Annotated in this window: 67 protein-coding genes and 7 tRNA genes (1 of these 74 cut by a window edge); all 74 read right to left on the bottom strand. The window is 42.7% G+C overall.

Annotated features, from left to right (window positions below; translation table 11 throughout):
- Window positions 1-229: 229 nt before the first annotated feature.
- Window positions 230-1,489 carry a glutamate-cysteine ligase family protein gene (locus tag C1G49_RS09540; protein WP_105125507.1) on the bottom strand — a complete coding sequence of 420 codons (1,260 nt, stop codon included), beginning with the start codon at window positions 1,487-1,489 and terminating at the stop codon, window positions 230-232.
- Window positions 1,490-1,701: 212 nt separating this feature from the next.
- Window positions 1,702-2,088, bottom strand: coding sequence for a 50S ribosomal protein L17 (gene rplQ / locus C1G49_RS09545; protein ID WP_105113652.1), 387 nt, complete (start codon window positions 2,086-2,088; stop codon window positions 1,702-1,704).
- A 14-nt stretch (window positions 2,089-2,102) separates the two neighbouring features.
- On the bottom strand, window positions 2,103-3,041 hold the full coding sequence (locus C1G49_RS09550) for a DNA-directed RNA polymerase subunit alpha (RefSeq protein ID WP_105118192.1): 939 nt from the start codon (window positions 3,039-3,041) through the stop codon (window positions 2,103-2,105).
- A 44-nt stretch (window positions 3,042-3,085) separates the two neighbouring features.
- Window positions 3,086-3,469 (bottom strand): 30S ribosomal protein S11, encoded by a 384-nt coding sequence (gene rpsK, locus C1G49_RS09555; RefSeq protein WP_004195509.1) that lies wholly within the window; start codon window positions 3,467-3,469, stop codon window positions 3,086-3,088.
- 17 nt (window positions 3,470-3,486) lie between these two features.
- The gene (gene rpsM, locus C1G49_RS09560; protein WP_099832346.1) at window positions 3,487-3,852 is read right to left on the bottom strand and encodes a 30S ribosomal protein S13; all 366 of its coding nucleotides are present in this window, start codon (window positions 3,850-3,852) and stop codon (window positions 3,487-3,489) included.
- Window positions 3,853-3,871: 19 nt separating this feature from the next.
- The gene (rpmJ, locus tag C1G49_RS09565; protein ID WP_001808836.1) at window positions 3,872-3,988 is read right to left on the bottom strand and encodes a 50S ribosomal protein L36; all 117 of its coding nucleotides are present in this window, start codon (window positions 3,986-3,988) and stop codon (window positions 3,872-3,874) included.
- Window positions 3,989-4,012: 24 nt separating this feature from the next.
- On the bottom strand, window positions 4,013-4,231 hold the full coding sequence (infA, locus tag C1G49_RS09570; protein WP_002936627.1) for a translation initiation factor IF-1: 219 nt from the start codon (window positions 4,229-4,231) through the stop codon (window positions 4,013-4,015).
- 122 nt (window positions 4,232-4,353) lie between these two features.
- Window positions 4,354-4,995: an adenylate kinase gene (locus C1G49_RS09575; RefSeq protein WP_105125508.1), complete on the bottom strand. Its 642-nt coding sequence runs from the start codon at window positions 4,993-4,995 to the stop codon at window positions 4,354-4,356.
- A gap of 93 nt (window positions 4,996-5,088) precedes the next feature.
- The gene (secY, locus tag C1G49_RS09580) at window positions 5,089-6,399 is read right to left on the bottom strand and encodes a preprotein translocase subunit SecY (RefSeq protein WP_105125509.1); all 1,311 of its coding nucleotides are present in this window, start codon (window positions 6,397-6,399) and stop codon (window positions 5,089-5,091) included.
- A 13-nt stretch (window positions 6,400-6,412) separates the two neighbouring features.
- The gene (gene rplO / locus C1G49_RS09585) at window positions 6,413-6,853 is read right to left on the bottom strand and encodes a 50S ribosomal protein L15 (RefSeq protein ID WP_105125510.1); all 441 of its coding nucleotides are present in this window, start codon (window positions 6,851-6,853) and stop codon (window positions 6,413-6,415) included.
- 130 nt (window positions 6,854-6,983) lie between these two features.
- Window positions 6,984-7,166 (bottom strand): 50S ribosomal protein L30, encoded by a 183-nt coding sequence (gene rpmD / locus C1G49_RS09590; protein ID WP_002936638.1) that lies wholly within the window; start codon window positions 7,164-7,166, stop codon window positions 6,984-6,986.
- Window positions 7,167-7,180: 14 nt separating this feature from the next.
- Complete coding sequence (gene rpsE / locus C1G49_RS09595; RefSeq protein ID WP_002936639.1) at window positions 7,181-7,675, bottom strand: 30S ribosomal protein S5; 495 nt, start codon at window positions 7,673-7,675, stop codon at window positions 7,181-7,183.
- An 18-nt stretch (window positions 7,676-7,693) separates the two neighbouring features.
- A complete protein-coding gene (gene rplR / locus C1G49_RS09600) occupies window positions 7,694-8,050 on the bottom strand; it encodes a 50S ribosomal protein L18 (RefSeq protein WP_002936641.1) in 357 nt (118 codons plus the stop codon).
- 88 nt (window positions 8,051-8,138) lie between these two features.
- A complete protein-coding gene (gene rplF, locus C1G49_RS09605) occupies window positions 8,139-8,675 on the bottom strand; it encodes a 50S ribosomal protein L6 (protein ID WP_105125511.1) in 537 nt (178 codons plus the stop codon).
- Between the two features lie 284 nt (window positions 8,676-8,959).
- Complete coding sequence (gene rpsH, locus C1G49_RS09610; RefSeq protein ID WP_002936647.1) at window positions 8,960-9,358, bottom strand: 30S ribosomal protein S8; 399 nt, start codon at window positions 9,356-9,358, stop codon at window positions 8,960-8,962.
- A 189-nt stretch (window positions 9,359-9,547) separates the two neighbouring features.
- The gene (locus C1G49_RS09615) at window positions 9,548-9,733 is read right to left on the bottom strand and encodes a type Z 30S ribosomal protein S14 (protein ID WP_002936651.1); all 186 of its coding nucleotides are present in this window, start codon (window positions 9,731-9,733) and stop codon (window positions 9,548-9,550) included.
- Window positions 9,734-9,747: 14 nt separating this feature from the next.
- The gene (gene rplE / locus C1G49_RS09620; RefSeq protein ID WP_002936653.1) at window positions 9,748-10,290 is read right to left on the bottom strand and encodes a 50S ribosomal protein L5; all 543 of its coding nucleotides are present in this window, start codon (window positions 10,288-10,290) and stop codon (window positions 9,748-9,750) included.
- 23 nt (window positions 10,291-10,313) lie between these two features.
- Entirely contained in the window at window positions 10,314-10,619 is a 306-nt protein-coding gene (gene rplX, locus C1G49_RS09625) for a 50S ribosomal protein L24 (RefSeq protein ID WP_002936656.1), read from the bottom strand.
- 138 nt (window positions 10,620-10,757) lie between these two features.
- Window positions 10,758-11,126, bottom strand: coding sequence for a 50S ribosomal protein L14 (gene rplN / locus C1G49_RS09630; RefSeq protein ID WP_002936658.1), 369 nt, complete (start codon window positions 11,124-11,126; stop codon window positions 10,758-10,760).
- A gap of 24 nt (window positions 11,127-11,150) precedes the next feature.
- Window positions 11,151-11,411, bottom strand: coding sequence for a 30S ribosomal protein S17 (gene rpsQ, locus C1G49_RS09635; protein ID WP_000440801.1), 261 nt, complete (start codon window positions 11,409-11,411; stop codon window positions 11,151-11,153).
- A gap of 23 nt (window positions 11,412-11,434) precedes the next feature.
- A complete protein-coding gene (gene rpmC / locus C1G49_RS09640; RefSeq protein WP_002936659.1) occupies window positions 11,435-11,641 on the bottom strand; it encodes a 50S ribosomal protein L29 in 207 nt (68 codons plus the stop codon).
- Between the two features lie 9 nt (window positions 11,642-11,650).
- Window positions 11,651-12,064: a 50S ribosomal protein L16 gene (gene rplP, locus C1G49_RS09645; RefSeq protein ID WP_002936660.1), complete on the bottom strand. Its 414-nt coding sequence runs from the start codon at window positions 12,062-12,064 to the stop codon at window positions 11,651-11,653.
- Window positions 12,065-12,067: 3 nt separating this feature from the next.
- On the bottom strand, window positions 12,068-12,721 hold the full coding sequence (gene rpsC, locus C1G49_RS09650; RefSeq protein WP_044689746.1) for a 30S ribosomal protein S3: 654 nt from the start codon (window positions 12,719-12,721) through the stop codon (window positions 12,068-12,070).
- 12 nt (window positions 12,722-12,733) lie between these two features.
- Window positions 12,734-13,078 carry a 50S ribosomal protein L22 gene (gene rplV, locus C1G49_RS09655; RefSeq protein ID WP_002936662.1) on the bottom strand — a complete coding sequence of 115 codons (345 nt, stop codon included), beginning with the start codon at window positions 13,076-13,078 and terminating at the stop codon, window positions 12,734-12,736.
- A gap of 17 nt (window positions 13,079-13,095) precedes the next feature.
- On the bottom strand, window positions 13,096-13,377 hold the full coding sequence (rpsS, locus tag C1G49_RS09660; protein ID WP_000533766.1) for a 30S ribosomal protein S19: 282 nt from the start codon (window positions 13,375-13,377) through the stop codon (window positions 13,096-13,098).
- 101 nt (window positions 13,378-13,478) lie between these two features.
- Window positions 13,479-14,312, bottom strand: coding sequence for a 50S ribosomal protein L2 (gene rplB / locus C1G49_RS09665; protein WP_002936663.1), 834 nt, complete (start codon window positions 14,310-14,312; stop codon window positions 13,479-13,481).
- 17 nt (window positions 14,313-14,329) lie between these two features.
- Window positions 14,330-14,629, bottom strand: a complete 300-nt coding sequence (locus tag C1G49_RS09670) for a 50S ribosomal protein L23 (RefSeq protein ID WP_004195491.1) — start codon at window positions 14,627-14,629, stop codon at window positions 14,330-14,332.
- Complete coding sequence (gene rplD, locus C1G49_RS09675) at window positions 14,629-15,252, bottom strand: 50S ribosomal protein L4 (RefSeq protein WP_004195490.1); 624 nt, start codon at window positions 15,250-15,252, stop codon at window positions 14,629-14,631. Before rplD ends, C1G49_RS09670 begins: the two co-directional genes overlap by 1 nt.
- Window positions 15,253-15,276: 24 nt before the next feature.
- A complete protein-coding gene (gene rplC, locus C1G49_RS09680) occupies window positions 15,277-15,903 on the bottom strand; it encodes a 50S ribosomal protein L3 (RefSeq protein WP_004195488.1) in 627 nt (208 codons plus the stop codon).
- Between the two features lie 212 nt (window positions 15,904-16,115).
- Window positions 16,116-16,424, bottom strand: coding sequence for a 30S ribosomal protein S10 (gene rpsJ, locus C1G49_RS09685; protein WP_002939332.1), 309 nt, complete (start codon window positions 16,422-16,424; stop codon window positions 16,116-16,118).
- A 265-nt stretch (window positions 16,425-16,689) separates the two neighbouring features.
- Window positions 16,690-17,163: a sigma-70 family RNA polymerase sigma factor gene (locus C1G49_RS09690; protein ID WP_238595876.1), complete on the bottom strand. Its 474-nt coding sequence runs from the start codon at window positions 17,161-17,163 to the stop codon at window positions 16,690-16,692.
- 426 nt (window positions 17,164-17,589) lie between these two features.
- Entirely contained in the window at window positions 17,590-17,907 is a 318-nt protein-coding gene (locus C1G49_RS09695) for a DUF1292 domain-containing protein (protein WP_004195480.1), read from the bottom strand.
- A gap of 11 nt (window positions 17,908-17,918) precedes the next feature.
- Window positions 17,919-18,338: a Holliday junction resolvase RuvX gene (gene ruvX, locus C1G49_RS09700; protein ID WP_105125512.1), complete on the bottom strand. Its 420-nt coding sequence runs from the start codon at window positions 18,336-18,338 to the stop codon at window positions 17,919-17,921.
- On the bottom strand, window positions 18,338-18,604 hold the full coding sequence (locus C1G49_RS09705; RefSeq protein WP_029177693.1) for an IreB family regulatory phosphoprotein: 267 nt from the start codon (window positions 18,602-18,604) through the stop codon (window positions 18,338-18,340). Before C1G49_RS09705 ends, ruvX begins: the two co-directional genes overlap by 1 nt.
- A 104-nt stretch (window positions 18,605-18,708) precedes the next feature.
- Entirely contained in the window at window positions 18,709-19,107 is a 399-nt protein-coding gene (gene spx, locus C1G49_RS09710; protein WP_029177692.1) for a transcriptional regulator Spx, read from the bottom strand.
- A gap of 159 nt (window positions 19,108-19,266) precedes the next feature.
- The gene (recA, locus tag C1G49_RS09715; RefSeq protein WP_105125513.1) at window positions 19,267-20,418 is read right to left on the bottom strand and encodes a recombinase RecA; all 1,152 of its coding nucleotides are present in this window, start codon (window positions 20,416-20,418) and stop codon (window positions 19,267-19,269) included.
- Window positions 20,419-20,469: 51 nt separating this feature from the next.
- Complete coding sequence (locus C1G49_RS09720) at window positions 20,470-21,651, bottom strand: competence/damage-inducible protein A (RefSeq protein WP_105125514.1); 1,182 nt, start codon at window positions 21,649-21,651, stop codon at window positions 20,470-20,472.
- A gap of 462 nt (window positions 21,652-22,113) precedes the next feature.
- Entirely contained in the window at window positions 22,114-22,704 is a 591-nt protein-coding gene (gene ruvA / locus C1G49_RS09725; RefSeq protein WP_105125515.1) for a Holliday junction branch migration protein RuvA, read from the bottom strand.
- A 78-nt stretch (window positions 22,705-22,782) separates the two neighbouring features.
- Window positions 22,783-23,430 carry a CPBP family intramembrane glutamic endopeptidase gene (locus C1G49_RS09730; protein ID WP_105125516.1) on the bottom strand — a complete coding sequence of 216 codons (648 nt, stop codon included), beginning with the start codon at window positions 23,428-23,430 and terminating at the stop codon, window positions 22,783-22,785.
- Window positions 23,431-23,444: 14 nt separating this feature from the next.
- Window positions 23,445-23,810: a helix-turn-helix domain-containing protein gene (locus tag C1G49_RS09735; protein WP_105125517.1), complete on the bottom strand. Its 366-nt coding sequence runs from the start codon at window positions 23,808-23,810 to the stop codon at window positions 23,445-23,447.
- 73 nt (window positions 23,811-23,883) lie between these two features.
- On the bottom strand, window positions 23,884-25,821 hold the full coding sequence (mutL, locus tag C1G49_RS09740; RefSeq protein ID WP_105125518.1) for a DNA mismatch repair endonuclease MutL: 1,938 nt from the start codon (window positions 25,819-25,821) through the stop codon (window positions 23,884-23,886).
- Window positions 25,822-25,937: 116 nt separating this feature from the next.
- On the bottom strand, window positions 25,938-27,452 hold the full coding sequence (locus C1G49_RS09745; protein ID WP_105125519.1) for a quinol oxidase: 1,515 nt from the start codon (window positions 27,450-27,452) through the stop codon (window positions 25,938-25,940).
- A 190-nt stretch (window positions 27,453-27,642) separates the two neighbouring features.
- Entirely contained in the window at window positions 27,643-28,863 is a 1,221-nt protein-coding gene (locus tag C1G49_RS09755) for a bifunctional folylpolyglutamate synthase/dihydrofolate synthase (RefSeq protein ID WP_105125521.1), read from the bottom strand.
- Between the two features lie 207 nt (window positions 28,864-29,070).
- Window positions 29,071-29,970, bottom strand: a complete 900-nt coding sequence (locus C1G49_RS09760) for a helix-turn-helix domain-containing protein (RefSeq protein WP_105125522.1) — start codon at window positions 29,968-29,970, stop codon at window positions 29,071-29,073.
- A gap of 249 nt (window positions 29,971-30,219) precedes the next feature.
- Window positions 30,220-30,834: an HAD-IA family hydrolase gene (locus C1G49_RS09765; protein WP_105125523.1), complete on the bottom strand. Its 615-nt coding sequence runs from the start codon at window positions 30,832-30,834 to the stop codon at window positions 30,220-30,222.
- 1 nt (window position 30,835) lies between these two features.
- Window positions 30,836-31,588: a GNAT family N-acetyltransferase gene (locus C1G49_RS09770; protein WP_105125524.1), complete on the bottom strand. Its 753-nt coding sequence runs from the start codon at window positions 31,586-31,588 to the stop codon at window positions 30,836-30,838.
- The gene (gene ruvB, locus C1G49_RS09775; RefSeq protein ID WP_105125525.1) at window positions 31,588-32,586 is read right to left on the bottom strand and encodes a Holliday junction branch migration DNA helicase RuvB; all 999 of its coding nucleotides are present in this window, start codon (window positions 32,584-32,586) and stop codon (window positions 31,588-31,590) included. The genes C1G49_RS09770 and ruvB overlap by 1 nt, the downstream gene beginning before the upstream one ends.
- Before the next feature lie 276 nt (window positions 32,587-32,862).
- On the bottom strand, window positions 32,863-34,155 hold the full coding sequence (gene purB, locus C1G49_RS09780) for an adenylosuccinate lyase (RefSeq protein WP_029179961.1): 1,293 nt from the start codon (window positions 34,153-34,155) through the stop codon (window positions 32,863-32,865).
- Window positions 34,156-34,189: 34 nt separating this feature from the next.
- A complete protein-coding gene (locus C1G49_RS09785; protein WP_105125526.1) occupies window positions 34,190-34,813 on the bottom strand; it encodes an RloB family protein in 624 nt (207 codons plus the stop codon).
- Window positions 34,814-34,819: 6 nt separating this feature from the next.
- On the bottom strand, window positions 34,820-36,121 hold the full coding sequence (locus C1G49_RS09790; RefSeq protein WP_105125527.1) for an AAA family ATPase: 1,302 nt from the start codon (window positions 36,119-36,121) through the stop codon (window positions 34,820-34,822).
- Window positions 36,122-36,323: 202 nt separating this feature from the next.
- Complete coding sequence (purK, locus tag C1G49_RS09795; RefSeq protein WP_105125528.1) at window positions 36,324-37,394, bottom strand: 5-(carboxyamino)imidazole ribonucleotide synthase; 1,071 nt, start codon at window positions 37,392-37,394, stop codon at window positions 36,324-36,326.
- A complete protein-coding gene (gene purE / locus C1G49_RS09800; protein ID WP_105125529.1) occupies window positions 37,381-37,869 on the bottom strand; it encodes a 5-(carboxyamino)imidazole ribonucleotide mutase in 489 nt (162 codons plus the stop codon). Before purE ends, purK begins: the two co-directional genes overlap by 14 nt.
- Before the next feature lie 25 nt (window positions 37,870-37,894).
- A complete protein-coding gene (purD, locus tag C1G49_RS09805) occupies window positions 37,895-39,157 on the bottom strand; it encodes a phosphoribosylamine--glycine ligase (protein WP_105125530.1) in 1,263 nt (420 codons plus the stop codon).
- A 123-nt stretch (window positions 39,158-39,280) separates the two neighbouring features.
- Window positions 39,281-40,828: a bifunctional phosphoribosylaminoimidazolecarboxamide formyltransferase/IMP cyclohydrolase gene (gene purH / locus C1G49_RS09810; protein ID WP_105125531.1), complete on the bottom strand. Its 1,548-nt coding sequence runs from the start codon at window positions 40,826-40,828 to the stop codon at window positions 39,281-39,283.
- 9 nt (window positions 40,829-40,837) lie between these two features.
- On the bottom strand, window positions 40,838-41,389 hold the full coding sequence (gene purN, locus C1G49_RS09815) for a phosphoribosylglycinamide formyltransferase (RefSeq protein WP_105125532.1): 552 nt from the start codon (window positions 41,387-41,389) through the stop codon (window positions 40,838-40,840).
- Entirely contained in the window at window positions 41,386-42,408 is a 1,023-nt protein-coding gene (gene purM, locus C1G49_RS09820; RefSeq protein WP_105125533.1) for a phosphoribosylformylglycinamidine cyclo-ligase, read from the bottom strand. The genes purN and purM overlap by 4 nt, the downstream gene beginning before the upstream one ends.
- Window positions 42,409-42,463: 55 nt before the next feature.
- The gene (gene purF, locus C1G49_RS09825; protein WP_105125534.1) at window positions 42,464-43,918 is read right to left on the bottom strand and encodes an amidophosphoribosyltransferase; all 1,455 of its coding nucleotides are present in this window, start codon (window positions 43,916-43,918) and stop codon (window positions 42,464-42,466) included.
- A gap of 2 nt (window positions 43,919-43,920) precedes the next feature.
- Window positions 43,921-47,640, bottom strand: coding sequence for a phosphoribosylformylglycinamidine synthase (locus C1G49_RS09830; RefSeq protein ID WP_105125535.1), 3,720 nt, complete (start codon window positions 47,638-47,640; stop codon window positions 43,921-43,923).
- 12 nt (window positions 47,641-47,652) lie between these two features.
- Window positions 47,653-48,360 carry a phosphoribosylaminoimidazolesuccinocarboxamide synthase gene (gene purC, locus C1G49_RS09835; protein WP_105125536.1) on the bottom strand — a complete coding sequence of 236 codons (708 nt, stop codon included), beginning with the start codon at window positions 48,358-48,360 and terminating at the stop codon, window positions 47,653-47,655.
- Between the two features lie 117 nt (window positions 48,361-48,477).
- Window positions 48,478-48,726 carry a phosphopantetheine-binding protein gene (locus C1G49_RS09840; protein WP_105125537.1) on the bottom strand — a complete coding sequence of 83 codons (249 nt, stop codon included), beginning with the start codon at window positions 48,724-48,726 and terminating at the stop codon, window positions 48,478-48,480.
- Window positions 48,719-49,726 carry a phosphate acyltransferase PlsX gene (gene plsX / locus C1G49_RS09845; protein ID WP_105125538.1) on the bottom strand — a complete coding sequence of 336 codons (1,008 nt, stop codon included), beginning with the start codon at window positions 49,724-49,726 and terminating at the stop codon, window positions 48,719-48,721. The genes C1G49_RS09840 and plsX overlap by 8 nt, the downstream gene beginning before the upstream one ends.
- On the bottom strand, window positions 49,723-50,505 hold the full coding sequence (gene recO / locus C1G49_RS09850) for a DNA repair protein RecO (protein ID WP_105125539.1): 783 nt from the start codon (window positions 50,503-50,505) through the stop codon (window positions 49,723-49,725). Before recO ends, plsX begins: the two co-directional genes overlap by 4 nt.
- Entirely contained in the window at window positions 50,492-51,670 is a 1,179-nt protein-coding gene (locus tag C1G49_RS09855) for a pyridoxal phosphate-dependent aminotransferase (RefSeq protein WP_105125540.1), read from the bottom strand. The genes recO and C1G49_RS09855 overlap by 14 nt, the downstream gene beginning before the upstream one ends.
- A 69-nt stretch (window positions 51,671-51,739) precedes the next feature.
- Complete coding sequence (locus C1G49_RS09860; protein WP_105125541.1) at window positions 51,740-52,708, bottom strand: ribose-phosphate diphosphokinase; 969 nt, start codon at window positions 52,706-52,708, stop codon at window positions 51,740-51,742.
- Between the two features lie 100 nt (window positions 52,709-52,808).
- Window positions 52,809-54,110: a peptidoglycan hydrolase PcsB gene (pcsB, locus tag C1G49_RS09865; RefSeq protein WP_105125542.1), complete on the bottom strand. Its 1,302-nt coding sequence runs from the start codon at window positions 54,108-54,110 to the stop codon at window positions 52,809-52,811.
- Window positions 54,111-54,195: 85 nt separating this feature from the next.
- Window positions 54,196-54,711, bottom strand: a complete 516-nt coding sequence (gene mreD, locus C1G49_RS09870; protein WP_105125543.1) for a rod shape-determining protein MreD — start codon at window positions 54,709-54,711, stop codon at window positions 54,196-54,198.
- Complete coding sequence (mreC, locus tag C1G49_RS09875; RefSeq protein WP_105125544.1) at window positions 54,701-55,537, bottom strand: rod shape-determining protein MreC; 837 nt, start codon at window positions 55,535-55,537, stop codon at window positions 54,701-54,703. Before mreC ends, mreD begins: the two co-directional genes overlap by 11 nt.
- Window positions 55,538-55,594: 57 nt before the next feature.
- Window positions 55,595-55,682 (bottom strand) — tRNA-Ser (locus C1G49_RS09880).
- Window positions 55,683-55,697: 15 nt separating this feature from the next.
- A tRNA-Ile gene (locus C1G49_RS09885) sits at window positions 55,698-55,771 on the bottom strand.
- A 28-nt stretch (window positions 55,772-55,799) separates the two neighbouring features.
- Window positions 55,800-55,872: transfer RNA gene (locus C1G49_RS09890), tRNA-Phe, on the bottom strand.
- 71 nt (window positions 55,873-55,943) lie between these two features.
- Window positions 55,944-56,033: transfer RNA gene (locus C1G49_RS09895), tRNA-Ser, on the bottom strand.
- 5 nt (window positions 56,034-56,038) lie between these two features.
- A tRNA-Ile gene (locus C1G49_RS09900) sits at window positions 56,039-56,112 on the bottom strand.
- A gap of 16 nt (window positions 56,113-56,128) precedes the next feature.
- A tRNA-Met gene (locus C1G49_RS09905) sits at window positions 56,129-56,202 on the bottom strand.
- 9 nt (window positions 56,203-56,211) lie between these two features.
- A tRNA-Pro gene (locus tag C1G49_RS09910) sits at window positions 56,212-56,278 on the bottom strand (it continues 7 nt past the right edge of the window).

The raw sequence follows: 56,278 nt of genomic DNA on the forward strand, positions 1-56,278 counted from the left end.
TGAAACTTTTTTTCATTTCTTTTTTGTGTTGTGCCACTTCAGATTTGACAACTCAATTATTCTATCATCTTCATTTGACCTTGTCAACTACTTTTTGAAACTTTTTTTCAAACGGTTAACAGGTTCTCTAAAAGACAACTCAATTATTCTATCATCTTCAATTTCTGTTGTCAACTCTTTTTGTAGATTTTTTTATGAAATAATGAAAACTGATAACCTAAAAAGATTATCAGTTGTTATCCTGTAAAGATAATAAGTATTTTTCTTCCCCCATAGCTCTGACTTTCAGACCTTCTGTCGCACATGTCACTAATTCTCTGGATAATTGCCCTACGATTTCTCGTTCTATTTTCGTAAGGTGTTTTACTGAGAATTGTTTACGAAGATGCTTGTAATCTCTTCCAAAATGGTCAAAGAAGTCTGTTTCTTCTAGTATTTTTTCAAATTTTTCTAAATTTACAAGCAACCCTAATTGAAAGGCAATCGGTGCAAATGTCTTATCAAATGGTTGTGTACAGATACTTCTGAATTCAATTGTGCCTCTTTTGGTCAACTCCTGATAATGATAAGAACGATGTGTTTTCAAATCACTAGTAGTTGGAACAATTTCGTGCGACTGACCAGAGGTAGTCATAGCAGTTATTTTTTTCATTCTTAGAAAATCTTTTACAGTGATAGGAGGGAAGTAATAACATTTTGCATCACGTTCAATATAGAAGATGGCCGTTTTTTTCTGAAACTCAAGGTAATCTGTTTCTGTATTGAAATCCTCTGGATATACCCCGACATTATCCTCTATCAAACCATGCATAGAGGATTCCCAAAAATAATCTCGACTTATTGTCCAATCTTCACACTCGGCAAATTCAGAATTCGCAAAAAGGAGGGCCTTGACAGCTTCAATCTTATTAAATGCATTTATAACCCGTAGATAGTTTTCACGTGATACATCAAATTGAACCTGGTTGCCGCAAATAAAACCCGCATAATCCACATAGGGATGCATATGAGGGTAGTTTTCAGCCAATCTTAAATAAGCCATAAGCATCTTATAACGATCAGTAGCTACTGGCCTGTGGTCATTTAACTGCCAACTAGGATTTATTCCCACTCCCTGCAATTCATGATCATATAAAGCCAAGAACCCCTGTATTTCTTGCAAATATAATTCAAAGCGCTTGGCTACATCGTGAATACATTTTGCCTTTGCAAACGCCAATTCAAGCGTGTTATAGGTTACTTCAAATAGGATAAGATCACCATCATCATTAACAATCTCTATAGGATTGCCAGTTTCATCCAACTTCCTTACATAAAAATCCATATTCTTTGCAAGATGTACGAGTAAATCTTTGGCTACTTTTATAGAGGTGGGTCCTCCATTTTTATTCACTATTGGATATTCAAGTTCAATTCCAATAAATAATTCTGGTTTATCCTGTATTTTCGAAAGATAATAATCTTTAAAGAAGTTAGTAATTTCAGCCATGTATCCTCCATTCGTTCTTTAAAGTATATCAAATTTTATGCAAAAATAAAACGCCTGCTTACGAAATTATTCTACATTAGAGTAATTTCGTAAACAAGCGTCCAATCAATATGATGAGTGTTACCGCTGGGATGAACCCAGCGGCAGACCAGAGCTAGACTAAGGATTTGAAATAAATCCCATCATCATAACACTCAACAAAATTGATGATCTTATACAAGTTCGATAATTGCCATTGGGGCAGCATCACCACGACGTGGTTCAGTTTTGAGGATACGAGTATATCCACCATTGCGTTCTGCATAGCGAGGCGCGATTTCTGAGAACAATTTTTGAAGTACAGTAGTAGCTGTGTACTTGTCAGTAGCTTCATCATAGTTTTCAGATGCGATTTCGTTACGAACGAATGCAGCAGCTTGACGACGTGCGTGCAAGTCACCACGTTTACCAAGTGTGATCATTTTTTCAACTGTTTTACGGATTTCTTTAGCACGAGCTTCAGTTGTAACGATTGATTCGTTGATCAAAAGGTCAGTTGTCAAATCGCGCAACATTGCTTTACGTTGTGAGCTAGTGCGTCCTAGTTTACGGTATGCCATGATTTCCTCCTATATTATTTATCTTTCTTCAATCCTAGACCTAAGTCAGCCAATTTAACCTTGACTTCTTCAAGACTCTTACGACCAAGATTGCGCACTTTCATCATTTCTGGCTCGGTTTTTTCTGTCAAATCAAATACAGTATTGATGCCTGCACGTTTCAAACAGTTATACGAGCGAACAGATAGGTCCAATTCCTCAATCGTACGATCAAGCATACGGTCATCAGACGTTACTTCAGTTTCCTTCATTACTTCTGCAGATTTAGCAACTTCAGTCAAATCTGTAAATAGACCGAGGTGTTCCATCAAAATGCGAGCTGAAAGACCTAAAGCATCTTCTGGAATAATGGTACCATTTGTATTGATTTCAAGTGTTAATTTGTCAAATCCATCATTGCTACCAACGCGAGCTGGTTCAACCTGATAGTTGACTTTTGTCACTGGCGTATAGATTGAATCTACCGCAAGTGTTCCCACTGGTGCATCATCTTTTTTATTACCTTCAGCTGGCACATAACCACGACCTGAATTGACGGTCAAGGTAGCTCTAAAGCTTGCGCCTTCAGCAATAGTGAAAAGATAATGATCTGGGTTAATAATTTCAATGTCACTGTCAGTAAGAATATCCCCTGCTGTTACTTCAGCTGGACCTACTACATCAAGTTCAATCGTCTTTTCGTCTTCGACATAAGATTTTACAGCAATGCCTTTGATGCTAAGAATAATTTGCATAACATCTTCACGGACACCTGGAACTGTGTCGAATTCGTGGAGTACGCCATCAATTTTAATTGATGTTACTGCAGCACCTGGAAGTGAAGCAAGAAGTACACGACGAAGAGAGTTACCAAGAGTTGTTCCATAACCACGTTCTAGCGGTTCGATGACAAATCTGCCGTAATCTTTTTTTTCATCAATTTTTGTTATTGTTGGTTTTTCAAACTCAATCATTTCTTACTCCCTCTTAAACGAAAAGCTGTGTATGGTATGTATGATTATACACGGCGACGTTTTGGAGGACGAGCACCATTGTGTGGTACAGGAGTCACATCACGAATTGCTGTTACTTCAAGACCAGCGGCAGCAAGAGCGCGGATAGCAGACTCACGACCTGAACCTGGGCCTTTAACGGTAACTTCAACTGTTTTAAGACCGTGTTCTTGTGCAGATTTAGCAGCAGCTTCTGAAGCCATTTGAGCCGCGAATGGTGTAGATTTACGAGAACCTTTGAAACCAAGAGCACCAGCTGATGACCAAGCAATAGCGTTACCATGCACATCAGTAATCATAACAATAGTGTTATTAAATGTTGCGTGAATATGTGCAATACCAGATTCGATATTCTTTTTCACACGACGTTTACGTGTTGGTTTAGCCAATTTTTCTACCTCCTATTTTATTTTTTCTTACCTGCGATCGCAACAGCTTTACCTTTACGAGTGCGGGCATTGTTTTTAGTGTTTTGTCCACGGACAGGAAGTCCACGACGGTGACGGATACCACGGTATGAACCGATTTCCATCAAACGTTTGATGTTCAAGTTAACTTCACGACGAAGGTCACCTTCAACTTTGATTGCATCAACTTCGCGACGAATAGCGTCTTCTTGATCCGGTGTCAAATCTTTTACGCGAACATCTTCTGAAATACCTGCTGCTGCAAGAATTTTCTTAGAAGTTGCGAGACCGATACCATAAACATAAGTCAATGAAATAACTACACGTTTGTCATTTGGAATGTCAACTCCAGCAATACGAGCCATGTTTTCTCCTTTCTATTTCTTAACCTTGACGTTGCTTGTGTTTAGGGTTTGCTGGGCAAATCACCATAACACGACCATTACGACGAATGACTTTGCAGTATTCGCAAATTGGTTTGACCGATGGTCTTACTTTCATGTCTAATCCCTCCAAGTATTTCGACTATTTAAAGCGGTATGTGATACGTCCACGTGTCAAGTCGTATGGACTAAGCTCAACAGTTACGCGGTCACCGACCAAAATACGAATGTAGTTCTTACGGATTTTACCAGAAACAGTTGCAAGGACTTGGTGTCCATTTTCCAACTCAACAGTAAACATAGCATTTGGCATTGTATCAACTACTTTGCCTTCAATTTCAATCACATCTTCTTTTGCCATGCAAAAGTAACCCCTCTCTAAATATCGATTTGATGCCCTCTGAACACAGAGGTAACAATTATAAGTCAGACTAGGCTATTTTATCACTTTTGGTGGAAAAATGCAAGCCAAATCTATTAAGTTTATTGCAATTTTGATAGCACAGTATCAATTGCTTGGAAAACAAGTTCGATGTCTTGGTCACCTTCAATATCATGCACCAATCCTTTGGCACGATAGTGTTCGATAATCGGTTGACCTTGTGCAATGTTTACTTCTAAACGGCGTTTAACAGATTCTGGCTTATCATCTTCACGTTGGTAGAAATCTTCCTCTTTGTAATCCCCAACTGGTGGATTGAATACCTTGTGGAAGGTTTCACCTGTTTCCTTATGAATGATGCGGCCACTTAGACGCTCAATCAATTTTGATGGATCAATATCAATGTTGATTACTCCTTGCAATTCAATACCCAAATCCGCCAAGTTTGCATCTAGTGCATGGGCTTGTTCGATAGTACGTGGGTAACCGTCCAACAAGAAACCTTTTTCTTTAATATCATCTTGAACCAAGCGCTCTTTGACAATGCCATTAGTAACTTCATCTGGTACTAAATCGCCCTTGTCAATATAAGACTTAGCCAAAACCCCCATCTCAGTCTGATTCGCCATCGCTGCACGGAACATATCGCCAGTAGAAATATGAGCAACATTAAATTTCTCTACAATCTTAGCTGCCTGTGTCCCCTTACCAGCACCTGGTAAACCCATAATTAAAAGATTCATGACAAACTCCTTATTTTGTTTTCACATAAATTTGCCAACATTGACAAACTTATCTAAAAACAAAATAGAAGGTTGACGAGGTCAACCTATATTCTATTCTGTAATTTCCAAGAAACCTACATATTTTCTCTTTAGAAGGTAGCCTTCCAACTGCTTAATACCTTCGATACTTGTTGAAATCAAGATGATCAAACTTGTACCCAAGAAAGCAATATTCGAAGAAAGCCCAAAGAGATTTTGTGCAAGAATTGGTAGCAAGGCAATAAAGCTTAGGAATAGCGCGCCAATCGCAGCTAATCGCTTCAGCAATTTAGACAAGAATTGCTCTGTCCCATTTCCAGGCCGTACGCCGTGGATATAGGCAGCACTCTTTTGTAAACTTTCTGCAGTTTTTTCAGGATTAACCTGAACGAATGTATAGAAGAAAGTAAACAAGATAATCAAACTTGCGTAAACAATCATTCCTTTGACAGTTGAATAATCAAAGTATTCTTGAACTGCCATTAACCAACCTGCACTTCTGTTCTGACTTGCAAAATATTGAATCAAAGAAGTTGGAACTGCAGTAATGGAACCTGCAAAGATAACGGGAATAACTCCTGCTGGATTCAATTTTAGGGGCAAGTAAGAGCTAGAAGGTGCACCTTGAGCACGTTTTGTGTACTGAATTGGTAGTTTATACTCAGCTTGTTGTACAAATGTTGTAAAGTAAATTACAAAAAGTATCAAGACAATCAATGCTGCAACAAAAACCGCAGATTGTCCCAGACGACTCGATTCAATATTAACAAAACGGTCGATGTAAATCTCATAAAAAGTTCCTGGCAAGGATGAAATGATACCTGCAAAGATAATCATTGATGTCCCATTACCGTAGCCTTTTTCAGAAATTTGTTCTCCTAACCAAGTAACAATAACTGAACCAGTTGTTAAAATGGAACCAATTAACAAATAAGTTTGCCAGTTAAGTGGCATATTTGTTAATTTTGCACCTGATAGAGCATTGAAACCTGCTGTGATACCGATAGACTGAACAAACGCCAACACCAAAGAGATGTAGCGGGTCGCTTGATTTAACTTCCGTCGACCAACTTCACCCTGTTTTCCCCATTCTACAAATTTTGGTAAGATATCCATTTGTAAGAGTTGAACAATGATAGAAGCCGTTATATATGGGCTAACCCCTAGCGCAAATACCGAAAAATTTCGCATTGCATTACCAGAAACCAGACTCAACATGTTCAAAAATGGGACATTTGACAAGGCTTCAAGACTTTTTGCATTTACTCCTGGCACTGTAATATGAGTACCGATTCGGAAAACCAAAAGGATAAAAATGGTAAATAGAATTTTACTACGCACCAATTTTATTTTCAAGGCATCCTTTAAAAGCTTAAAAAACATAGGCTGTCACCTCTTAGATGACTTCTACTGAGCCACCTTTAGAAGTGATTGCTTCTTCAGCTGATTTAGAGAATTTAGCAGCCTTAACTGTCAATTTCTTCGTCAATTCGCCGTTACCAAGGATTTTGATACCTGATTTTTCAGCTTTAACAATACCAGCTTCGATAAGTACAACTGGTGTTACTTCAGCACCATCTTCAAAAGCGTTCAATTGATCAAGGTTAACGATTGCGTATTCTTTAGCGTTGATGTTTGTAAATCCACGTTTTGGAAGACGACGGAACAATGGAGTTTGTCCACCCTCAAAACCTAGACGAACACCGCCACCGCTACGAGCTTTTTGACCTTTTTGACCACGGCCAGAAGTTTTACCGTTACCTGATGATGTACCACGACCTACACGGTTGCGGACTTTACGAGAACCTGTAGCAGGTTGCAATTCATGAAGTTTCATTACTTATTTTCTCCTCTTTTATATGCTAGCGCCTGTGGAATACAAGAGTCTTTATCCACAAACTCGCTTATTTTATTAAATTGACTAGAAGTCGCAAAGAATTTTCTATGCGACTTAGCCATTTGTTATTTTACTTAACTTCTTCTACAGTTACCAAATGAGAGATAGCGTTAACCATACCAAGGATAGCTGGGTTATCTTCCTTAACAACTGAAGAGTTCAATTTACCAAGTCCAAGTGCAACAACTGTTTTACGTTGTTCTGGTTTGCGACCGATTGGAGACTTAGTCAAAGTGATTTTAATTTGAGCCATGAGTATCTCCTTTCTTATGCTAAATCAGAAACTGAGATGCCACGAAGTGCAGCCACTTCTTCAGCACGTTTCAATTGTTTCAAACCTTCAACTGTTGCGCGAACGATGTTGATTGGTGTGTTTGAACCAAGTGACTTAGAAGTCACATCTGCGATACCTGCCAATTCGATTACGGCACGAGTTGCACCACCGGCAGCAACCCCAGAACCTTCTGAAGCAGGTTTCAACAATACACGAGCTCCTCCAAATTCTGAACGAACTTCGTGAGGAATTGTTGTACCAACCATTGGTACTTCAATCATGTTTTTCTTAGCAGATTCAACTGCTTTACGGATAGCTTCTGGTACTTCTTGAGCTTTACCAGTACCGAAACCTACGCGACCGTTACGGTCACCAACAACCACAAGAGCTGCAAAACGAAGACGACGTCCACCTTTAACAACTTTTGTAACACGGTTGATGGCTACTACGCGTTCTTCAATTTCAACTGCGTTATCTTTGAATGCCATTTCTTAGTGTCCTCCCTATTAGAATTTCAATCCGTTTTCACGAGCTGATTCAGCCAAAGCTTTCACACGTCCGTGATAGAGATATCCACCGCGGTCAAAGACCACTTCAGAAATACCTTTAGCTACCGCGCGTTCAGCAACGAGTTTACCTACAACAACAGCTTGTTCTGTCTTAGTACCTTTTGAAACTTCTTTATCAAGAGTAGAAGCGCTTGCGAGCGTTACACCCGCTACGTCATCAATCACTTGAGCGTAGATGCCTGTATTAGAACGGAAAATGTTCAAACGTGGGCGAGCAGCAGTTCCAGAGATTTTACCGCGAACGCGACGGTGGCGTTTTTGGCGGATTTTGTTTTTATCTGGTTTTGAAATCACAATATTCACCTCTTAATGTATGATTCTGTTTCTTACGAAACAATTTGAGAAATAGTCAGCCAGGTGGCTCAGCCACCCCAGCAAGCTATTATTTACCTGTTTTACCTTCTTTACGGCGAACGAATTCACCAACGTAGCGGATACCTTTACCTTTGTATGGCTCAGGAGCGCGAAGGCTACGGATGTAAGCTGCTGTTTGACCAACAACTTCTTTGTTGATACCAGACACGATGATTTGTGTTGGTGTTGGAACTTCAAATGTGATACCTTCTGGTGCAACCACTTCGTCTGGGTGTGATTTACCAACAGCAAGTGTCAATTTGTTACCAGCCAATTGAGCACGGTAACCGACACCACGCATTTCAAGTTCTTTTTTGAAGCCTTCAGAAACACCAACAACCATGTTGTTGAGGTTAGCACGGCTAGTACCGTGAATAGTCTTCATTTCTTTTGAATCGTTTGGACGGTGAAGAGTAACTTCTGTACCTTCCACACGGATTTCAATAGCAGTTGGGAATTCACGAGTCAATTCCCCTTTAGGTCCTTTTACAGTTACCATGCCGTTGTTTTGAGCAAGCTCAACACCAGCAGGCAATGTAATTACTTTATTACCAATACGTGACATATTTTTTATTCTCCTGTTAAATTATCAGGCCGTCAAGCGACCAGTTTTCACGGGGGCTCATTTAAACACGGACAATAGCCCGTGTTCGATTGAGCAGGTTACATGATACTAAATAATCAATCAGTAGGTCTGATTTGAACGCGCACGAAGAACTGGTCCTCTCGCGTTTGTATCATGCTTTTAGGTTTCAATTTCTAAATGTGGCAAGGCAGAGCGACGTAGACCATACTTGAGTAGTCAAGACGCTCTAACACAGGCACATGACGAAATTGGAAGCTAAAAGATTACCAAACGTATGCGATAACCTCACCACCAACGTTCTTTTGACGAGCTTGTTTGTCAGTCAAAAGACCTTCTGATGTTGAGATGATTGCGATACCAAGTCCGTTAAGAACTTTTGGAATATCTTCACGTTTTGAGTAAACACGAAGACCTGGTTTTGAAACGCGTTTCAAGTTAGTGATAACTTTTTCACCGTTTGGTCCGTATTTCAAGAATACGCGGATGATGCCTTGTTTGTCATCTTCGATGAATTCTACGTTTTTTACAAAACCTTCGTTTTTAAGGATTGTAGCAATACCTTTTTTGATGTTTGATGCAGGAACTTCAAGCACTTCGTGTTTTGCTTGGTTAGCGTTACGAATACGTGTCAAAAAATCTGCAATTGGGTCAGTCATAACCATTTGTTGTTTCTCCTCTTACTAGCAGTTTGAACTAGTCACTTGCTAGTTAATGATGTCCTTGCGGACAAGTGATATGTGTATATAGAATAAGTTGCTAGTCCTATGCAAGTCTAGGAAGCACTTCGCAGGCAGTACTAGCGTATGGCAAGAAGTACTGACGACGAATTGCAACGGAATAGCAAGTTATTCTTACCAAGAAGCTTTTGTTACGCCAGGAATTTGTCCAAGGTAAGCCAAGTCGCGGAAGCATACACGGCACAATTTGAATTTGCGGTAAACTGAGTGTGGACGTCCACATTTTTCACAGCGTGTGTAAGCTTGTGTAGAGAACTTAGCTGGGCGTTTGTTCTTAGCGATCATTGATTTTTTAGCCATTTATTCTCTCCCTCTTATTTTGCAAACGGCATACCAAGGCCAGTAAGCAATGCACGTGATTCTTCGTCAGTGTTAGCAGTTGTAACGATAACGATATCCATACCGCGAGTTTTATCAACATCGTCGAAGTTGATTTCTGGGAAGATCAATTGCTCTTTCACACCAAGTGTGTAGTTACCACGTCCGTCAAATGACTTAGTTGGTACACCGTGGAAGTCACGTACACGTGGAAGTGAAACTGTAACCAATTTGTCCAAGAACTCATACATACGTTCGCCACGAAGAGTTACTTTCGCACCGATTGCAACACCCTCACGAAGACGGAAGCCGGCGATTGATTTCTTAGCTTTAGTGATAAGTGGTTTTTGACCTGAGATCAAAGCCAATTCTTGAGCAGCTTTCTCAAGGTTTTTAGCGTTAGAAACAGCGTCACCAACACCCATGTTCAAAACGATCTTATCAACTTTTGGCACAGCCATAACTGAAGAATAGTTAAATTGTTCAGTCAAAGCAGGAACTACTTCATTAAGATATTTTTCTTTTAAACGATTTGCCATTATACTTCTCCTTTCCTTCGTGATTAATCAAGCACTTCGCCTGATTTTTTGTTGTAGCGAACTTTTTTGCCGTCTACAAACTTGTAACCAACGCGTCCTGCAACACCATTTTTGTCAAGAACTTGAACGTTTGACACATGGATTGGAGCTTCTTTTTCAACGATAGCGCCTTGAGGGTTTTCGCTGTTTGGTTTTTGGTGTTTCTTAACGATGTTAACACCTTCAACAATAACTTTGTTTACTTTTGGAAGTGCTGTTACGACAACTGCTTCAACGCCTTTGTCTTTACCAGCGATTACGCGAACTTTATCGCCTTTTTTTACAAACATTTGATTTCTCCTATAATTTCTTACGCCCTAATGGGCACCCTGGTTAGTGATTTAACCAGGGGACTTAGTTTGTTTTCTAGTTTACTAAATCCGTCACAGACTTCGTTAGTTTGTAACAAATTTCCTAAAACTATTTGATTAAAGTACTTCTGGTGCCAATGAAACGATTTTCATGAAACCGCCATCACGCAATTCACGTGCCACTGGGCCAAAGATACGAGTTCCGCGAGGGTTTTTGTCTTCACGGATGATAACTGCAGCATTCTCATCGAATTTGATGTATGAACCATCAGCGCGACGAGCACCTGTCTTAGTACGAACGATAACGGCTTTAACAACGTCACCTTTTTTAACCGCACCACCAGGAGTAGCTTGTTTTACTGAAGCAACGATGATGTCGCCGATGTTCGCGAATTTACGTCCTGAACCACCAAGAACTTTGATTGTCAAGATTTCACGTGCGCCACTGTTGTCAGCAACTTTCAAACGAGTTTCTGTTTGAATCATGTCAATTTTCTCCTTTCAGGTTGATTAAATGATAACTGCCTCTTCCACAACTTCTACAAGACGGAAACGTTTTGTAGCTGAAAGTGGGCGAGTTTCCATGATACGAACGATATCGCCTTCTTTAGCAACATTGTTTTCATCATGAGCTTTGTACTTTTTAGAGTAGTTAATACGTTTACCATAGACTGGGTGGTTACGTTTTGTTTCAACTACAACTGTGATTGTTTTGTCCATTTTGTCAGATACTACGCGTCCAACAAGAACTTTACGATTATTGCGTTCCATTGAAATTCTCCTTTCCCAATCTATTATTTAGTTTCAGATTGCACAGTTTTGATACGTGCAATTTGTTTCTTCACTTCGTTCAAACGAGCAGTTTGCTCAAGTTGACCAGCAGCAGCTTGGAAACGAAGTTCGAAGAGTTCTTTCTTCAATTCGTTTTCTTTCTTAGCAAGTTCTTCTTGAGAAAGGCCACGAAGTTCTTTTACAAAATCTTTAATTTCTTGAAGTTTCATGTCTTCTCCTTATTCTGCTTCACGTTTTACGAATTTAACTTTAACTGGCAATTTGTGACCAGCAAGGCGGAATGCTTCGCGTGCGATTTCTTCAGAAACGCCAGCTACTTCAAACATAACCTTACCGCGTTTAACTGGAGCTACCCAACCTTCAGGAGCACCTTTACCAGAACCCATACGTACACCGATAGCTTTAGCAGTGTATGATTTGTGTGGGAAGATCTTAATCCAAACTTTACCACCACGTTTCATGTAACGCGTCATAGCGATACGGGCAGCTTCGATTTGGCGGTTTGTAATCCATGAGCTAGTAGTTGCTTGAAGACCGTATTGACCAAAGTCTACTTGTTTTCCACCTTTAGCTTCACCGCGCATTTTTCCACGGAATTCACGACGGTGTTTTACACGTTTAGGTACTAACATTTGTTATTTACCTCCTTTAGTGTTTTTACGAGCTGGAAGAACTTCACCACGGTAGATCCATACTTTGATACCAAGTTTACCGTAAGTTGTCAAAGCTTCTTCCCAAGCGTAGTCGATATCCGCACGAAGTGTATGAAGAGGAACAGTTCCTTCTGAGTAGCCTTCTGCACGGGCAATATCAGCACCGTTCAAACGACCAGAAACTTGTGTTTTGATACCTTTTGCACCAGCGCGCATTGCACGTTGGATAGCTTGTTTTTGAGCACGGCGGAATGCCACACGTTGCTCCAATTGACGAGCGATTGACTCACCAACAAGGTGTGCATCCAAATCAGGTTGTTTGATTTCGATGATGTTGATGTGTACTTGCTTACCAGTCAATTTGTTCAATTGAGCACGAAGTGCATCAACGTTGCTACCAGCTTTACCGATAACCATACCTGGTTTAGCAGTGTGGATAGAAACGATAACTTTGTTTACAGCACGTTCGATTTCGATTGTTGATGTTGACGCATCAGCCAATTCTTTTTTGATAAAGTTGCGGATTGCAAGATCTTCATGAAGGTAATCCGCGTATTCTTTTTCAGCATACCATTTAGCATCCCAATCACGGATGATGCCAACACGCATACCAATTGGATGTACTTTTTGACCCACGTTTTTACCTCCTTATTTCTCTGCCACAACTACAGTGATGTGAGCTGTGCGTTTGTTGATTGGTGAAGCAGAACCTTTCGCACGTGGACGGAAACGTTTCAACGTTGGTCCTTCGTTTGCGAATGCTTCGCTGACTACCAAGTTAGCTTTTTCCAAACCAAAGTTGTTTTCAGCGTTAGCGATTGCTGAGTTCAAAACTCCCTCGATAATGCCTGCAGCTTTGTTTGGTGTGAATTTCAAGATTGCGATTGCGTCTGCTACGCTTTTGCCACGGATGTTATCCAAGACAAGACGTGATTTACGAGGTGAAACACGTACTGTGCGAGCAGTTGCTTTAGCTGAAGTAATTTCTGCCATTGTGTTTTCCTCCTAAATTATTTACGACGAGTTTTCTTGTCGTCAGCAGCATGACCTTTGTAAGTACGAGTTGGTGCAAATTCACCAAGTTTGTGACCTACCATGTCTTCTTGAATGTATACAGGTACGTGTTTACGTCCATCGTAAACTGCGATTGTATAACCGATGAAACTTGGGAAGATCGTTGAACGACGTGACCAAGTTTTAATTACTTTTTTCTTTTCGTCGTTTGCTTGAGCTTCAACTTTTTTCATCAAATGCTCATCGACGAAAGGTCCTTTTTTAAGACTACGTCCCATTTTAGTGTTTTCTCCTTTAAAATATGTACCACAGCGGCTTGCCCGCTTTGCGGGCTACCGAGTTGGCGGATGATATAGAATGCTATGCAACTAAGAATAGATTATTTTTGGTTGCGACGACGAACGATAAGTTTGTCAGATTTAGCTTTCTTGTTACGAGTTTTCAAACCAAGAGCTGGTTTACCCCATGGTGTAGATGGTGCTTTACGACCAACTGGTGCTTTACCTTCACCACCACCGTGTGGGTGATCGTTAGGGTTCATTACAGAACCGCGAACTGTTGGACGGATACCTTTCCAACGGCTACGACCTGCTTTACCAAGGTTAACAAGGCCATGTTGTTCGTTACCTACAGTACCAACAGTAGCACGGCAAGTACCAAGGATCATACGAACTTCACCTGATTGTAGGCGAACAAGAACGTATTTACCTTCTTGACCAAGAACCTGTGCAGATGCACCAGCAGCACGAACCAACTCACCACCGCGACCTGGTTTCAACTCGATGTTGTGAACAACAGTACCGACTGGGATGTTTGCAAGTGGAAGTGCGTTACCAACTTTGATATCTGCTTCTGGACCTGAAACGATGCGTTGACCAACTTCAAGACCTTTAGGAGCAATGATATAAGCTTTAACACCGTCTGTGTAGTGTACAAGAGCGATGTTTGCTGAACGGTTTGGATCGTATTCGATCGTTTTAACGATTGCTTCAACGCCATCTTTGTTACGTTTGAAGTCTACCAAACGGTAGAAACGTTTGTGACCGCCACCTTGGTGACGAACAGTGATGCGACCGTTGTTGTTACGACCAGCTTTGCTCTTCAAAGCAACAAGCAAGCTTTTTTCTGGAGTGCTTGTTGTGATTTCAGCGAAGTCCAAAGAAGTCATGTTACGACGGCCATTTGTCGTTGGTTTATAAACTTTAATACCCACGTTAATTCCTCCTTTGATTATTCAGCGTCAGCTGTAGCGAACAATTCGATCGCTTTTGAATCAGCAGCCAATGTGATGATTGCTTTTTTCACTTTGTTTGTGCGACCTACATAACGACCTACGCGTTTTGTTTTAGGTTTCACGTTGATTGTGTTCACATTTGCAACTTTAACACCCTCGAATGCAGCTTCAACAGCTTGCTTGATCAAGAGTTTGTGTGCACGAGTGTCAACTTCAAATACATACTTGCCTGCTTCGAGTTGGCCCATTGAGCTTTCTGTGATGACAGGTTTTTTGATAACATCATACAAATTCATTATGCAAGAACCTCCTCAATTTTAGAGATAGCTGCTTGAGTTACAAGAAGTTTGTCTGCATTTGCGATGTCAAGTACGCTTGCAGTTGTTGCAGTTGCAACTTTAACTCCTGGGATGTTACGAGCAGAAAGAGCTGCGAATTCGTTGCCTTCTTCAAGAATAACAAGGACTTTAGAATCAATGCTCAATGCTGCAAGTACTTTTGCAAATTCAGCAGTTTTTGGAGCTGTGAATTCAAGTGAGTTAACAGCTACAAATTTGTTTTCAGCAACTTTTTCTGAGTAAACAGATTTAAGTGCCAAGCGACGAACTTTTTGTGGAAGTTTGTACGCGTATGAACGTGGAGTTGGTCCGAAGACTACGCCACCGCCACGCCATTGTGGTGAACGAATAGAACCTTGACGAGCACGTCCAGTTCCTTTTTGACGCCATGGTTTGCGTCCGCCACCTGAGACTGCTGAACGGTTTTTAACTGCGTGAGTACCTTGACGAAGGCTAGCTCGTTGGCTGATGATCACATCAAATACAACTGCTTGGTTTGGCTCGATACCAAAAATCGCATCGTTAAGAACTACTTCACCAGCTTGTTTACCAGTTTGGTCAAATAATGTTACGTTTGCCATTTCGACTGATTTCCCCTTTCCTTATTATTTACCAGCTTTAACTGCTGACTTGATAGTGATAAGAGATTTCTTAGCACCTGGTACGTTACCTTTGATAAGGATAACGTTCTTTTCTGGAACAACTTGTACAACCTCAAGGTTTTGAATTGTTACACGGTTGCCGCCCATGCGACCTGCAAGGTTTTTACCTTTGAATACACGGCTAGGTGCAATAGGACCCATAGAACCTGGACGACGGTGGTAACGAGAACCGTGAGCCATAGGACCACGTGATTGACCATGGCGTTTGATAACACCTTGGAAACCTTTACCTTTAGATGTACCAGTTACATCAACAACATCACCAGCTGCGAAAGTTTCAACTGTAATTTCTTGTCCAACTTCCAAGCCTTCAATGTTTTTGAATTCACGAATGAAGCGCTTAGGAGCTGTGTTAGCTTTAGCTACATGGCCTTTGGCAGGTTTGTTGCTCAATACTTCACGTTTGTCATCAAAACCAACTTGAACTGCAGCATAACCATCAGTTTCAACTGTTTTCACTTGAAGAACAACGTTTGGAGTTGCTTCGATGACAGTAACAGGGATAAATTCACCAGATTCAGTGAAGATTTGAGTCATTCCCACTTTTTTCCCTAAGATTCCTTTTGTCATGAGAAAAATATTCCTTTTCTTATTTTGTATTTAAAAAGTTTTTAACGAGCGTTTTTCATGCTCAAACCAAGATACAAAGGGCGTCAAACTCAAAGTGAAAATAGGAAACTTGACGAAGAAACTTCTGTTTCTAGGAAAGTTTATCTTTTTCACACGGAGTTTAGCCCGTGTTCAATTATGAACACTTGCTTTTAGCCTACCTTGTTACTTGATTACAACTTGATTTCTACGTTCACACCACTTGGAAGATCCAATTTCATCAATGCGTCAACTGTTTTTTGAGTTGGGTTGATGATGTCGATCAAGCGTTTGTGTGTACGCATTTCAAACTGCTCACGAGAGTCTTTGTACTTGTGAGTCGCACGGATGATAGTGTAGAGGCTACGTTCTGTTGGAAGCGGAACTGGACCTGCTACTTGAGCACCTGTACGGGTTGCAGTTTCAACGATTTTTGCAGCTGCTGTATCAAGTGTACGGTGTTCGTACGCTTTCAAGCGGATGCGGATTTTTTTGTTTGCCATCTTTTTCTCCTTTTCGTCTATTTAAGATAATAGGCTAGCTCCACAAGAAAACCAACACGGGTCACGTGGCAATGCAACCGAGCGTGTCGCAACCTCTTGCATCAAAGCTAAAGCCGTAATTTTACGGCACTAGAACATTCTATCAAATTATATTGTGCATTGCAAGAGTTTTTACTTAAAAATTTAAAAATCCCAAAACTTCTGTTTTGGGAGGCGGTTCGTGTATTCTATCGACATTATTCTTATAGTAATTAGTAGAAAACAATCATCGAAAGTCCTTTAAATGTTCTTGTAAATCCCTAAGCATATTCTTGCGACCATTGAAACTCTGACCACTGATGAGTTTTTCATAATTTTCCAATTGGTCCATAGACAAATTTTTCCGATAATCCCTCAAGGCACCTCTCAACATTAACAGTTCATCATTGACTAAACCTGGCGATTGTATTACTTGTGATAGTTCATGTATGTCTTCATGAGGCATTCGGTCAAACTTTCGCTTTTTACTTTCCTGTCTGCGAACATAGTCCTTAATCCGATTTCTGAATTTAACCTTGAAATAACAATACAACTGAGCTCTTTCCCCAATCAACCATGGTTGATCCTCCAATAATTCAAACAAGGTTATCATGCCTTCCTGCTCCCAGTCATCTCTGTCCCACAGTTTGATATAAAACTCTTTACGAGTCTTGTTAACAATTCCTTTTACGCAATCATAGACCTTTTCAAATTCCATCATCCTATCTCCTTTGTTTGATGGTTTAAGTTTATCGAAAAGAGCTAACTTTCTACAGGACATTTTTGTCTACTAACTTAGTAAATATGATTTATCAATTGTATTTTATTGTAAGTTGGCCATTATTAAATCCAATTCTTCTTTGATTTTAGTGTTATTTTTATGAGCTTCCATAAGAAAAAATCGTTAGAAATATCATTCTAACGACGGAGAGCAGATCAAAATATTCACCAGACCTTAATTCGTTCTTTGGTTTTCAAACTCATGATAAAAAGGTCCACCCGGACCTAGTTTTGCTCTCCTGTTTTCAAGCAAAAGATAAAAAGGTCCCCCGGACCTGATAAAAAGGTCCCCCGGACCTGATAAAAAGGTCCCCCGGACCTGATAAAAAGGTCCCCCGGACCTGATAAAAAGGTCCCCCGGACCTTTTTATTCCTCCATAAAGCTGTTAAAGACTTCTTCAATCATATCCCATTCTGCTGTTGCGTCTTCTGGGATTGGTTGGAGGTCGCCTTCTGTGCCGTTCTCATTTTCAATGTATGAGTAGGCTTGGATTTCAACCTCTCCGTTCTCATCTTCTTCTGCGCTTGCAGGAATCAAAAGAACATAGTTTTTTCCAAACTCTTCTTGACCATCAATTGTCAATAAAATTTCAAAAAGTGTTTCATTACCTTGGTCGTCTACCAAAGTAATCAATTCACGTTCGTCGTGATTGTGGTCGTGTTCATGGTCATGATGATGTGCCATTCGTATCTCCTTTAAAATGTTCTATCTAAATAATTTTGCAAAATCAGCTGGGCAGCCAATTTATCAATAACTTTCTTACGTTTTCCGCGGCTAATATCTGCCTGTTCAATCAGCATACGCTCCGCAGCAACAGTTGTCAAACGTTCATCCTGGTAATCAACTGGTAGGTTATAACGTTCTATCAATAAATTACCATAGGCTTGACTAGCTTCCACACGAGGTCCACTAGTATTATTCATATTCTTGGGCAAGCCGACAACAAATTTATCAACCTTATATTGTTCAACCAGCTCGGTTAAACGTTGAAAACCAAATTCACCCTTTTCCTCATCGATTTGGATGATTTCCAAGCCTTGAGCCGTGAAGCCCAAGGGATCTGAAATGGCTACACCAACTGTCTTAGAACCGACGTCTAATCCCATTATTCTCATTAGAGGTCAATCCCATTTCCTTTCAGGTAATAGCGCACCAATTCTTCAATGATTTCATCGCGTTCGTGTTTACGAATTTGATTGCGGGCGTCATTGTAGCGAGGAATATAAGCAGGGTCCCCACTTAATACATAGCCAATGATTTGGTTGATTGGATTATAACCTTTTTCCTCCAATGAACGATAAACACTAGTCAAGGTTTGGCTGATTTCTTGTTTATCTGTGTCATCCAAACGAAAACGAACTGTTTCTTCTGTGAATCCCATACTTACACCTTCTTTCAATTTTTATTCATTTTCATTATATCATATTTCCAGAGCAAGCACAAAGAAAGTGTAAAAAGAACCCTGAAACAGAGTTCTCCTCACTCTTATAAGGCTGCTCGCATACGAGCTTGGGCATTTTCTACATTACGAACCGCTCGTGGTAAGAAGGCACGAATATCATCTTCCTTATATCCCACCTGCAATCGCTTCTCATCAATCAGAATTGGACTTTTCAAAATACGTGGATTAGAAGTAATCAAGTCAATCACTTCGTTGACACTCAAATCTTCTATATCAAAGTCCAAACTTTTTGCATAGCGATTTTTTGACGATACAATGCTCGCAATACCATTTTCCGTCTTGGTCAGGATGTTTAAAATTTCTTCCTTGGTGATTGCCTCTTTAGCTAGGTTATGTTCGTTATAGGACAATTGATGGGCATTCAACCAGTTCTTTGCTTTCTTACAAGAAGTACAACTAGATACTGTATAAATTTTAATCATGTAGTCACTCCTTTGCTACATCTTAGTAAGCACATTATAGACTATTATACCACAAATTCCATCCGTCTGTAGACCTATTTTTAAAAAAACTTTAAATTTCGGGGCGAATATTCGTTTTTTAATCAGAAAAAAGTCTGGATAATCCAAACTTTTTCGCTTTTATTCTTCTAATTCAATACCGCCATCCAAGTCCAAAATAACATCTTGAACCTCTTCGATTGCAACAGGAGCCTCTTCTGTCACGACTTCTGGTGTTTCCTCACCTTCAATCAAGCCGTAGTGAATACGGATTTTGCGGTCAATTTCGTCAAAGACTTCTGGATGTTCAACGAGATACTTCTTAGCATTCTCAGAGCCTTGTCCGATTTTTTCGCCATTATATGAATACCATGCACCAGCTTTTTTGATAAAACCAAGATTGGTTCCAATCTCAATCAATTCACCTGTACGAGAAATTCCTTCACCATACATGATTTCAACAACAACCTCTTTAAAGGGAGGGGCTACCTTGTTCTTCACGATTTTCACCTTGGTTTCCTTACCAACGTTTTGATCTTTTTGGTCACCAGTACCCTTGATTTGCGTATTACCACGAACATCCATACGGACAGAAGCATAGAACTTAAGGGCACGCCCACCAGGCGTTGTTTCAGGGTTACCAAACATAACCCCAACTTTTTCACGTAATTGGTTAATGAAAATAGCTACTGTCTTGGTTTTGTTAATAGAAGCACCAAGTTTACGCATGGCCTGGCTCATCATACGTGCCTGCAAACCAACGTGGCTATCGCCGATATCACCGTCGATTTCTGCACGAGGTACAAGGGCTGCAACCGAGTCAACAACAACCAAGTCAACCGCACCTGAGTCAATCAACTTACCAGCAATTTCCAGACCTTGTTCCCCTGAGTCTGGCTGTGACAAGAGCAACTCATCGATGTTTACACCAAGAGCCGCTGCATAGGCTGGATCCAAGGCGTGTTCCGCATCGATAAAGGCAGCGATCCCACCATCTTTCTGAGCCTGAGCTACTGCGTGCAAAGCAACGGTTGTCTTACCTGAACTTTCAGGACCATAAATTTCCACAATACGCCCTTTAGGATAGCCACCTGCACCTAAGGCGATATCGATAGACAGACTACCTGAGCTCATCACCTGAACTTTCTGTTCGGCACGCTCTCCCAAGCGCATCACCGCACCCTTACCAAAATCTTTTTCAATAGCTTTAAGGGCATCGTCGAGCGCCTTTTTACGCTCATCTCCAAATTTCTTTGTAATTTCTTCTAATTTTTTAGCAGGTTTTTTAGCCAATGCTGTTCTCCTCTTTTCTTAATCAAACTATTATAGCAAAATTCTTTTCTTTCACAAAGTGTTTCGTACAAAATCTAAGGCTTGCAAGCAAGCTAATTGGCGGATGTGTTGCCAGGAGTAGCCTCCCAAGTCAACCTCTTTTTGGGAAATGCCAGAGGTGTCAGCCAAGGCTAGATATACCTTTGCAAGAACGTTATCCTCTGTCGACTCAGGCTTGATAAGTACCGACACAGCCAGTCCCAAATCAGCCTGTAGCTCCTCACGAATGCCATCAGCTTCTTCTGAGCACCTGCCCGATTTTGTACCTAACTGACCGATGACTTGACCACCGCTAAAATAAGGTTGCCCAGCCAACGCCAAGCTGACTTCTGACTGTAAAAGTCCGCCTGTTCCCTGTTCGACGATGGCTATGCTTTTATTCTTTTCCACCAATCGCTCTGCTACTGTCTGTACTAGACTATTTTCCTCACCGTAAGCATAGAAATATTCTCTCAGTTTATCACGTTGTAAGATGTCTTCTTCCAACTGTTTCAGACGGAAATCCGCTTCTTCTTGACTGTTTGCCTTGGTGGACAAGCGCAAGGTCACTTCACCAACCTTGGCATAGGGGGCAAGAGTTGGGTCAGTTTGTTTATCAATCAAATCAGCTAAAATCGTCACCAACTGACTTTCGCCAATACCAAAAAAGCGTAGAACACGAGAATAGAGTTGCTGACTTGACTGGTTAAGCAAAGGTTGTAAACTTTCTGTAAACATGGCTCTAAGTTCACTTGGAGGACCAGGTAAGACAACATAGATCACTCCAGCTTGCTCAATCAAGCCTCCTACTGCCAAACCAGCTGGATTTTGCAAAGCCTGACTTCCCTCAACGATTTGTGCTTGGCGTTCATTGTTGGGCGTGCGGACACGACCTGGTCGGCTGGTAAAGAAGCGGTCTAATTTTGCCATGGCTTTTTCATCAAAGACCAATTTTCTACCTAAGAAGGTTGCCAAAGTCTGCTTAGTCAAGTCATCTTCTGTTGGACCCAATCCTCCACAGAGAATAACTATCTCACTACGCTTGCTGGCTACCTCCAGTACAGACAAAAGCCTCTGTTCATTATCTCCAACAGCTGTGTGGAAGTAAACATCAATTCCCAGCTCTGCGCATTTCTCCGAAAGGAACTGGGCATTGGTATTAACGATTTGTCCTGTCAAAATCTCCGTCCCGACGGCAATTAGTTCTGCTTTCATATTCCTCCTCTGTCTAGGGTGCGATTGCTCGCTCATCTAATTAGTTCGTAATTGATTTCTAAAATCACAGGATTCTTCGTGCTCATTTAACAGAGCCGGTAAACTTAAAACTTCGCTTCTCAGATTTCTAACCGTCTACTCTACATAGACACTCTCACCTATAACTTTTTTACCCAAGTACATAACCATCATACTGGTACGTTAATTGAACACAGACTAAGGACTGTGAGAAAAAAATTATCAGATTTCTAAACTTCACAAAATGACGCAATTGACATCTGGTAAAATTTCTGTTCTGCTGTTCATTTTCTCTTTGTCCTTTATGTCCTTTGCATCTGGACACGACATGAGCCATAAAAATCGACATTATTTTTGTGGCGAATTAGTAAGGTACCTAGGCAAGTCGCAAATAGCGATTGCCGTAGTATGATGAGTTGCTTCAGCAACCATCAGACTGGTACGTTACTTCATCAGCATTTTAAGGGCTGATTTGATGTAGTTTTCTGCAGTGTCGGTAGTGCCGTCAAAGAATTTCTTTATTTTCTTAAGTTCGGCTGGGCGGTAACCAAGGGCTTCCATGGCTTCCATGGCTTCATCGAGGGCGACATTCTCACTGGCAGGTGCTACTGGTTGAACAGGTCCTGTTTCCTCACTCATGACAAACTTGCCTTCCAAGTCCAAAATCATCTGCTGGGCTGTTTTCTTACCAATCTTTGGAAACTTGGTCAGGTAGGTGATATTCTTCTGCTCAATAGCCCGCACCAGACCGTCATTATCATCAACTGCAATAATGGCCAAAGCCGTTGTCGGACCAATTCCTGATACTGAAATCAGGCTGAGAAAGACGGATTTTTCAGCCTCTGTCGCAAATCCGTAGAGCAAATGAGCATCTTCACGAATAACTTGATGGGTATAGACCGTTACTTCTTGCTGGACCTGTCCAGAGTAAGCATATGGGTTAGCCACCTGCAAGAGGTAACCTACCCCATGCGTTTCTACTACAATATACTTTGCAGTGATTTTTGTTAACATTCCTTTGATATAGTCGTACATATACTTCCTTTATCGATGATAATTTATGTCTTTCCATTGTACCATAAAAAGCCTCGCTATTGATAGCGAAGCTAGGTTTCAATATCCGACGGATAGGTTGCCTACACAATGAACGAGCATCGGATAACAAAGATTGCCTGTTCTGTGATAGAGATAACCCAAGTAAATACCCGAACAAATCTGGGGAATCGTGTTGATAATTTCTGAACTATCCAGAGATTTAGCATGCCCTAAGCCAAAAATGAGACCTTGCAAGACAATAGCAAACCATGGATTTAAAACATTTTTCAGACTATCCTGTAAACATTTCCGATAAAAAAGTTCTTCAACAATTGGACCGATGATTCCCACTATCAGCAAAAAGATTGGAAGTGGGACGATTTGGCTTATCTTATTAACTGCTGTGACATTGCCTATACCTTCTGAGATATGGAATGATTTCACTATCAAGTATTGGAGAAAACTTCCTCCATACATGACCAAAAAGTCTGCAAGATAAAACAAAGGGAATTGGTAAAGCAGTTTCCAGCTCCGCAATTTTCTAAAATCAGTCCAAAGCAACTCTCTATAGTGGTACATACCAAGTGCAAATAGCAAGACAAAACTAGCAAGCTGGTAATAAAGACTATGAATCGGACTAAATCCTAAATAGCGGTGAAGCTTGACCAGCAGACTGAGCACACCAAGAACAATAAATGCAATAAATAGTCTATCCTTTCGGATCATACGATGACCTCGCTTTATAAAGATTTGGTCAACATGAATTCTTGGATAAGGAAACCGATGAGGAGAAAAACGATGAGGAAAGGAAGCAAGAGAGTGGCATTGCCACCGACAAAAATACCTAGACTGAATAGGATTAGGAGAATCAGGTAATTTATCCAGACCCGCCTTTTCTTAGCCTTGACTTGTAAGCCAATTAACTGGTCAAAAGAGAGATGATAACGTTGGGCAATGCTGACTAGACTGGCACTATCAGGTAAGGTGCGACCTTTTTCCCAGTTTAAGACTGTTTGCCGTGACACTCCGATTGCTTTTGCCAAGGTTTCTTGCGATTCCTGTCGTTTTGTTCGCTCCATGTGAATGAGCTGTCCAAGATTGGTCATGTTTCCTCCTTTACATTACAAGCTGGCAGTAAAAATAGCTAGTCCAAATGCTTTTACATGGGTGTTAAAATCCTTAATACTTCCCCAACTCACGTAAACTCGTGTGATTTTCCTGAATGCGTCTAAACATTTTTTCCATGTCCGACTTGCTGAAATGCACCAAGACTGGTCGGCCGTGCGGGCAGTTATAAGGATTTTGACAATGGGATAATTGCCGCAACAAATCACGCGCTGAATAATCATCCAAGGCATGATTGGCCTTAATCGAACGCTTGCAGGACATCATAATGGCCAACTCAGCCCGATACTGCTTGATGGACACCTGGTCTGTTAGAAGTAGCATATCGCACATCTCGTAAATACCAGCCTCAATCTCCTCTTCCTTCATCCAGATAGGGTGCTCACGTAAGATGAATTGGTTGACACCATACTCTTCCAAGTTGACACCAACTTGACGGAGGGCATCCATTTTATGTGCAAGATTTAGGGCATCATTTTGAGGGAATTCAAAGATATAAGGCACCAGCAACTGCTGAGCAGAGTTATCTACCTGACCAATCTTCTCACGGTAGTATTCGTATTTGACCCGCTCCTGTGCAGCATGTTGGTCGATGATATACAGTCCTGTTTTTCCTTGTGCAAAAAGATAGGTGCCGTGCATTTGACCAAAATATTCCAATTCTGGGAAGGTCGAGGTTTCTTCCTGATCCAACTTGTCTGCCACCTTAGCAAGTTCCTTACTAGTTAGATTTGGGTGGTCAAGATCATCAGTAATTTCTGTCTGCCGTTGGGCAAATTTGATAGTGACAGACTTGTCAACTTGACTTGTCATCTCTGTCAGGTTCTTGTCTTCTTCCAAAGGCTTGATGTCTTCTGAAACCACCTCTGGTTTGAGGAAGAAGTCCTGCTTGATAGTGTCATAGTAGAGCTTGCTTTCCTTGAGTGGCAAGGTGACCTGCTCTGCTTTGACCTTGGTACGCGTACTAGACTGGGCCAGATTTTCCAGGGCGTCAGGAATTAAATCCTGCTCCTTTAGTGCCTTAATAATGGCCTCGCGAATCAGAGTCATGAGTTCCTTTTCCTTGGAAATACGGACCTCTTGCTTGGTTGGATGGACATTGACATCAGCCAAATAAGGATCAATCTCAATAGAAATCACCGCCAGCGGAAAACGCCCTACCATGAGCTTACTACCGTAACCTTCCAAAATGGCACGGTTGAGTAGGAAGTTCTTGATATAACGTCCATTGATGAAAATGGAAATGTAATTGCGGTTGGCACGGGTCAATTCTGGCAGGGAAACATAGCCCGAAACGTGAAAATCCAAGTCCTCAGCCTCAATCTCCACCATTTTTTTAGCAGAAGCAATACCGTAGATACCCGAAATAGCTTGACGGAGCTTACCCGTTCCAGCTGTCCGCATCAATTCCCGTCCTTCATTGACCAGGGTAAAGGCGATTTCAGGATGGGCCAGGCTCAGCCTGTTGATAATATCAGCGATATGCGATAACTCGGCCTGCTGACTACGGACATACTTAAGACGGGCAGGGGTATTGTAAAACAAATCCGAAACGGTTATCTGGGTGCCGACTGGGCGACTGATTGGCTCCTCTAACTCAACGATACCACCCTTGGAAACCAAACGCAAACCGTGGGCATGGTTGGCTGTAGCCGTTTCAATAACCATTTGACTGACAGAGGCGATGGAGGGCAGGGCTTCACCACGGAAACCCAAGGTCCGAATTCGAAAAAGGTCCGCCTGATTTTTGATCTTACTGGTGGCATGACGGCGTAAAGCCAAAGCTACTTGGTCAGGGGCAATACCTTCGCCGTTGTCTGTAATTTGAATAGTTTTTAGCCCAGCTTCTTCGATACGAATTTCTATCTGGCTGGCGCCTGCATCAATCGAGTTCTCCACCAACTCCTTAACCACACTGGCAGGTCGCTCAATCACCTCACCTGCTGCAATCTGGTTGGCTAAAATTTCTGGTAATTCGATAATTTGTGCCATACTTTTTCCTACATTTCTTTAGACATTCTTTTTCCATCTACCTATTTCTCCATTATACCACACATCCTAGTCTTACCCATTTTCCCAAGCCAATGAAAAAATGACTGCCTAAGCAATCATTCATTCTTTTGATAAACAGTAAAATAGTCGGTAGTTTTGACAGACTTATACTGTAGCTCTACATTTGCTTTCACATCGTCTAAGAGCGGGATATTCTTATTAACAATGATCAAACTTGCTTCATTTTTATTGAGGTCGTAAACCAGGCTATTCTGATTGTCAGTCGTAGTCAGATAGGGCTCCGCTGTGGTAATAGTTGCGGATGACAGACGTTGGCTATCAAGATAGATGCTAGCGCTATCATCCCAAACATAAATCTTATCATCTTCATTGGTTTCTTGCCCCACATAGCTAGCAATACTTGCTCGGTCCGCTACCAAGTCCCCTTCTACAAAATAAGTATAGGCTGGTTGCGCGACTATTCCAAAAATCATCAACAGAGGCAAGAAAAACTGATGACGAAGATAGCCTCGTTCTTCAACTGCTGAATCAGCTCCCAAATGAAGAACAGTCAGTACAAAACCATAAGGCAATAGACTAAGCAGTTGACTATAATGACCATTTCGGGTTCCAATAATAAACACCAGCTGAGCTACAAAAACGAGCAGGATTAGAACCTTGATATGATTATGTAGACCTTGACCGAAGGAAGACACGGTCTGGATAAATCCCTTGAAAAAACCAGATAGCAATAAGAATCCCGCTACAAGTGCCAGTGCCATATACAGGTCTGCATACTGGAAGTCCAAGTTTAAATTGTAAAGAAAAGTTTGCTGGATAGCTGTTCCTAGAATCTGTGCTTCAAAGGCATAGTAGCCAACTAGATACAAGACCAAAAGAAGACCAAATATACTTGCCAATAATTGATAGAACCCTCGAGCCATTTGCCGTTGTTGCGTGTTAAAAACAAACAATATGAAACCAGCTAGCAACCATAATAAGAGGCTCTCTGGATAAATCAGAAAGGCCAAGGCTGCCTCAATTCCATACAGGATAAAGGCCTCATCGCCCACAGCATTTGCAAAATAGCGGACTAGGAACCAAATACCTGCCAAAACAAAGGGAAGCGCAAAGATTTCTGCATATAAGCCGCCAAATCCTAAAGAAGCAATAAAAATATAAAACCAATGACTTGAACTGGTCGCCAACCGTTCCGACTGACTAAAATAGACCATGATTTTATAGAAATAAACTCCTGCGATAAACAACGCAATCATTTGGAGAAAACCAAATACAATAAATCCTCCATCAATATGACCTAACCAGGCTAGTAAGTAATATAAAACGCCGTTTGTTGCGAAGAAATCTCCGTAGGGATTCTGACCAGCCATCATAGCCATTCCGGCATACAAATTTTGTGTCTGTACATTTGTAGCCAAAAAAGTTAGAAAGGGATTGGCAATACTGACGGCACTTAGCAATACACTCCAAATAAGCGCTGGCCAAATCTTCGTTTTGGGCATCCCGGCCTTAAAATCTTCGTTTAACTGGTAACCTTGTGATTGCCTTGCTCTTCGACGGCGCCGAGGTTGATGAGATACTTCACGAGCAACTGCATCTAATTCTGTCATGTTCTCCTCCTTGAATGTACTTTTTTTATTATATCAAAAAGCACTCCCGATGTCATTTCCTATCGGGAGTTCTGGAAATTTTTGCAAACAGTTCCAACTGTCGAAAGGTATGGTGCTTGTTCTCTTGAAATTCTTTTAAAAAGGCTACTGTTTCTGCATGTGTCATACCTATTTATTCGCAAAAGTTACTTTATTTTTTAAATAGCTGACGAACCTCTGAGATAAAGTAGAGGGAGCCTGTAATAATCAAAATACCTTGCGCGCTAGATTGCCAATCTTCTATAAACTGCTGGTAGTTCGCAACATATTCTCGACCCTGACGGTTTTCCTCGGACAAGGCACCGTCATAAGCAAAGCTGGTCAAAACAAGGGAAACTTGAGGCAGCCTTTCCTCCAACAAGTCCAACATTTCTTGAAAATCCTTGCGCCGAAGGGCAGAAAAGAGAATGGTGACAGGCTCTTCTTGTTCTTGAATAAATTCAATCAAGCGTCCAATAGCAGGGACATTGTGGGCTCCGTCCAAATAGATTTTTGGCTCTTGAGCAACCAATTCCAAACGACCAGGCCAGCTGGTTTGGGCAAGGGCAGTTTTAATTAACGGAGGTAAAGTCGCTTTTTGAATACTTGCCATATAAAGCAAAAAAGTTTGCAAGGCTACGGCCGCATTTTCTTCTTGGTGAGGACCTGCCAGACCCAGAACCAATTCTGACAGGTCTCTGTCCGCATTGCTGAACTGTCCTGCTTTATATGTGAATTCCTGACCAAATTGGTAGACTGGAGCTTGTTTTTCAAGGGCAATTCGGCGACAGATGACTGTGGTTTCTGAAGAAAGTGGTCCAAGGACGACAGGCACGTTTTCCTTGATAATCCCTGCTTTCTGCTCTGCTATTTCCCCTAAAGTCGATCCTAGTAAATCTTGATGGTCCATGCCGATGGAGGTGATAAGGCTTAGGGTTGGTGCCACGACGTTGGTCGTATCCAAAAGTCCGCCGATACCCACCTCTACTAGTGCCAAATCAGGCTGTTGGTCCTTGAAATAGAGGAACATAATGAGTACCATGACCTCAAAATAGCGGAAAGGCTCATAGCGTGCGGCAACTTCCTGCTCCAAGTCGTAGACTTTCTGTAAATAGTGCTGAAAATCGTGGTCGGAGATGGGCTGACTGTCAATACAAATCCTGTCGTGCACGCTCACCATGTGGGGAGATACAAAACTACCGACACGCAAGCCATGTGCCTGAAATAGCTGGCGCATAAAGGCAATGGTCGATCCCTTGCCATTGGTTCCAGCAACATGAATGACCGGCACTGCAAACTGGGGATTTCCTAGCTGTTCTAGGGCATACTCAATCTTCTCCATCTTATAATGAAACACCTGACCTTGCTTGGTGTTTAACCAATTTTCTAACATAGCCACCTCCTACATACTGTCTAGTATAACAAAAAAGCCTAACGGATGTTGGCTTTTTATGAATATTATTCTTCAATCCATGTTCCCCAGTTACCACCAAGACGACCAAAAAATTTCAAAAAGTTAAACATATTACTAATCTCCTTTAATCTTTATGAGTTTAGTATAATACTTTTGACAGCTCTTCAACAGGACAAAAATGTCACTTTACTGATTGTCAACTTTCCAATCTTCTTCAATCTTCTGTTCTAACCCTCTATTTTCTATCAATTTTGCAAATAGAATCGCATCTAGATAATGCTTTTCAGCCTCTCCTCTATCCTTATTTACAAAAAGTGCGTATTTCCATTTCAATACACTGACAATGGGCTTTTTCTGAAAGTCTTGTGTCGACTGTATAATTTTATCTACACTGTCGAATATCTTTGGTATTGGTTCATAATACTTTTTGCCTCCCAAAATATTTACACAAGATAACAATGTGTCTCGTAAAACAAATAGATCACTCGAATTGATAATATCAATTTGTCCATGTAAGGCTTCTATAATTTTCAAAAACTGTCTAAAGATTTCTGAGTCATTACTAGATAATCTAACATATTCCAGCTGGAGTCTTATAATCAGTAAATCATTCACTTCGTACTTTTGTTTTCGAAAAATTTGTTCAAAGTAATCTTCTAATATTTCTTTTCCAAAACCAGCTGTACCTGATTCTAAGGTATCAATTCGTGATTGAATCGCATCTATCGCTATTTTCTCCTCTTCAGGCAAGTCATCATAGTAGTCATCATAGATTTCCGTCAAAATAGCATCACGTTTTTCAACTAATTCCTCATTGCCATAAGTCGGTGTACGGAGGACATCAAACTTCAGTTTGGAATATCGTTCAGGTAGAGACACATAATCTGGCATAAGCTCGTAGAGCCCCATGCCTAAGCGGGTTGCGATATATTGGATTTTTGAAAAAGTCGGCTTGGAAGTACCTGCTTCGATACGGGTTAGTTGGCGGATGGAGAGCTCCAGTTCATCGTCACAAAACTGTTCACGCGTCAGACTAGCAGTTTCTCGCAGTTGACGCACACGTTGTCCAAATTCCTTATCGTTCATAAAATACCTCCGAATATACTTTTGTTCATTGTAGCAAAAAAGCCAGAAATTGTAAACGATTTCATATTGCGATGAAAATAATTGTATACTTACATACTAATTGGTATTTGATCCCATCCAAAGATTACTAAAATTTCTTATCTTTCACCGATAACCTCAGTTTTTTCGCTTTACCTATCTAGTGTATCAAAACTCGCTATAGATGACTAATTGAATATTTCCATGACTTGTCATAGTTATTAACTATATCTACACTTCAAACTTCTCCTTAATGTCCACCAACTTCTCAATCTTCCAATTTTTCTCCACACCATCGATTTGCAGGTTGATACTATGAATTCCTGCGTTGACAGCTGTCTCCACATCGAGCAGACGGTCACCGATATAGTAGGTATTTTCCTTGTCCAGTCCGTATTTTTCGATGAGAAATAGCAGAGCTTCCGGACTTGGTTTGCGGGCAAAACCAGAATCGCTGGTCAAGATTTCTGTGAAATGGTGAGCAATGCCCAACTCCTCCAAAACCTGAAAAGCATTGTCACTCTTGTGGGTATAAACGAAGTTTTGAATTCCTTTCTCTGCTGTCCAGTCCAGAATTTCACGCGCACCAGCCATCAGGGGAATCTGCGTATTCTTCTCCTTCAATGAAGTCGCGCGTACGCGATTGAGTTCATCGCTATCCAGACCGTGCTTAGCCCCATCACGCACCAGCAAATCCTTGACAGAATAACGAAGAATAAAATTTCTTACTTCCTCACGGTCAAAAGGAAGGTCATATTGTTCATAAGTTTCCTGAATTCCAGCCAAAATTGCTTCATAGGAATCCAAAAGGGTTCCATCCAAATCCCAAATAAATGTCGGTGTCATCTTATCTCCATTCATATGCTTGATAGGGCTTGTCCAATTGGTAACCCAATTTTTCAGCCAGTTTCAAGGAAGTCAGAGTATGGGCATCCCAGCTAGGATAGAGATTACGGTCTAAACAAGCTAAGATTAACTGAGCAGCACAAGCTCTAGCCAAACCCAAACCCAAACCTCGATAGTCTTCCCTAGTATCCACTTCTATCTCAATCCCACCTGAATAACTGGCATAGGATGAGGCACCTGACACCACCTGTTCCTTATGCAAGATGACATAGCCTAGACCCAAGTCTAAAAACTGCTCCACATCAGCATAATTGCCCACCAAATCGCGTGACCATTCTTCTACCAGACAGGCATCATACAGATTACGGTCAATTACTTTCAGGTCAAACTCTCCAGGTAGGGCATCAATCAGTTTCTGCAAATGCCCAAGGTCAAAACTAGTATCTTTTTTCGTAGCATAACGGGTAAAGGACCGGATTCTGTCTCCGTAAGTCTCTTCTATCAAGTCTGACCAGGATTGGTTTTGAGGTACTAAAATAATATCCTTTCCCTCACACATTTTTAGCAAGTCCACATTTGGTTTTCCGGCCAAAAAACCAAAGAAGCTCTGCCGTCCATAGAGAGCTAAGGCTGACTGGGGCGACTGGCTGTCATCAACATGAATCTGTCCCATTCTGCCTTCTAAACAGGTCCAAATAATTGCCTCAGGCCAATCTCCAAATAAACTAGCTACTCGTCTCATCTGCTCTGCCATTATTTTTCCGTATAGGGATAACCCAAGTGCTCGTAGGCCTTGGCTGTCGCAACCCGCCCCGTCCGTGTCCGCATGAGAAAGCCCTGCTGAATCAGGTATGGCTCATACATATCCTCCACCGTTTCACGCTCCTCGGCGATATTGACCGACAGGGTGTTGAGGCCGACGGGACCGCCGCCGTACATTTCAATCATGGTACGGAGAATCTTCTGGTCCACGTAGTCCAGACCTTCACGGTCAACATCCAGCATGGTCAGAGCCTTGTCCGTAATGATATCGTCAATCAGGCCGTCGCCCATAATCTGGGCAAAATCCCGCACCCGTTTGAGCAGGCGGTTGGCGATACGAGGAGTCCCACGCGAACGACGAGCCAGCTCGATAGCTGCTTCATGGGTAATCTCCATGTCAAAGATGTCCGCTGTCCGCTCGACAATCTCGGTCAAATCAGCCAGCTCGTAGTACTCCATGTGTCCAGTGATACCAAAACGGGCTCGCAGAGGATTGGACAGCATCCCCGCACGAGTGGTTGCTCCAATCAGGGTAAAAGGAGGCAACTCCAGATGCACGGAGCGACTGGCCTCCCCAGCCCCAATCATGATGTCAATGTAAAAATCTTCCATGGCAGAGTAGAGAATCTCCTCAACCGCCATGGGCATACGGTGGATTTCATCGATAAAGAGGACATCACCAGGTTCCAAATCATTGAGAAGGGCCACCAAATCGCCTGCCTTTTCAATGACGGGACCACTGGTCTGCTTGATATTGACGCCTAGTTCGTTTGCAATGACAAAAGCCATGGTGGTCTTACCTAGACCCGGAGGACCAAAAAGAAGAGTATGGTCCAAGGCTTCATCACGGAGTTTGGCTGCCTCGATAAAGATTTTCAGCTGGTCCTTGACCTTGTCCTGACCGATGTATTCATTTAATTTCTGCGGACGCAGGGTACGCTCAACGTATTCCTCGTCCTGCATTTGTTCCATATCTAATATTCTAGTCATGGGACTATTATAGCATAAAATGAAAATACCAGACTCAGTGAGTCCAGTATTTCCAGGAGATTATATGATACCTAGCTCTTGTCGCTTGCGACTTAGAGCTAGGGATACCTTTAGGTGAAAAGATATGCCAGCCGTTTGAGCTTTAGCTCTTACGGATGACGATACTGAAAATCATTCAGTAAAAGTTTTGCTATTTCTAGCTTAAATAGAGTATAACTCTCAAAACTTAAGGGAAACTAAAAAATTCTCTGGAAAATCCAAAGAATTTTGATTTTTTTATAATCCAAGTCGTTCAAAGATGTCATCTACCCGTTTGGCATAGTAGTCTGGGTTGAAGAGTTCATCGATTTCTTCCTGACTAAGTTTGGCTGTCACACGCTCATCCGCTTCGAGAAGGGGCTTGAAGTCCACTTGATTATCCCATGACTGTGCGGTTTTTGGTTGCACCAAATCATAGGCTTCCTCACGGGTCATGCCTTTCTCAATCAAGCTAAGCATCACACGCTGGCTGTAAATCAAGCCAAAAGTCGACTCCATATTGCGTTTCATATTTTCAGGGAAAACCGTCAAGTTCTTGACGATATTACCAAAACGGTTGAGCATGTAGTTGATGAGGATAGTCGTATCCGGCGTGATAATCCGCTCCGCTGACGAGTGGGAAATATCGCGTTCGTGCCAGAGAGCCACATTTTCAAAAGCCGTCACCAAGTGACCACGCACCACACGAGCCAGACCGGTCATGTTTTCAGATCCGATAGGGTTGCGTTTATGGGGCATAGCAGAGCTGCCCTTTTGGCCTTTGGCGAAATACTCTTCTACTTCGCGTTGCTCAGATTTTTGTAGTCCACGGATTTCTGTCGCCATACGCTCGATAGACGTTGCGATCAAGGCTAGGGCTGAGAAATATTCTGCGTGGAGGTCACGAGGAAGGACCTGAGTTGAAATTTCCTGCGGACGAATACCCAATTTGCCACAAACATACTCTTCCACAAATGGAGGAATGTTGGCAAAGTTACCAACCGCACCTGAAATTTTACCAGCCTCAACGCCCTTGGCTGCTACATCAAAACGCTCCATATTGCGTTTCATTTCGCTATACCAAGTCGCCAACTTAAGACCGAAGGTCGTTGGCTCCGCATGGACACCGTGGGTCCGGCCCATCATAATGGTGTACTTGTGCTCACGAGCCTTATCGGCGATGATAGTGGTAAAGTTTTCAAGGTCACGACGGATGATGTCGTTAGCCTGCTTGTAGAGGTAACCGTAAGCCGTATCCACCACATCGGTCGATGTCAAACCGTAGTGAACCCACTTGCGTTCCTCACCAAGACTTTCCGAAACCGCACGCGTGAAAGCCACCACATCGTGACGGGTCTCCTCTTCAATCTCTAAAATGCGGTCGATGTCAAAAGTCGCCTTCTCACGAATCAAGGCCACATCTTCTTTGGGAATCTCACCCAACTCAGCCCAAGCCTCATCTGCGAGGATCTCCACCTCCAACCAAGCTTTGTACTTGTTCTCTTCACTCCAAATAGCCGCCATCTCTGGGCGGGAATAACGATTGATCATTGTTTTTCCTTTACCTACATTTGAAATTTACTAACTAATCAAGTCTTACAGATGGAAGCCATTTATTCAACTCTTCAACTAATTTATAAACATATGTTACTGGTAATTGCTTTGCAGGAGAGGGAGTTGATTCATCTGTATACCTACTTGCTAAAGTTTTAGCGTTTCTAATAGCATTAGCTTGAAATGGTTTTAACAAATCGTACATATTTTGAAGATTTTTTTGATATTCTTCTGGAAAATCAGAATTCTTTTTAAAAATATTGTTCAAAATATTAATATATTGCGTTCTGCTAATTCCTGAATCTAGGTATTGAAAATGCAAAACATACCACAATTCAAAAGACTCATTACTATAGGCTATTCCAAAATTATGGTGTTGCGCTAATTGTACAGCATCATTAACATCTTTTGCAGGAAAACTATCTCTATCAAAAACTACCCAAACTTGATCATACTTCCCTTTTTCAGTAACAGCATATTCTACAAGTCTTAACGTATTATCGCCAAGTCCTTTTATCTCTACTGTTGCATTTAGCACTTTGAATCCTTGGAAATAATTTGGTTCAGTACGAGCGCCTTCGCACACAATCAGAATTGAAGGTAATTGTTCCTTAGTTCCTGTCTTTTTATCCCTTGAAAACCGACTTTTCACCATATTTTGTCAATCCTCCATCTTACTTCCCTTAAACAAGGTATGAACTACATCGTTCTTAATAAAAGGAATTGCACCATATTTTCCTTTTAAATAATTTTTAGCATACCTCTCGTCACTACGCACAACAGCACCATTGAATCTGTATTCTGAAAGAGATGTCAAGTGACTCACTTCAAATTCATCTTTTTCTACAAACCAAATCTGATCTCTTCTCAATAATTCTTGATCTAGTATGTTTGAATTGTGACTCGTGATAATAAGTTGAGAATTTTTATTTTCTGAATTGTTAAACAATCTCATCAAATACTTAGTAACTAAAGGATGCAGCAATGCATCTGCTTCATCAATAATTAATACACCACCATTTTCCAATACACTGACAATGGGGCCAACCATACTTAAAAATACTTTTGTACCAGTAGACTCAAATAGGTCTGCATCAAATAGTTTACTATCTATTATTTTTCCTTCTGAATCGTATATATTATGTTTTGATAAAAGACGATTTGCATTCTCTTTTGCCTCCTCTAAGATTTCTTCCGGTATCTCCTCTTCAGCTTCTCCTACTAATTTTACTTCATATTTGTGCTGTCTAACTTCTAAATCTGTAATATTAAAATCTGCAATTTTTAATAAATCAATTATTTTAGACTTGTAACTATTATTATCTCTTATCAGACTCTTTGTAAACCTAGCATTATGTCCGTAACCATATAAAAAATTAATATTTTGAGTAAAATATTCCATAATACTTTCAGCTAATTCCGTGTTAGTCACAGAAAGAACTGTCAAAAATAATGAATACGAATTTGTCAAACTAAATTTTAAATCTAACTCTTCTTTCTTTTTGAAAACCTCAATAGAATACGACTCTATACCATTTATTCCCCTTTCGAATACCAACTGGTCATCTACAAATAATTTTTCAGATTTAACCTCTCCCTTCTCAAGGGAAAAGCCATAGGTCACAATTTGATTTTTCATAATAAATGAAATTTCAAATTCAGTAGGAGCATCTTTACTCACCGTATCTAATGAGAATGTTAGATTATTGAATTTTCTTTTTCCTTCTTTCGAGTCTTGCATAGAGTTTTTTATAAAAGCAAACATAAACATCAAAGCTTGTAATAAGTTACTCTTACCACTCGCATTCGCTCCAAATATACTAGCTATTTTTAACAAATGTAAATTTTCTTCGATTTCAATTCTATTATCCAGATGTTCTGTCAATTTTTCTGAAGATACCATACTAAATGTCACTTCATTTTTGAACGAAGTAAAATTTTTAACTTTAAATTCTATTAACATATTATATACCTCCCGAGATTTTTTCTCGCCTCTTCATTATAACACAAATTATACAGTCTTAGTAAGATTTTGGCAACTTCTTTTGACACTTCCCAGCATTCTCTATATCATTAATTCGTAAATTATTTTCTACACTAACGATAACCAATTACATGATATATATTTGAAAATTTAAGGGACACAGGCAGTCCCATATACATACTTAAAACTCTCTCATCTCAACACCCTCTCCCAACACTGTCACGTGTCCCATTTTGCGATTGTGCTTTGCTTCTAGTTTACCATAAAAGTGGGGATGGGCGGTAGGGTTTTCTTGAAGAAAGGTTTGGACTGCTTCCATGTCTTGTCCGAGGACGTTGATCATAACAGCTGGAGAGAGAAGGCGGATAGGAGGCAGAGGCTCCCCTAGAATGCCTTTGATATGGGTATCAAACTGTGAAAAATCACAGGCTTCAATAGAATAGTGCCCTGAATTGTGTGGTCGAGGGGCAATTTCATTGACCAGGATGTCCTGACCTGCCACAAACATTTCAATACAAAGGGTGCCTGCTAAATAGAGCTTGTCGGCGATTTGCAGGGCCATGGTTTTGGCTTTTTCAGCTAGTTCATCTGAAATACGGGCAGGCACAATGGTCTTGTAAAGAATATTATGGCGGTGGATATTTTCCTGCACAGGAAAGACGGTGTAGTCGGAGCCGTTGCCGGACACAAGGACGGAGATTTCCAAGTCAAAATTCACAAACTCTTCCAATACACACTCGGCAGAGTTGGCTAGCTGACTAGCCTCTACCAAGTCCGCCGCTTCTCGAATGACTTTCTGACCATGTCCATCATAACCCCCAGTAGCTGTCTTTAAGACATAGTTTTTGCTGAGGTCCAGACCTTCTAAATCCAGGCTAGATGTAACAACTTTGTAGGGGGCGACTTGCACGCCAGCTTTTTTTGCAAAAAAATCCTTCTCAAAAATGCGGTTCTGGGAAATGCGAAGGAGGTCTGTCCCCTGAGGGAGCTGACCGTCCTTGATGACCGCGTCCAGTCCATCGGCATCGACATTTTCAAACTCGTAGGTCAGGATATGGCACCGCTCCGCCAGCTGTTTGAGGGCCGCCACATCGTGATAGGGAGCGACGATGACCTCGCTGACCTTGGAGGCTGGGCAATCCGCCGCGGGATCCAGCGTGATCACCTTATGCCCCATGTAAATGGCGGAAATAGCCATCATCTGACCCAGCTGACCGCCGCCGATAATTCCGATTGTTTTAGATGAGGTCATCTGTCATCGCCTCCGCAATTTTTTCCTGTTCCTTGGCAAAGTCTACCAGCTGAGCTGCAATGGTTTGGTCTTCAATGGAGAGAATTCGAAGAGCTGTCAGAGCTGCATTGGTCGCACCTGCTTCACCAATCGCCATAGTCGCAACAGGCACACCGCCCGGCATCTGCACGATAGAGTAGAGCGAATCCACACCGCTGAGGGCACGAGATTGGATGGGAACACCGATAACAGGCAGGGTTGTTTTAGCTGCTACCATACCAGGCAAATGAGCCGCACCACCTGCTCCTGCGATAATAACCTTAATGCCACAGCCACGAGCTTCTTCGGCGTGACGGAACATGAGGTCTGGGGTGCGGTGAGCAGAGACCACTTTCTTTTCATAGGCTACGCCAAATTTGTCCAGCACATCTGCTGTTTTTTTCATGGTTTTCCAGTCAGAACTAGACCCCATGATGATGGAAATTGGAATATTCATGCTTATACTTCCTTTTCTTTATCCCTTATTTCACGGCCTTACTTCCAATATCTGTCCGATAAAAGAGGCCTGTCGTGTCTTGTTTCTTCAACTCCGAGTAAATTTTTTCTTGGGCTTCTTGAACGGTGTCTGCTGTGGTGACTAACATATAAACTCGACCGCCGTTAGAGAGCAGTGCTCTGCTATTTTCCGCAAAACGAGCCCCAGCATAGTAGGTCGTGATGTCGCCCTCGGTCTTTGCTGGCAACTCTACGCCTTTTTCGTAGTCCAGTGGGTAGCCGTTTGAAGCCACGACTACGCCTAGCGTTACGCCACTATCCAGCCAGGTCAACTCAGTAGGACGTTTGTGGAGGATGTCGTCGATGTTCTGAGCAAAGTCAGAGGTCAGACGAGGCAGGATAATCTGGGTTTCTGGGTCGCCAAAACGGGCGTTGAACTCAATGACCTTGGGACCTTGGTCGGTCAGAATCAAGCCAGCATAGAGCACACCCAGATAAGACCGCCCCTCCGCTATCATGCCCTCCAGAATAGGCTTGACAATAGTGTCAACCGCTGTATCCACCACGCTTTGAGGCAGGTGGGGAACAGGAGCATAAGCCCCCATGCCACCTGTATTTGGACCCCGGTCACCGTCATAAGCACGCTTGTGGTCCTGGGCTGTCGGCAGAATGTAGAACTGGTCGCCGTTGACCAGGGCAAAGAGGGAAAACTCCTCGCCCACCAAGAACTCCTCGATGACCACGCGGGCACCCGAGTCGCCGAACTTGTTGTCCAAGAGCATCTCCCGTGCCGCATCGACCGCCTGCTCGACGGTTTCCGCCACGACCACACCCTTGCCCAGTGCCAAGCCGTCCGCCTTGACCACGATCGGTGCCCCCTGCTCTTCGATGTAGGCTTTGGCTTCTTCGAAGTTGGAAAATGTGCCAAAGGCTGCTGTTGGAATGCCGTATTTGACCATGATTTGTTTGGCAAAGTCTTTTGACCACTCCAGCTCCGCGGCTAGACGACTCGGGCCAAAAGCTTTTAGCCCAGCCTGTTCAAAATCATCAACGATACCTGCTGCCAGAGCATCGTCTGGACCAACAAAAGTCCAAGCAATATCATTTTTCTTTGCAAAGTTGATTAATGCAGAATGTTCGGAAATTCCGATATTGACCAACTCAATACCGTCCAAGGTCATTCCGTCATTCCCAGGAGCAACAAAGACCTGCTCTACCTGCTCAGACTCTAACAATTTCTTCGCAATCGCATGTTCACGACCACCAGACCCAACAACCAAAAGTTTCATTTTTTCACACCTCAAAAACGGATTTTCTATAAACAGTATAGCAAAAACAGACGGATTTCGATAGGAAAAGCAGAGGAATGTTCGGGAATGGAAAAAGCTCACACGAGGTGAGCCGCAAAATCCTCAATGTCTAAAATGTCTGACTCCTGTAAAGACCATGGTCAATCCGTACTTGTTGGCCATGTCAATGGAGTCTTGGTCACGAACAGAACCACCTGGCTGGATGATGGCCTTAATACCTGCTGCAGCAATCTCTTCCACGTTATCAGCAAATGGGAAGAAGGCGTCCGACGCCAAAACGGCTCCCTCCAAACGATCTTTGGCTTGCTCAATAGCGATACGGACGGACGCCACACGGTTGGTTTGCCCCGGTCCCACGCCCAAGGTCATCTTGTCATTGGTGATGATGATACCGTTGGACTTGACATACTTGGAGGACTTCCAAGCGAATTCCATAGCCGCCCACTCTTGCTCGGACGGTTGACGCTCGGTCACCACCTGCCAGTCCGCTGGGCTTTCCACCACCACGTCCTGATCCTGCACCAAGAGCCCGCCGACAACACCTGTGACCTCTTTTTCCACTTCGCTCGCATCCTGTGCGTCAAAGGCCAACTCCAAAATCCGAAGATTTTTCTTTTTATTGGTCAAAATAGCTAGCGCTTCTGCCGAGTAGCTCGGTGCGATGATGATTTCTAAGAAAATCGGGTGCATCTTTTCAGCCGTCGCAGCATCTACTTCCCTGTTCAGCACGACGATGCCTCCGAAAATCGATACTCGGTCAGCTTCATAAGCGTAATCCCAAGCCTGTTCAATGCTTTCTGCCTGCCCGATACCACAAGGGTTCATGTGTTTGAGAGCAACAACGGTTGGACGGTCCTTGAAATCACGGATAATCCGAATGGCCGCATCCGCATCACGAATGTTATTGAAGGATAGTTCCTTCCCGTTTAACTGCTTAGCAGATGCAATGGAATATGCAGTCGGAAGTGCGTTTTGGTAGAAATCCGCATTTTGCTGGGGATTTTCTCCATAACGCATAGGCTGATTGAGGTCATAAGTAAGGGTGAGTTTTTCAGGCTTATCTTCACCTACTTGCTTGGTGAAGTAGTCTGCAATCAGGGCATCGTAGGCTGCGGTATGACGGAAGACCTTGGCAGCCAATCGCTGACGTGTTGCATAGCTTGTTTCCCCCTGCTCTGCAATTTCCCCTAAAACCGTCGGATAATCTGTCGGATCCACAACAACTGTCACGCTGGCGTGATTCTTGGCTGCCGAACGAAGCATAGAGGGACCACCGATGTCAATATTCTCCACCGCCAAATCATAGGTCACATCTGGACGTAAAATAGTCTCTTTGAAGGGATAAAGGTTAACCACTACCAAGTCAATCAAGCCGATTTCATGGTCGCTGGCTGCTTGTAGGTGGCTGTCCAAATCCCGACGTGCTAACAAACCACCGTGTATTTTCGGATGAAGAGTCTTGACACGACCGTCCATCATCTCAGGAAAACCAGTCACATCGTCAATGGCAATGGTAGTTACACCAGCCTGATCCAAGGCAACCTTGGTACCACCGGTCGAGATAATTTCCCAACCAAACTTGGTCAATTCTTGGGCAAACTCCACAATGCCCGCCTTGTCTGATACGCTAATTAACGCACGTTTTGTCATGATTTCTCCTTATTTTCTCACTGCCCCCAACTCCTCCAAGACTGCTGGATAGAGTTGGTATTCCGCTTCATGTATTCTGGCTTCGAAGCTTTCTAAGCTATCATTAGCTAGTCTAGGCACACGGACTTGTTTGATAATTTGTCCTGTGTCAACGCCGCTATCAACCCAGTGGACTGTTACGCCACTTTCAGATACGCCTGCCTGCCAGGCATCTTCAATCCCGTGAGCTCCTGGAAATTCTGGCAAGTAGGCGGGGTGGATATTGATGATCCGACCTTCATACTGAGCCAGCAGGGTTGGTCCCACAATCTTCATATAGCCTGCCAAGACCACCAAGTCAATCTGGTGTTGGTCTAGCAGTTGGATGATAGCTTCTTCGTAGGCCTGCTTATCTGCAAACTCTTTTAGTTCAAAAGCAAAGGTTGGTACACCTAGTTTTTCAGCCCGTTCCAAGACATAGGCACCTCTGCGGTCTGAAAACACAAAGGCTACTTCAAACTGCTCTGCGATGACTTGGAAATTGGATCCATTGCCTGATGCAAACACTGCTATTCGTTTCATTTGATGACCACACTCTTGTCTTTCTTGGCGATGATGCGACCAATGGTGTAAACTTCCTCGTCAACTAGTTGACAGACACTGTCAACCTTGTCTGGACTGACAGCCAGAACTAAACCGATACCCATGTTGAAAATTTCAAACATTTCTTCATGTTTGATCTTTCCGTATTTTTCAAGGGCCGTAAAGATTGGGAGGACTGGAATCTTGTCCTCTTCAATTTCAGCTGCTAGGTTATCAGCAAACATACGGGGAATATTTTCGATGAAACCACCACCTGTGATATGGGCAATACCGTTGACCAGCCCTGCTTTTACCAGAGGCAATACCTGCTGGACATAGATACGTGTCGGCTCTAAGAGGACATCCTTCAGAGCTCTGCCATTGAGCTCTGGCAACAGAGCGTCGCCAGAAACATCCGCAAAAACGCGTCGAACCAGGGAATAACCGTTGGAGTGGATGCCGCTGGAAGCTAGGCCAAGGAGAATGTCGCCCTCCTGGACCTTACTGCCATCGATAATCTGGGATTTCTCCGCAATGCCGACGGCAAAGCCAGCCAGGTCATAGTCATCCTCACCGTACATTCCAGGCATTTCAGCAGTCTCACCGCCAATCAGACCACAACCTGCTTGGACACAGCCTTCCGCAACACCTGCAACTACTTGCTCCAGCTTGGCTGGCTCATTTTTTCCAGTCGCAATGTAGTCAAGGAAGTAAAGCGGCTCTGCACCTGCTGCGATAATGTCGTTGACACACATAGCCACGCAATCTTGACCAATGGTGTCGTGCTTGTCGTACTGGATAGCCAGCATGAGCTTGGTGCCCACACCGTCTGTCCCAGATACCAAGACTGGCTCTTTGACATCCAGTTTGGTTAGATCAAACATCCCGCCAAAACCACCGAGGGCTCCCATAACACCCAAGCGTTCTGTCCGAGCTACGTGCTTCTTGATGCGTTCGACAACTTCATATCCCGCTTCGACGTCAACGCCCGATTGGGCGTAGGCATTTTTATTTGTCATTTTGATTCCTTTCAACAGTTTACAGGTCTGTCAAGTAACGTTGACACATCTGTCTTTACTTGACATTTTCAATGTAGAAACTCGTTTTCTCTTCTAGGCTACGGAGGTATTCTTCCTCATAGTCATAGAGAGGAGTTGGAAATTCACCGTCAAAGTAGGCCACACAGAGTCCGCCTTTTGGCGCATCGGTGTCGATACCAATGGCCTCAATCATCCCTTCAAGAGAAAGGTAGGTCAGACTGTCTGCCCCGATAATCTCACAGACTTCCTCAGCGGTATGGTTGGCTGAAATCAGCTCCCGACGGGTCTGAATATCAATGCCATAGAAACACGGGTACTTGAGTTCTGGGCTGCCGATAGCCACATGAACTTCTTTTGCCCCTGCATCACGAAGAAGCTGGACAATGCGACGGCTAGTTGTACCGCGAACAATGGAGTCGTCAATCATGACCACCCGCTTGCCTTTGACAACACTTGAAACGGCTGACAACTTCATGCGCACACCCTGCTCCCGCAATTCCTGGGTTGGTTGAATAAAGGTCCGCTGGGTATATTGGTTTTTGATTAGACCCATTTCATTTGGCAAACCAGATTCTTCTGCAAATCCCATAGCCGCAGATAGGGAGGAGTTTGGCACACCAACCACGATATCCGCTTCATGTTGAAATTCCTGGGCCAAACGACGACCCATGTTTTTTCTGGCCGTATGGACATTGACCCCGTGAATTACCGAATCTGGGCGAGCAAAATAGACATACTCCATAGAGCAAACAGCCAGTTGCGTATCTCTTGTATAGCTATCATATTGAATTCCTGAATCATCAATGACGACAATTTCACCAGGCTCCACATCTCGCACCCAGTCAGCCCCCACTACTTCAAAAGCACAAGTTTCGCTGGAAACTACCCAGGCACCATTTTTCATTTTGCCTATTGAAAGTGGACGGAAACCGTTAGGGTCCAAGGCAGCAACCAATTTGTCTTCCAACATAATCAGGTAAGCAAAGCCACCTTTAACAGTATTGAGAGCTTCCTTAATTTTTCCCATAAAGTCTGGATTGTGACTGCGGCGAATCAAGTGCATGAGAATTTCAGTGTCAGAAGAAGAAGAGAAAATAGAACCATTTTTTTCAAGTTCAGCCTTCAAACTAACCGCATTGGTCAAATTCCCATTGTGTGCCAAACCCACCTGCATATCTGCAAAATCAAAGAGGAAGGGCTGGATATTATTGATAGAAGCAGAACCAGAAGTTGCATAGCGGACATGACCAATAGCAGCCGTTCCTGTCAAGGCTTCTAAATCTGCTGGATTTTTAAAGACTTCTGCAATCAGGCCTGTTCCGCGATGGCGACGTAAATGCCCACCATCATTGGCCAAAATCCCTGCTCCTTCTTGTCCTCGGTGCTGCAAGCTATGCAGACCAAAATAGGTCACCTGAGCAGCCTGCGGATGTCCCCAAATACCGAAAACCCCGCATTCTTCATTGAGTGATTTAACTTCGTATGTCATAGTTATTTTCCTGTAAAATAGCGAACTGCTGAAACAAAGAGCCCTTGGTCTTTCTTACCTGGAATGTTTTGGAACAGACCGTCCTCGTAACGCTCCGAATGCCCCATTTTCCCGATAATCTGACCGTTTCGACTAGTGATTCCTTCAATGGCATGGCTAGAACCGTTTGGATTATATTTAGAATCCATGCTTGGCTGACCTGCAAAATCAACGTATTGGCTGAAAATCTGACCAGTATCTCGCAAGATAGCGAACTCCTCGTCCGTCACCACGAATTTCCCTTCCCCGTGAGAAACTGGAATCGCATGGATATCACCGACTTGGACACTTGCCAACCACGGAGAATTGACATTGGCAATCCGCGTTTCCACCATTTTGGCAACGTGCTGGTTGGCATCGTTGTAGAAGAGGGTCGGACTGGTTTCTCCCGCCTCCTCAAAGTTTCCATAAGGTAGCAAGCCCGATTTGACAAGGGCCTGGAAGCCATTGCAGATACCGATGATGAGGCCACCTTTTTCGATAAATTGGTCAATAGCAGAGCGGACCTTGGCATTTCGTAAGATGGTCACGATAAACTTAGCAGACCCGTCTGGCTCATCCGCAGCGGAGAATCCACCTGCAAAGAATAGAATATTAGCCTTGGCAATGTTGGCAACCATGGTGTCAACCGAGTTTTCAATACTTTCCGCATCCAAAGTCACAAATGGCACCAGATTAACCTTGGCACCAGCCTGTTCAAAAGCCTTGGCGGAGTCGTATTCTGAATTGGTACCTGGGAAGACTGGAATGTAAACAAGCGGAACATCAACTCTTTCCTTGGCTTGTATAACTGCTGAACTGGTGACTGCTGGAACATCCTGTAAGTCTGTAGCCTGTTCAAATTCTGTTGGGTAAACTTCTTCTAGTTTGCCCTCAAAGGCTGCTTGCAAGTCCTGTCCCGCAAGGTTGACACCATTGACAACCAGTGTAAAGTCTGTAGTGGTTTGACCGATTTTCACCGCATCTGGAATGTCTTCTTTCGATGTGAAGACAAAGCCACCGAGCTGGCCTGTCAAGCTGGTTTCAAGCTCCGCCAACTCGACTTCTGCACCAAACTGGTTACCAAAGGACATAAGGGCTAGACTTTCTAGAACTCCTCCATACTTAACTGCGCTAGCAGCCGTAATCTCATAAGCGCTCTGCCATTTTTCAAAAGCTTCAAAATTAGACTTGATCAAGGCAAAATCAATGTCTTCTGATAAAATCTGACCTGGTAAGTAGTAAATGTGCTCGCCAGCCGCTTTGAACTCAGGTGAGAGGACCTTGCGGCTGTCAGCCGTGGTCACGCCAAAGGCAACCAGGGTCGGCGGAACAGTCAAGTCCTCAAAGGTACCAGACATGGAATCCTTGCCACCGATAGACGGCAAGCCAAGCTGAATCTGAGCCTCGATAGATCCCAGTAGTGCTGCTACTGGCTGACCAAAACGCTCTGCCTGCTTATCCATTCGTTGGAAATACTCCTGATAGGAGAAGCGAGCCTTGGACCAGTTAGCCCCTGTTGCCACCAAGCGAGCAGTCGCTTCAATGACCGCGTAGGCTGCTCCGTGGTAAGGAGACCAGTCTGCCAGATAAGGATGATAGCCCTGAGCCATGACAGAAGCCGTCGTCGTCACACCGTGCTGGACAGGCAACTTCTGCACAGAGCTTTCTGTCGGTGTTAACTGGTGGCGACCTCCGAGTGGGTGGTTGACGGTTGAACGACCAACAGATGAGTCGAAAATCGTCTGCAAACCTTTTTGGCTAGTATGGTTGAGGTCTGACAAAAGTTCTTTCAAGTCTTCTTGTAGGCTTTCAGCAGATGTTTTACGCATTTCTGGTAAATTGACAGTGCTGTCAATCACTTTAGCATCCACCACCACGCGCACACCGTTGGTGTCAAGGAAAGAACGCTCCAAATCGACAATGGTTTGTCCATTCCAAGTCATGACTAGGTTTGGTTTTTCAGTCACTTTGGCTACGACAACCGCATGGATATTTTCCTCACGGCAGGCTGCGATGAAGGTTTCCACATCTTGAGGACGGACAACGACGCTCATCCGCTCTTGTGATTCAGAAATGGCAATTTCCGTTCCGTTCAAGCCTGCATACTTGAGTGGAACCTTATCCAAATCGATTTCAAGACCATCTGCCAGCTCACCTATGGCAACGCAGACACCGCCTGCACCGAAATCATTGGATTTTTTAATCAAGCGAGTCACGGCACCATTGCGGAACAAACGCTGAATTTTGCGTTCTTCAATAGCATTTCCTTTTTGGACTTCTGCACCAGCTGTTTCCACAGACTCGACTGTCTGTACCTTGGACGAGCCTGTTGCCCCGCCGATACCATCGCGACCTGTTTTGCCTCCTAACAAGATAACTACATCGCCTGCAACTGGTTTTTCACGGACCACATTTTCCTTTGGAGCAGCACCGACTACGGCACCCAACTCCATACGTTTTGCGACAAAGCCTGGGTGGAAATACTCACGCACATAGGTGGTCGCAAGACCAATTTGGTTTCCATAAGAAGAATAACCATGTGCCGCTGTTTTTGAAATGATTTGCTGTGGCAATTTCCCTGAGCGAGTAGCTGTCAGAGGCTGGGTAATATCGCCCGCGCCTGAAATCCGCATAGCCTGATAAACATAAGAGCGACCTGACAATGGATCACGAATAGCACCACCGATACAGGTTGCGGCACCACCAAAAGGCTCGATTTCTGTAGGGTGATTATGGGTTTCATTCTTGAACATGAGGAGCCATGGCTCTTTTACGCCGTCCACATCCACTTCGATTTCTACCGAGCAGGCATTGATTTCATCTGACACTTCCATGTCATCCAGACGGCCATTGGCCCGCTCATAGCGCCCAAAAATAGTCGCCATATCCATGAGCGTCTGTGGCTTATCTGTCCGACCTAATTCTGTCCGCATCGCCAGGTACTTGTCATAAGTCGCCTGCAATTGCTTGTGGAATTTTGAAGCTGAAAAGTCAATAGACCTAAGTTCTGTTTCAAAAGTGGTATGACGGCAGTGGTCACTCCAATAGGTGTCCAAAACCTTGAGCTCTGTTTCAGTCGGCACACGACCAATTGACTTGAAATAGTCCTGAATAAAGAGCAGGTCTTCCACTTCCATAGCCAAACCAGCCTCACGCTTGTAAGCCGTAAACTCTTCTGCCCCATAGCTTGCAAAAAAGTCCAAGGTCGGAATGACAGTATCTGACACCGAAAACTCCTGAGCCACCAAAGGAGCATCCATATCCTTGAATCGCGAATCCACAGGGTTAAGCAAATAATTCTTGATAGCAGCCAACTCTTCTTCCTGCACATCCCCGTTCAAAATATAGAGCTGACCAGTATTGACACGCACCTCCTGGCGACTGCCCAACAAGAGAAGGGCCTCTTGACTGCTTGCAGCCCGCTGGTCAAACTGACCAGGCAAAGCCTCAATAGCAAAATAAACCGCGTCTTCCAAGCCCAGTTCCGCTTCCGACAAGACCTTGTCCGTCACCTGCTCGGTAAAGATATGCTTGATAGCCTGCTCCAGCAAGTCCTCCTCAAGATTGAAAACATCGTAAACCTGCACCAGACGTACACTCGTCAAACTCTTCAGTTGCAAATTATGGGGCAACTCCTTACGAAGAGCCTCCGCCTTAATCTGAAAATCCGCCTTCTTCTCAACAAAAATTCGCTTCGCCATTTTTTCCAATCCTTATTTCACTTCCTGTAACTTTGCCAATACGACCTCGTAAACATCGGTCAACTCCCCGAGACCCCGACGGAAAACATCCTTGTCCAGATGGTTGCCATCCGCATCCCATAAACGACAATTATCAGGCGAAAACTCATCCGCCAATAAAATCTGACCAGACGAGTCAACCCCAAATTCTAGCTTGAAATCCACCAAAGTCAACCCAATCTGAGCAAACAAGTCCTTCAAGAAACTATTGATACGACGTGTTTCTTCCTTGATATAGGCGATTTCTTCTGAACTAGCTAGATTAAGAAAAGCAATATGTTCGTCGTTGATAAAAGGATCGTCCAACTCATCTTTTTTATAGTAAAATTCCACGATTGGAGTAACTAAGGCAATCCCTTCTTCCACACCAAACCGTTTTGAGAAAGACCCAGCTGTCACATTTCGCAAAACCACCTCGAGAGGAATAATCTCCACCTTCTTATTCAACTGCTCTGTGTCTGACAAACGCTTGATAAAATGTGTCTTAACACCTGCAACATTCAACTTTTCAAAAATAAGCGAAGAAATTAGATTATTGAGCCGACCCTTGCCCACAATCTGTTCTTTCTTGCCGCCATTAAAAGCCGTTGCCTGATCCTTGTAAACTGCAACAATATGGTCACTATCAACTGTGGCGTAGATATCTTTAGCTTTTCCTGAATAGAGAAGGTCTGTTTTCATTGAAATGTTCGCCTTTCATAAAATATTCTAGTCTTTTCGTTTATTCTAACACACAACATTCGCCTATACAAGAATTTTACGGTCTTTCAACTAAAAACAAAGAAAAACGCCCGTAAACTACGAACGTTTCTGCAATTCTTCATAAATAAAATCCACAATATCAGACAAGGTTTCAAAGCGCTCAATCGCAGCATCAGGAACATCGACACCAAACTCGTCCTCTAAGGTCAGGACAAATTCCATGATTTCCACCGAATCCGCTGCGATATTATCTGCTAAAGTAGATTCTGCCCGTACTTGAAAATCATCACCCTTCTCCTCTTGGATAATGGCAACAACCCGCTGATAAACCTGCTCTCTAGTCATGACGCTCCTCCACTACTGAAAATTTCTCCACCGATTTTTCAACAATGCCAGCCTCCAAAATAGAACGCGTCTGCTTAATGGTATAGAAAATCGACTGGGCATCGCTAGAGCCGTGAGCCTTGATGACAGGAGCTTTCAGACCAAGCAAGACAGCACCGCCAGCCTTCTTGTAGTCCATAGCCCCAAGTGCTTTTTTCAAGGTTGGCTTGACCAAAAGACCACCCAATTTGGCACGCAGACCACCATTTTTGATAGAGCCTGTCAACTGACCAACGATGGATTTAGCCGTTCCCTCAATGGTTTTCAGCACAGCGTTTCCCGTGAAACCATCAGTCACGACCACATCCGCCACGCTATTAAGCAACTCACGCGCCTCCACATTGCCGATAAAGTTAATCGACTTGTCTTCCGCCAAGAGCTTATAGGCTTCTTGGTGAACTGGCGTGCCCTTGGTATCTTCCGTACCGTTGTTCAAAAGTCCCACACGAGGTTGTTTGACCCCACGCACATGCTCCGCATAAAATGAGCCGAGGATACCATACTGATAGAGGTGATGGGCTGTATTTTCAGCATTTGCCCCCAGGTCCATCATATCAAATCCCTTACCGTCCATAGTAGGAAGAGTGGACATAAGACCTGGACGGTCGATATGCTTGATACGGCCAACCACAAAAACACCTGCCGCCAACAGAGCACCCGTATTTCCAGCCGACAAGACCGCATCTGCCTGACCATCCTTGACAGCCTTGGTCGCTAGGACCATAGAAGCCTCTTTCTTCCGACGAATCGCCTTGACCGGCTCATCATCTGAATTGATTTTTTCAGTCGTATGGACGATGCTGACACGCTCTGTCGCTGTCAAATACTGCTTGATTTTAGCCTCATCGCCATAAAGTTGAATGTCAATGTCTGGAAAGGCAGCCAAGGCCTGATTAACCCCTTCTACCACTGCCTGAGGGGCATGGTCCCCACCCATAGCATCTACTGCAATACGTTTCATTCTGTTTCCTCATTTTCTGTTCTTGGTTTCATAATCTGCCCCCAAGAAGACAAATCATCTATAAATTTCTTGGATTTCAAGTGAATCCCCACATATTCCTCGTACAGCTGGTCAATAAAAAGCCGTAATTTTCGCTTCATCTCAGGCTTGATGGAAATGGTTTCCAGCTCATCAAAGGAAATAGCCTGAAATTGATCAAGTAGGTAGGGAACATTAGGATCCAGATAAGCCCGCCTGTCATCTTCCTGATAGTGTTGCGGACACAAGACACCGCTGTACTTGTAGGAATAGTCAAAAGGCAAGCCAACCCGATGACAAAAAGCACACTCGTGAAAATTCAGACTGATCCCAAATCGACCCAAGATCTGAATTTCAAAAATATTTGTCAAAATTTCATAGTCCAAACCCGTTTCCATCAAATCCAAGGTCTTGACCAAAAATGCAAAGAGGGCTGGGTCATAAACCTTGTCCTGCAAGGCCGCATCTGCCAAGGCCAAGATATAGGTCGCATAGCTGAGTTTGAAAATATCAGCATTGATCACCTTAAAAGGCTGGACTTGATGAAAATCTTCTATATAGGACAGACCATCATCATTGATTTTGACGATAAAATCCGCATAGGTCAAAGGCTGGATAGCAGCAACCAGCTTGGACTTAGAAGCATGTTTCACGAAAAACATCCGCTTGCCAGCCTTCTCCGTAAAAATCTTGACTAGCTTATCATCTTCCCGAAAATTCCGATTGTAAAGGACTAAGCCTCTAGTTTCAATTCGTTCCATTTTCTTCTAGATAGTCCTTCAAACGAGCCATAGCTGTCTGAATTTTCTCCATACTTGCTGCATAGGAAATCCGTACATAACCTTCTCCATACTGACCAAAGGCCGCTCCTGGAATAAAGGCCACCGCTTTCTTCCTCGCAAAGTCCTGCAAGAAACTAAAGGAATCTTGATTGTAACCCGCAGGGATTTTTGCAAAGATATAAAATGCACCATCAGGCTTAATAATCTCAAAGCCCAAATCCGTCATTTTCTCGATGATGTAATCCCGACGCTTGATATACTCTGCCCGCATCGGAAGCGCATCATCCTTACCATTTTTCAAGGCTTCAACCGCACCATACTGCATAGCAGTTGACGCTGCTGTTACGAGATATTGGTGGCTCTTGATAATTTGAGCGATGATGGGAGCCTGACTCATAATCAAGCCAATCCGCCAGCCTGTCATGGCATGGGACTTAGACAAGCCCTGAATTAAAATGGTCTGTTCTGGCAAAAACTCTGCAATCGAAGTATGAGGCTGACCAGTGTACGTCAACTCCGCATAGACCTCATCCGACAGGACAAAGATAGGGTACTTACGAATAATATCAGCAAAAGCCTGGATTTGCTCGCGTGAATAGGTCACACCCGTTGGGTTGGCAGGATAGTTAAGAATGACAGCTTTTAACTTATCTCCCTGGGCAATAATGGCCTCTTCCAACATCTCAGGTGTCAATACGAAATCATTGGCTGTTGTATCAATTTCTACTACATCGGCTCCCACCATATTGACAATTGGCTCATAGCCAGGATAGGCAGGGGCAGGTAAAAGAACTGTATCCCCAGGCTCCAAAATTGCAACTAGACTTGCTGATAAGGCCTCTGTCGCGCCAATCGTAGAGAGAATTTCATTTTCTGGATTGTAGTGCAAGTTGTATTTTTCAGCCACAAATTCCGCTGCAGCCTGACGCAATTCCAGCAATCCAGCCATCCCTGTATAGTAACTTTGGTTGGCATCGATAGCTGCCTTAGCTGCCTCTTTAACATGGTCTGGCGTTGTAAAATCAGGCTCTCCCAGGGTTAATTTTAAAATTCCAGGTACATCTGAAATTGACTGATCAAACTGACGAATCATCGAAACCTCAATTCGGTTCAAATTCTTATTAAAACGGTGATGTAAATCCATAACAGACCTCCTAATCATTATATAAGAACATTATACCAAAAAAGGAGAACCTTTCGGTTCCCCAAACAGCTATTTAACAATCTTTGTTTCAAATAAAGGCGACAGTGGACGTTTTTCATGGATACGAATAATAGCATCTGCTAACAAATCCGCAGTTGAAATGTGCTCAATCTTATCAATCAAACGCTCCTGAGGAATTTCGATAGTGTCCAAAACAACCAATTTCTCAATCGCAGACTTGCTAATGTTATCCATGGCTGGCCCAGATAAAACAGGGTGGGTGCAAGACGCATAGACAGCTGTCGCACCAGCCTCAGCCAAAGCATCTGCCGCATGGCAAATAGTCCCCGCAGTATCAATCATATCATCAATCAAGATACAAGTCTTACCCTTAATATCACCGATAATATTCATAACCTCAGACGTATTCATCTTATCAACACTACGACGCTTATCAATAATCGCAATCGGTGTTTTCAGAAATTGGGCCAACTTACGTGCACGAGTTACACCACCGTGGTCTGGTGAAACAACCACATATCCCTCACCAACCATACCACGACGTTCAAAATAATCAGCAATCAGCGGAGCCCCCATCAAATGATCCACTGGAATATCAAAGAATCCTTGAATTTGAGCAGCATGAAGATCAATAGTTAATAAACGATTCACACCAGCAGTCTGCAACATATTTGCCACTAATTTAGATGTGATTGGCTCACGAGCACGAGCTTTCCTATCCTGACGTGCATAGCCATAATAAGGCATTACTACGTTTACTGATTCAGCAGATGCACGTTTCAAGGCATCTACCATAATCAAAATTTCCATTAAATTATCATTAACAGGTGAACTTGTTGATTGAAGAATGAAGACATGAGTCCCACGAATTGATTCTTCAATATTCACTTGAATTTCACCATCTGAAAACTGACGAACACTTGATTTCCCCAAAGGAATTCCTATTTTTTTCGACACCTGTTCAGCTAACTTCTGATTTGACGAAAGAGCGAACAATTTTAAGTCAGTAAACGCCATGACAGCCTCCTCTTTATTTCTACCTTTACTATTCTAACGCTTTTTCTTTCATTTTTCAAACAAAAATAGAACGTAGTTCTACTACGCTCTATTAAAATTCTTAATATGGAGGATAAATATAATAAACAGCACCCTCTGAAGTTGTTGTTGGATTGAAGTAGCCACCACGGTGGTTGCCAATATAACGACGACCCATATAGTTAGATTCTACAACTTGGATACTTGTAGAAGATTCCACTGCAGTAACAACCGCAACGTGACCATAGTATCCACCAGTCCATACTGCAATTGCTCCAACTTGTGGAGTTGAACCCGTACGGAAACCTTCTGCTGCTGCTGAAGCCAACCAATGTTTCGCATCACCCCAGTACGGACCAACCCATGAAAGTTGTGATTTAACACCCCAAGTACATTCACCAACTGGATAAGATGAAGCATCAAAAGTCGCATTACGCGCTGCTGCTGAACTACCAGAACCAGTTGAAGATGACACAGCTGGAGTAGAAACAGTTTGTGTAACAACAGGTTGACTAGCTACAACTGTCTGAGCTGTTTCTGCGACTGCAGTTTGAGTAGGTTCAGTAGCCCCTTCTGATACTTCAGCAGTTTCAGCAGCCGCTGATGCTGCAGCGACTGGAGCTGCAACCGATGCAGCCTGTTGTGCTGCTAAGGCACGTTGTTGCGCTTCATATTCTGCCTGACGTGCCGCTGCCTGACGTGCTGCCTCTTCAGCAGCCGCCTTTTGTTCAAGCAAAGAGTTTTTCTCATCTTCAGCAGTTGCTTTTTGAGCAGCAAGATTTAATTGAGCTACTTGTAATTCTGCCTGACGAACCTGCAATACCTGTGCATCGTCTTCCAATTTCTGACGGTTAGCTGCTAAAGTATTGATAGCTTCTTGGTTAGCCTTCTGTTTTTCTACAATAACTTCTTTATCCGTTTTTTGTTGTTCCAACATACGATTGTTGGCCGCAACAATCTCACGCATTGCATTAACACGTGATACAGCATCAACAATTGATTTTGAATCCAAAATTGTATTGATATAACTAGAAGCAGAAGCATCAGTTTGCGCACTACGAGCTTGTTCTTTCAAAGCACCATCACGTGATACAATATCAGCTGATAAACGCTCAATATCTGCTGCCAAAGCCTGTGATTCAGCTTCCAAACGGGTATTTTCTTCTGTCAATTTTGCTTGTTCAGCAACAATTTCATCAACTTGTCCTTGGATAACATCAACCTGTTGTTGAGCATCTGCTTGTTGAGCCGCAAGTTCATTGATTTGTTGATTTTTAGCTGCAATTTGACTATCAATATCATTTGCAACAATCACAGCCACATCATTCAAACTTGTAAGAACGACTGTGCTTAACAATAATGTAGCTAAGATTTTTTTCTTCATAAACTAATACTAACTCCTCTATACTTTCTGACTATACCATTTTAACAAAAAAATTGCGTAAGTATATTACGCAATTATTACATTTCTATGTCTTATTCGTAATTCCAAAAATCCGTTCTAAGATAGGTTGGATAAGTAAAAACAAAATAAGATTAAATAATAAACTCGGTAGTAATTTATTAAAAACAAATATAAAAACAGAGAGATTTGTCATCTGAAATACTCTAGCAAATAAATAACTAGTAAATTCAAATTGAAAAATAGAAACTAGCAAAATCAATAGATTGATTGAACTCTTATTTCCGACACCTTTAAAATAGAAATAAATACAAAAAATAACAAGAGGAAAAGTGGTCGTTGCAATTCCAACTAAAGAAAGATAAGATATATCATAAATCAATCCTAATAAAGTAAAAACAACAAGAGAAATAGAGAGAGAAACATAGTTTGCATAAAAAATAGCAAGCATAAATAAGATATGGCAAGATATAGCAAATAAGCCAGCTGACATATTGGATAAAAGAGTCGATACCTGCCCATCAATCAACAAAACTAAAAACAGAACAGGAAACATGAAAAATTCTAAAACTCTATTGCGCATCTGATTGACCCACTACTAATACTGAATATATTGATGAAAAACTAGCTGAAGGCTCTACATATAGTTCACGATTTAAGTTATTGCTGCTAGCCTTAACCGAACGAACTTTTCCAATTTGAACATTAGCAGGTGTCGCACCAGCCAAATCACTCGTCACAACGTTACTACCAACCGCAATATCATCCGTAGCATTTAACTGATTGATAATAAAACTATTGGAATCCAAATCAAAACCAGCTAAAATACCGTATATATCCTTGGAATTGGTGCTTATTTTTACTGGAAGTTTGGTAAAATCATCAGCATTAGTAAACAATTTTACCACTGATGAGTTCTCCTCAATGGAGCTAACTACACCAACTAAACCACCATTTGCAACTACCAGAGCATTTTCAGAAATCCCCATATTCTGACCAACATCTATGGTCACCTGCTCTGACCATGAAGCAGGTGTTCTAACCAAAACTGAACCTGCAATATACCCTTTCTCTGGGAAAGACGAAGCCATTTCTAAACTTTTTCGCAATGTCTCATTTTCAGCTTTTAAACTAGCATTCTCATTTGCGAAATCTTGTACTGAGAGCAATGACTTCTTTAATTCCTTATTTTCTTCGTAGGTAGCAAACAAATGCGAAAGAGAGGACTGTTGATCAGAGAAAAACCTAGTAGGAACTGATAAAAAAGATTGAATTGGTCTAACGAGTAAATTTATAGAAGAATTGACAAAGGGTAACTCTGCTCCCTTTGAAAAAGTTAAAAACAACAATGAAAAAGATAATAACAGAAAAACAGAAATTGCAATCAACAATTTAGAAAATTTATTCATGGCTCCTCCAATAAGATACAATAAAACGAGAATATCAAATGATAATCTCGTTCATTACGGAGAATAAGGGATTCGAACCCTTGCGCCAGTTACCCGACCTAACGATTTAGCAAACCGTCCTCTTCAGCCTCTTGAGTAATTCTCCATTTATACAATATAATGGGCACGAGTGGAATCGAACCACCGACCTCACGCTTATCAGGCGTGCGCTCTAACCATCTGAGCTACGCGCCCAAGAACATATACTTGGACAAGTAAATAATGGCGCGAGACGGAATCGAACCGCCGACACATGGAGCTTCAATCCATTGCTCTACCAACTGAGCTACCGAGCCATAAGATTATTGTGGACCTTAATTGGAACCTACGACCACAAGTCAAAGAAACTCCATCCCACGGTAGTGAAAGGAGGATGTGGGATTCGAACCCACGCACGCTTTTACACGCCTGACGGTTTTCAAGACCGTTCCCTTCAGCCGGACTTGGGTAATCCTCCAATTATGGACCTTGTAGGACTTGAACCTACGACCGCTCGGTTATGAGCCGAGAGCTCTAACCAGCTGAGCTAAAGGTCCAGCAAACAAGAGTAAATAGCGGCGAAGGGGATCGAACCCCCGACCTCCCGGGTATGAACCGGACGCTCTAGCCAGCTGAGCTACACCGCCAAATATAAATCGGGAAGACAGGATTCGAACCTGCGACACCTTGGTCCCAAACCAAGTACTCTACCAAGCTGAGCTA

This window comes from Streptococcus suis (genome assembly GCF_002960625.1).
Lineage (GTDB): Bacteria > Bacillota > Bacilli > Lactobacillales > Streptococcaceae > Streptococcus > Streptococcus suis_T.

Bases quoted from the DNA above. Each gene is read 5' to 3' on its own strand.
- rplD (WP_004195490.1), bottom strand. From the start codon at position 15,252: ATGGCAAACGTAACATTATTTGACCAAACTGGTAAACAAGCTGGTGAA.
- plsX (WP_105125538.1), bottom strand. From the start codon at position 49,726: ATGAAACGTATTGCAGTAGATGCTATGGGTGGGGACCATGCCCCTCAG.
- rpsJ (WP_002939332.1), bottom strand. From the start codon at position 16,424: ATGGCAAACAAAAAAATCCGCATCCGCTTGAAAGCGTACGAACACCGT.
- C1G49_RS09730 (WP_105125516.1), bottom strand. From the start codon at position 23,430: ATGATCCGAAAGGATAGACTATTTATTGCATTTATTGTTCTTGGTGTG.
- C1G49_RS09765 (WP_105125523.1), bottom strand. From the start codon at position 30,834: ATGACACCGACATTTATTTGGGATTTGGATGGAACCCTTTTGGATTCC.
- rplF (WP_105125511.1), bottom strand. From the start codon at position 8,675: ATGTCACGTATTGGTAATAAAGTAATTACATTGCCTGCTGGTGTTGAG.
- C1G49_RS09770 (WP_105125524.1), bottom strand. From the start codon at position 31,588: ATGGCAGAGCAGATGAGACGAGTAGCTAGTTTATTTGGAGATTGGCCT.
- rplO (WP_105125510.1), bottom strand. From the start codon at position 6,853: ATGAAACTTCATGAATTGCAACCTGCTACAGGTTCTCGTAAAGTCCGC.
- ruvA (WP_105125515.1), bottom strand. From the start codon at position 22,704: ATGTACGACTATATCAAAGGAATGTTAACAAAAATCACTGCAAAGTAT.
- purC (WP_105125536.1), bottom strand. From the start codon at position 48,360: ATGAAAACAGACCTTCTCTATTCAGGAAAAGCTAAAGATATCTACGCC.
- C1G49_RS09615 (WP_002936651.1), bottom strand. From the start codon at position 9,733: ATGGCTAAAAAATCAATGATCGCTAAGAACAAACGCCCAGCTAAGTTC.
- purF (WP_105125534.1), bottom strand. From the start codon at position 43,918: ATGACATACGAAGTTAAATCACTCAATGAAGAATGCGGGGTTTTCGGT.
- rpsQ (WP_000440801.1), bottom strand. From the start codon at position 11,411: ATGGAACGCAATAATCGTAAAGTTCTTGTTGGACGCGTAGTATCTGAC.
- C1G49_RS09860 (WP_105125541.1), bottom strand. From the start codon at position 52,708: ATGGCGTTTACTGACTTAAAATTGTTCGCTCTTTCGTCAAATCAGAAG.
- rplN (WP_002936658.1), bottom strand. From the start codon at position 11,126: ATGATTCAAACAGAAACTCGTTTGAAAGTTGCTGACAACAGTGGCGCA.
- rplQ (WP_105113652.1), bottom strand. From the start codon at position 2,088: ATGGCATACCGTAAACTAGGACGCACTAGCTCACAACGTAAAGCAATG.
- infA (WP_002936627.1), bottom strand. From the start codon at position 4,231: ATGGCAAAAGAAGATGTGATTGAAATTGAAGGCAAAGTAGTTGATACA.
- purN (WP_105125532.1), bottom strand. From the start codon at position 41,389: ATGAAACGAATAGCAGTGTTTGCATCAGGCAATGGATCCAATTTCCAA.
- C1G49_RS09695 (WP_004195480.1), bottom strand. From the start codon at position 17,907: ATGGCACATCATCATGACCATGAACACGACCACAATCACGACGAACGT.
- C1G49_RS09720 (WP_105125514.1), bottom strand. From the start codon at position 21,651: ATGAAAGCAGAACTAATTGCCGTCGGGACGGAGATTTTGACAGGACAA.
- spx (WP_029177692.1), bottom strand. From the start codon at position 19,107: ATGATTAAAATTTATACAGTATCTAGTTGTACTTCTTGTAAGAAAGCA.
- purB (WP_029179961.1), bottom strand. From the start codon at position 34,155: ATGATCAATCGTTATTCCCGCCCAGAGATGGCGGCTATTTGGAGTGAA.
- rpmJ (WP_001808836.1), bottom strand. From the start codon at position 3,988: ATGAAAGTAAGACCATCGGTCAAACCAATTTGCGAATACTGCAAAGTC.
- rpmD (WP_002936638.1), bottom strand. From the start codon at position 7,166: ATGGCTCAAATTAAAATCACTTTGACTAAGTCTCCAATCGGTCGCAAA.
- rplX (WP_002936656.1), bottom strand. From the start codon at position 10,619: ATGTTTGTAAAAAAAGGCGATAAAGTTCGCGTAATCGCTGGTAAAGAC.
- purH (WP_105125531.1), bottom strand. From the start codon at position 40,828: ATGACAAAACGTGCGTTAATTAGCGTATCAGACAAGGCGGGCATTGTG.
- C1G49_RS09540 (WP_105125507.1), bottom strand. From the start codon at position 1,489: ATGGCTGAAATTACTAACTTCTTTAAAGATTATTATCTTTCGAAAATA.
- rplV (WP_002936662.1), bottom strand. From the start codon at position 13,078: ATGGCAGAAATTACTTCAGCTAAAGCAACTGCTCGCACAGTACGTGTT.
- C1G49_RS09855 (WP_105125540.1), bottom strand. From the start codon at position 51,670: ATGGATTTACATCACCGTTTTAATAAGAATTTGAACCGAATTGAGGTT.
- purK (WP_105125528.1), bottom strand. From the start codon at position 37,394: ATGACCTCATCTAAAACAATCGGAATTATCGGCGGCGGTCAGCTGGGT.
- secY (WP_105125509.1), bottom strand. From the start codon at position 6,399: ATGTTTTTTAAGCTTTTAAAGGATGCCTTGAAAATAAAATTGGTGCGT.
- mutL (WP_105125518.1), bottom strand. From the start codon at position 25,821: ATGGCACAAATTATCGAATTACCAGAAATTTTAGCCAACCAGATTGCA.
- rpsS (WP_000533766.1), bottom strand. From the start codon at position 13,377: ATGGGACGTAGTCTTAAAAAAGGACCTTTCGTCGATGAGCATTTGATG.
- rplE (WP_002936653.1), bottom strand. From the start codon at position 10,290: ATGGCAAATCGTTTAAAAGAAAAATATCTTAATGAAGTAGTTCCTGCT.
- purD (WP_105125530.1), bottom strand. From the start codon at position 39,157: ATGAAACTTTTGGTTGTTGGGTCTGGTGGTCGTGAACATGCGATTGCG.
- mreC (WP_105125544.1), bottom strand. From the start codon at position 55,537: ATGAATAAATTTTCTAAATTGTTGATTGCAATTTCTGTTTTTCTGTTA.
- C1G49_RS09785 (WP_105125526.1), bottom strand. From the start codon at position 34,813: ATGGTGAAAAGTCGGTTTTCAAGGGATAAAAAGACAGGAACTAAGGAA.
- recO (WP_105125539.1), bottom strand. From the start codon at position 50,505: ATGGAACGAATTGAAACTAGAGGCTTAGTCCTTTACAATCGGAATTTT.
- rplC (WP_004195488.1), bottom strand. From the start codon at position 15,903: ATGACAAAAGGAATCTTAGGGAAAAAAGTGGGAATGACTCAAATCTTC.
- ruvB (WP_105125525.1), bottom strand. From the start codon at position 32,586: ATGACTAGAATATTAGATATGGAACAAATGCAGGACGAGGAATACGTT.
- C1G49_RS09550 (WP_105118192.1), bottom strand. From the start codon at position 3,041: ATGATTGAGTTTGAAAAACCAACAATAACAAAAATTGATGAAAAAAAA.
- rpmC (WP_002936659.1), bottom strand. From the start codon at position 11,641: ATGAAACTTCAAGAAATTAAAGATTTTGTAAAAGAACTTCGTGGCCTT.
- C1G49_RS09735 (WP_105125517.1), bottom strand. From the start codon at position 23,810: ATGACCAATCTTGGACAGCTCATTCACATGGAGCGAACAAAACGACAG.
- C1G49_RS09760 (WP_105125522.1), bottom strand. From the start codon at position 29,970: ATGAACGATAAGGAATTTGGACAACGTGTGCGTCAACTGCGAGAAACT.
- C1G49_RS09705 (WP_029177693.1), bottom strand. From the start codon at position 18,604: ATGGGATTCACAGAAGAAACAGTTCGTTTTCGTTTGGATGACACAGAT.
- rplP (WP_002936660.1), bottom strand. From the start codon at position 12,064: ATGTTAGTACCTAAACGTGTAAAACACCGTCGTGAATTCCGTGGAAAA.
- C1G49_RS09840 (WP_105125537.1), bottom strand. From the start codon at position 48,726: ATGACTAGAGAGCAGGTTTATCAGCGGGTTGTTGCCATTATCCAAGAG.
- ruvX (WP_105125512.1), bottom strand. From the start codon at position 18,338: ATGAGAATAATGGGATTAGACGTCGGTTCTAAGACAGTTGGTGTAGCC.
- C1G49_RS09790 (WP_105125527.1), bottom strand. From the start codon at position 36,121: ATGTTAATAGAATTTAAAGTTAAAAATTTTACTTCGTTCAAAAATGAA.
- rpsH (WP_002936647.1), bottom strand. From the start codon at position 9,358: ATGGTTATGACTGACCCAATTGCAGATTTTTTGACACGTATTCGTAAC.
- mreD (WP_105125543.1), bottom strand. From the start codon at position 54,711: ATGCGCAATAGAGTTTTAGAATTTTTCATGTTTCCTGTTCTGTTTTTA.
- purM (WP_105125533.1), bottom strand. From the start codon at position 42,408: ATGACAAATAAAAATGCCTACGCCCAATCGGGCGTTGACGTCGAAGCG.
- C1G49_RS09755 (WP_105125521.1), bottom strand. From the start codon at position 28,863: ATGTTAGAAAATTGGTTAAACACCAAGCAAGGTCAGGTGTTTCATTAT.
- C1G49_RS09745 (WP_105125519.1), bottom strand. From the start codon at position 27,452: ATGACAGAATTAGATGCAGTTGCTCGTGAAGTATCTCATCAACCTCGG.
- rpsE (WP_002936639.1), bottom strand. From the start codon at position 7,675: ATGGCATTCAAAGATAACGCAGTTGAAATTGAAGAACGCGTAGTAGCC.
- C1G49_RS09830 (WP_105125535.1), bottom strand. From the start codon at position 47,640: ATGGCGAAGCGAATTTTTGTTGAGAAGAAGGCGGATTTTCAGATTAAG.
- C1G49_RS09690 (WP_238595876.1), bottom strand. From the start codon at position 17,163: ATGATGGAATTTGAAAAGGTCTATGATTGCGTAAAAGGAATTGTTAAC.
- purE (WP_105125529.1), bottom strand. From the start codon at position 37,869: ATGAATATTCCAATTTCCATCATCATGGGGTCTAGTTCTGACTGGAAA.
- rpsM (WP_099832346.1), bottom strand. From the start codon at position 3,852: ATGGCTCGTATTGCTGGAGTTGACATTCCAAATGACAAACGTGTAGTT.
- C1G49_RS09670 (WP_004195491.1), bottom strand. From the start codon at position 14,629: ATGAATTTGTATGATGTTATCAAAAAACCTGTCATCACAGAAAGCTCA.
- C1G49_RS09575 (WP_105125508.1), bottom strand. From the start codon at position 4,995: ATGAATCTTTTAATTATGGGTTTACCAGGTGCTGGTAAGGGGACACAG.
- pcsB (WP_105125542.1), bottom strand. From the start codon at position 54,110: ATGAAGAAAAAAATCTTAGCTACATTATTGTTAAGCACAGTCGTTCTT.